This is a genomic window from Salinivibrio sp. HTSP (assembly GCF_003390965.1).
Taxonomy (GTDB): domain Bacteria; phylum Pseudomonadota; class Gammaproteobacteria; order Enterobacterales; family Vibrionaceae; genus Salinivibrio; species Salinivibrio kushneri.
The window spans coordinates 1-41,585 of sequence record NZ_PXUD01000067.1; the positions used below are offsets into that span (position 1 = coordinate 1).

At 50.5% G+C, this 41,585-nt stretch carries 41 protein-coding genes; 19 read left to right on the forward strand and 22 right to left on the reverse strand.

Features of this window, described 5'->3' with window-relative positions; translation table 11 throughout:
• Positions 1-90 precede the first annotated feature (90 nt).
• Positions 91-546 carry a xanthine phosphoribosyltransferase gene (gene gpt / locus C7A19_RS12425; protein WP_069361135.1) on the reverse strand — a complete coding sequence of 152 codons (456 nt, stop codon included), beginning with the start codon at positions 544-546 and terminating at the stop codon, positions 91-93.
• A gap of 57 nt (positions 547-603) precedes the next feature.
• Positions 604-1,896 (reverse strand): NCS2 family permease, encoded by a 1,293-nt coding sequence (locus C7A19_RS12430; protein WP_077456966.1) that lies wholly within the window; start codon positions 1,894-1,896, stop codon positions 604-606.
• 721 nt (positions 1,897-2,617) lie between these two features.
• On the opposite strand from C7A19_RS12430, the gene C7A19_RS12435 reads away from it, so the two are divergent.
• Positions 2,618-4,081 (forward strand): aminoacyl-histidine dipeptidase, encoded by a 1,464-nt coding sequence (locus tag C7A19_RS12435; RefSeq protein WP_235614306.1) that lies wholly within the window; start codon positions 2,618-2,620, stop codon positions 4,079-4,081.
• On the opposite strand, the gene dinB is transcribed toward C7A19_RS12435, so the two are convergent.
• From dinB to bolA, 10 genes are all read right to left on the reverse strand, one after another.
• A complete protein-coding gene (gene dinB / locus C7A19_RS12440; RefSeq protein ID WP_116645029.1) occupies positions 4,078-5,154 on the reverse strand; it encodes a DNA polymerase IV in 1,077 nt (358 codons plus the stop codon). The genes C7A19_RS12435 and dinB overlap by 4 nt on opposite strands.
• Positions 5,155-5,209: 55 nt before the next feature.
• A complete protein-coding gene (gene nqrM, locus C7A19_RS12445) occupies positions 5,210-5,431 on the reverse strand; it encodes a (Na+)-NQR maturation NqrM (RefSeq protein WP_046073749.1) in 222 nt (73 codons plus the stop codon).
• A 98-nt stretch (positions 5,432-5,529) separates the two neighbouring features.
• Entirely contained in the window at positions 5,530-6,546 is a 1,017-nt protein-coding gene (locus C7A19_RS12450; protein WP_102505504.1) for an FAD:protein FMN transferase, read from the reverse strand.
• Positions 6,547-6,630: 84 nt separating this feature from the next.
• The gene (gene nqrF / locus C7A19_RS12455; protein ID WP_116645030.1) at positions 6,631-7,854 is read right to left on the reverse strand and encodes an NADH:ubiquinone reductase (Na(+)-transporting) subunit F; all 1,224 of its coding nucleotides are present in this window, start codon (positions 7,852-7,854) and stop codon (positions 6,631-6,633) included.
• Positions 7,855-7,885: 31 nt separating this feature from the next.
• Positions 7,886-8,482 (reverse strand): NADH:ubiquinone reductase (Na(+)-transporting) subunit E, encoded by a 597-nt coding sequence (gene nqrE, locus C7A19_RS12460; protein WP_046073752.1) that lies wholly within the window; start codon positions 8,480-8,482, stop codon positions 7,886-7,888.
• Positions 8,483-8,488: 6 nt separating this feature from the next.
• A complete protein-coding gene (locus C7A19_RS12465; protein WP_077456976.1) occupies positions 8,489-9,121 on the reverse strand; it encodes an NADH:ubiquinone reductase (Na(+)-transporting) subunit D in 633 nt (210 codons plus the stop codon).
• Positions 9,114-9,917 carry a Na(+)-translocating NADH-quinone reductase subunit C gene (locus tag C7A19_RS12470; RefSeq protein ID WP_077456978.1) on the reverse strand — a complete coding sequence of 268 codons (804 nt, stop codon included), beginning with the start codon at positions 9,915-9,917 and terminating at the stop codon, positions 9,114-9,116. The genes C7A19_RS12465 and C7A19_RS12470 overlap by 8 nt, the downstream gene beginning before the upstream one ends.
• Positions 9,907-11,148: an NADH:ubiquinone reductase (Na(+)-transporting) subunit B gene (locus C7A19_RS12475; protein ID WP_069361143.1), complete on the reverse strand. Its 1,242-nt coding sequence runs from the start codon at positions 11,146-11,148 to the stop codon at positions 9,907-9,909. Before C7A19_RS12475 ends, C7A19_RS12470 begins: the two co-directional genes overlap by 11 nt.
• Before the next feature lie 3 nt (positions 11,149-11,151).
• A complete protein-coding gene (locus C7A19_RS12480) occupies positions 11,152-12,492 on the reverse strand; it encodes a Na(+)-translocating NADH-quinone reductase subunit A (protein WP_069361144.1) in 1,341 nt (446 codons plus the stop codon).
• A gap of 419 nt (positions 12,493-12,911) precedes the next feature.
• On the reverse strand, positions 12,912-13,223 hold the full coding sequence (gene bolA / locus C7A19_RS12485) for a transcriptional regulator BolA (protein WP_069361145.1): 312 nt from the start codon (positions 13,221-13,223) through the stop codon (positions 12,912-12,914).
• 175 nt (positions 13,224-13,398) lie between these two features.
• Between bolA and C7A19_RS12490 the strand changes: the two genes are divergently transcribed.
• The 7 genes from C7A19_RS12490 (at position 13,399) to C7A19_RS12520 (ending at position 19,742) form a co-directional block, all read left to right on the forward strand.
• Complete coding sequence (locus C7A19_RS12490) at positions 13,399-14,541, forward strand: methyltransferase (RefSeq protein ID WP_077673482.1); 1,143 nt, start codon at positions 13,399-13,401, stop codon at positions 14,539-14,541.
• Between the two features lie 19 nt (positions 14,542-14,560).
• Entirely contained in the window at positions 14,561-15,130 is a 570-nt protein-coding gene (locus tag C7A19_RS12495) for a YajG family lipoprotein (protein ID WP_069361147.1), read from the forward strand.
• Positions 15,130-15,693 (forward strand): peptidylprolyl isomerase, encoded by a 564-nt coding sequence (locus tag C7A19_RS12500; protein WP_235614307.1) that lies wholly within the window; start codon positions 15,130-15,132, stop codon positions 15,691-15,693. Before C7A19_RS12495 ends, C7A19_RS12500 begins: the two co-directional genes overlap by 1 nt.
• Positions 15,694-15,715: 22 nt before the next feature.
• Positions 15,716-17,110 (forward strand): MFS transporter, encoded by a 1,395-nt coding sequence (locus C7A19_RS12505; RefSeq protein ID WP_069361149.1) that lies wholly within the window; start codon positions 15,716-15,718, stop codon positions 17,108-17,110.
• A 221-nt stretch (positions 17,111-17,331) separates the two neighbouring features.
• The gene (locus tag C7A19_RS12510) at positions 17,332-18,162 is read left to right on the forward strand and encodes an outer membrane protein OmpK (protein ID WP_116645043.1); all 831 of its coding nucleotides are present in this window, start codon (positions 17,332-17,334) and stop codon (positions 18,160-18,162) included.
• 89 nt (positions 18,163-18,251) lie between these two features.
• On the forward strand, positions 18,252-19,127 hold the full coding sequence (locus C7A19_RS12515) for a 2-dehydropantoate 2-reductase (protein ID WP_116645032.1): 876 nt from the start codon (positions 18,252-18,254) through the stop codon (positions 19,125-19,127).
• Positions 19,128-19,136: 9 nt separating this feature from the next.
• Positions 19,137-19,742 carry a DJ-1 family glyoxalase III gene (locus tag C7A19_RS12520; protein ID WP_069361152.1) on the forward strand — a complete coding sequence of 202 codons (606 nt, stop codon included), beginning with the start codon at positions 19,137-19,139 and terminating at the stop codon, positions 19,740-19,742.
• 73 nt (positions 19,743-19,815) lie between these two features.
• Here C7A19_RS12520 and thiI read toward each other — a convergent pair whose 3' ends face one another.
• The 3 genes from thiI to pomA form a co-directional block, all read right to left on the reverse strand.
• Entirely contained in the window at positions 19,816-21,264 is a 1,449-nt protein-coding gene (gene thiI / locus C7A19_RS12525; RefSeq protein WP_116645033.1) for a tRNA uracil 4-sulfurtransferase ThiI, read from the reverse strand.
• Between the two features lie 148 nt (positions 21,265-21,412).
• Positions 21,413-22,348: a flagellar motor protein MotB gene (locus C7A19_RS12530; RefSeq protein ID WP_116645034.1), complete on the reverse strand. Its 936-nt coding sequence runs from the start codon at positions 22,346-22,348 to the stop codon at positions 21,413-21,415.
• A 44-nt stretch (positions 22,349-22,392) separates the two neighbouring features.
• A complete protein-coding gene (gene pomA, locus C7A19_RS12535) occupies positions 22,393-23,154 on the reverse strand; it encodes a flagellar motor protein PomA (protein ID WP_077599607.1) in 762 nt (253 codons plus the stop codon).
• 223 nt (positions 23,155-23,377) lie between these two features.
• Between pomA and xseB the strand changes: the two genes are divergently transcribed.
• Genes xseB through dxs form a run of 3 tightly spaced genes read left to right on the forward strand, consistent with a single transcriptional unit; the run spans position 23,378 to position 26,417 of the window.
• Positions 23,378-23,623 (forward strand): exodeoxyribonuclease VII small subunit, encoded by a 246-nt coding sequence (gene xseB / locus C7A19_RS12540; protein WP_069361156.1) that lies wholly within the window; start codon positions 23,378-23,380, stop codon positions 23,621-23,623.
• Positions 23,616-24,515, forward strand: a complete 900-nt coding sequence (gene ispA / locus C7A19_RS12545) for a (2E,6E)-farnesyl diphosphate synthase (protein ID WP_116645035.1) — start codon at positions 23,616-23,618, stop codon at positions 24,513-24,515. Before xseB ends, ispA begins: the two co-directional genes overlap by 8 nt.
• 27 nt (positions 24,516-24,542) lie before the next feature.
• Positions 24,543-26,417 (forward strand): 1-deoxy-D-xylulose-5-phosphate synthase, encoded by a 1,875-nt coding sequence (gene dxs, locus C7A19_RS12550; protein ID WP_116645036.1) that lies wholly within the window; start codon positions 24,543-24,545, stop codon positions 26,415-26,417.
• A gap of 124 nt (positions 26,418-26,541) precedes the next feature.
• On the opposite strand, the gene upp is transcribed toward dxs, so the two are convergent.
• Entirely contained in the window at positions 26,542-27,168 is a 627-nt protein-coding gene (upp, locus tag C7A19_RS12555) for a uracil phosphoribosyltransferase (protein ID WP_046073769.1), read from the reverse strand.
• A 184-nt stretch (positions 27,169-27,352) separates the two neighbouring features.
• Between upp and purM the strand changes: the two genes are divergently transcribed.
• Together purM and purN are read left to right on the forward strand one after the other, a co-directional pair.
• The gene (purM, locus tag C7A19_RS12560; protein WP_116645037.1) at positions 27,353-28,396 is read left to right on the forward strand and encodes a phosphoribosylformylglycinamidine cyclo-ligase; all 1,044 of its coding nucleotides are present in this window, start codon (positions 27,353-27,355) and stop codon (positions 28,394-28,396) included.
• Entirely contained in the window at positions 28,393-29,028 is a 636-nt protein-coding gene (gene purN / locus C7A19_RS12565; protein ID WP_116645038.1) for a phosphoribosylglycinamide formyltransferase, read from the forward strand. The genes purM and purN overlap by 4 nt, the downstream gene beginning before the upstream one ends.
• 57 nt (positions 29,029-29,085) lie before the next feature.
• Here purN and C7A19_RS12570 read toward each other — a convergent pair whose 3' ends face one another.
• Complete coding sequence (locus tag C7A19_RS12570; protein WP_077457002.1) at positions 29,086-29,874, reverse strand: class II glutamine amidotransferase; 789 nt, start codon at positions 29,872-29,874, stop codon at positions 29,086-29,088.
• A gap of 22 nt (positions 29,875-29,896) precedes the next feature.
• The gene (gene lpcA / locus C7A19_RS12575) at positions 29,897-30,475 is read right to left on the reverse strand and encodes a D-sedoheptulose 7-phosphate isomerase (RefSeq protein WP_116645039.1); all 579 of its coding nucleotides are present in this window, start codon (positions 30,473-30,475) and stop codon (positions 29,897-29,899) included.
• Positions 30,476-30,785: 310 nt separating this feature from the next.
• Between lpcA and fadE the strand changes: the two genes are divergently transcribed.
• Positions 30,786-33,230, forward strand: a complete 2,445-nt coding sequence (gene fadE, locus C7A19_RS12580; RefSeq protein WP_116645040.1) for an acyl-CoA dehydrogenase FadE — start codon at positions 30,786-30,788, stop codon at positions 33,228-33,230.
• 95 nt (positions 33,231-33,325) lie between these two features.
• On the opposite strand, the gene C7A19_RS12585 is transcribed toward fadE, so the two are convergent.
• Positions 33,326-34,630 (reverse strand): TIGR03503 family protein, encoded by a 1,305-nt coding sequence (locus C7A19_RS12585; RefSeq protein WP_069361165.1) that lies wholly within the window; start codon positions 34,628-34,630, stop codon positions 33,326-33,328.
• 8 nt (positions 34,631-34,638) lie between these two features.
• Positions 34,639-35,361 (reverse strand): DNA polymerase III subunit epsilon, encoded by a 723-nt coding sequence (gene dnaQ / locus C7A19_RS12590; RefSeq protein ID WP_116645041.1) that lies wholly within the window; start codon positions 35,359-35,361, stop codon positions 34,639-34,641.
• A gap of 51 nt (positions 35,362-35,412) precedes the next feature.
• On the opposite strand from dnaQ, the gene rnhA reads away from it, so the two are divergent.
• A complete protein-coding gene (gene rnhA / locus C7A19_RS12595) occupies positions 35,413-35,880 on the forward strand; it encodes a ribonuclease HI (protein ID WP_069361167.1) in 468 nt (155 codons plus the stop codon).
• Between the two features lie 8 nt (positions 35,881-35,888).
• Here rnhA and C7A19_RS12600 read toward each other — a convergent pair whose 3' ends face one another.
• Positions 35,889-36,614, reverse strand: coding sequence for a methyltransferase domain-containing protein (locus C7A19_RS12600; RefSeq protein WP_102505488.1), 726 nt, complete (start codon positions 36,612-36,614; stop codon positions 35,889-35,891).
• A gap of 33 nt (positions 36,615-36,647) precedes the next feature.
• On the opposite strand from C7A19_RS12600, the gene gloB reads away from it, so the two are divergent.
• The 3 genes from gloB to C7A19_RS12615 all read left to right on the forward strand — a co-directional run bounded on the left by gloB (position 36,648) and on the right by C7A19_RS12615 (position 39,740).
• Positions 36,648-37,406 carry a hydroxyacylglutathione hydrolase gene (gene gloB, locus C7A19_RS12605; RefSeq protein ID WP_116645042.1) on the forward strand — a complete coding sequence of 253 codons (759 nt, stop codon included), beginning with the start codon at positions 36,648-36,650 and terminating at the stop codon, positions 37,404-37,406.
• Positions 37,407-37,476: 70 nt separating this feature from the next.
• On the forward strand, positions 37,477-39,054 hold the full coding sequence (locus C7A19_RS12610; RefSeq protein ID WP_100297963.1) for a LysM peptidoglycan-binding domain-containing protein: 1,578 nt from the start codon (positions 37,477-37,479) through the stop codon (positions 39,052-39,054).
• Positions 39,051-39,740 carry a YIP1 family protein gene (locus C7A19_RS12615; RefSeq protein ID WP_327292089.1) on the forward strand — a complete coding sequence of 230 codons (690 nt, stop codon included), beginning with the start codon at positions 39,051-39,053 and terminating at the stop codon, positions 39,738-39,740. Before C7A19_RS12610 ends, C7A19_RS12615 begins: the two co-directional genes overlap by 4 nt.
• A gap of 33 nt (positions 39,741-39,773) precedes the next feature.
• Here the strand turns inward: C7A19_RS12615 and C7A19_RS12620 are convergent, their stop codons facing one another.
• A complete protein-coding gene (locus C7A19_RS12620; protein WP_069361171.1) occupies positions 39,774-40,616 on the reverse strand; it encodes an endonuclease/exonuclease/phosphatase family protein in 843 nt (280 codons plus the stop codon).
• Between the two features lie 184 nt (positions 40,617-40,800).
• On the opposite strand from C7A19_RS12620, the gene C7A19_RS12625 reads away from it, so the two are divergent.
• Positions 40,801-41,199, forward strand: a complete 399-nt coding sequence (locus C7A19_RS12625) for a gamma-glutamylcyclotransferase family protein (RefSeq protein ID WP_077485525.1) — start codon at positions 40,801-40,803, stop codon at positions 41,197-41,199.
• Positions 41,200-41,585 lie beyond the last annotated feature (386 nt).

Sequence of the window (41,585 nt, forward strand, 5' to 3'; positions counted from 1 at the left end):
AGATCAAAGGTCTAGCTCGAAAGCTAGACCTTTGTCAGCAGTCTGACGCCGCGTGATCACGCGGCGTTTAAAGGTGCGAGCATGAATGACTTACTTGGCGATGGGATCAATATAACTGACCGCCATATCCCAAGGCTGTTCAATCCAAGTGTCTTGGGCAATGTCGACCACATAGTCATCAACCAAAGGCTTCCCAGCCGGCTTGGCACTGACGGTGACAAAACGGGCTTTCGGATATAACTGGCGGACCATTTCTGCGGTCCCACCGGTATCCACCAGATCATCGACCACGATAAAGCCTTCACCATCACCGGGCGCTTGCTTCACCACACGCATATCACGTTGATGATCATGGTCATAACTTGAGATACACACAGTATCGACATGACGAATACCCAGCTCACGCGCCAGTATGGCAGCAGGCACGAGGCCCCCGCGGCTGACGGCAATAATTCCCTTCCATTGCTCTGCGGGCAGCAACTTCTCCGCCAATTGACGGGTGTACATCTGCATATTGTCCCAAGTGATAATAAACTTATTGCTCATGGTGAAAACCTCGTGGCGACTCTCGCCTTGTTATAACATCAAATGCGGACAGCTGTTTTACACCAAGAAAACGAACTTGAGTAAGAACAACCCCGCCAAAATCCAAATACTGACAGGGACTTCTCGCCCTTTGCCCGCAAAGGTTTTTACGGCACAAAATGCAATAAAGCCAAGTCCGATACCGCTTGCAATCGAGTAAGTGAGCGGCATCAGCAAACAAACAACCACCACGGGTGCCGCTTCAGTGAGATCTCGCCAGTTGATGCCAACCAAGCCCGACATCATCAAAATCGCCACATAAAACAATGCGCCGGCGGTCGCATAAGCCGGCACCATACCAGCAAGCGGCGCAAAAAAGAGCGCGAGCAAAAACAAGATACCGACAACGACCGCCGTTAGACCTGTGCGCCCGCCCGTTGCGACCCCGGAGACACTCTCAATATAAGAGGTCGTGTTTGACGTGCCTAAAAGCGCCCCGACGGAGGTCGCGGTACTGTCTGCCAGTAAAGCACGATTTAAGCGCGGTAGTTTACCATCTTTGTCGAGCAGTTCCGCGCGCTGTGCCACACCCACTAAGGTTCCTGCGGTATCAAAAAGGTCAACAAACAAAAATGCGAACACAATCGAGACCAGACCCACTTCCAATGCACCGGAAAAGTCTAACTGCATAAAGGTTGGTGCTAAGCTGGGTGGAGCTGACATCACGCCACCATAAGACACATCACCGGCCACCACACCAATCACGGTGACCGCTAAAATGGCGATCATCACCGCCCCTTTCAAGCCACGGTGCACAAGGCCAATGGTCAGGAAGAAACCCAAAGCCGCCATTGCAGGTGCGAACGCAGTGACATCACCGAGCGCCACGAGGGTGGCGGGATGATCGACCACAATCCCCGCATTTTGTAAGGCGATGAGCGCTAAGAAAAGGCCAATACCGGCAGAAATCCCGGTTCTTAGTGACATGGGAATAGAGTTAATAATCCATTCTCGCACGCGCAATACACTCAGCAAGATAAAACATAGGCCCGAGATAAAGACCGCCGCTAGCGCAACTTGCCACGAGTGTCCCATTTGCAATACCACCGTGTAGGTGAAGAAAGCATTCAAGCCCATCCCCGGCGCCTGCGCCACCGGATAGTTGGCAACAATCCCCATCACCAAACAACCAATTGCGGCAGCGAGGCAGGTGGCGACAAAGACAGCGCCTTTGTCCATGCCCGTTTCGGCTAAAATCGATGGGTTGACGAATATGATGTACGCCATGGTTAAGAAAGTGGTAAACCCAGCAATCACTTCCGTGCGAAGATCCGTGCCATGGGCCTTGAGTTTAAATAAACGCTCTAACATCGGTTATGTCCCAAACTAAACGTGGTGTATCGCGAGATACAAAAGGAAAACGTTTGCGTGCTAAAATTTGGCGCAAATCTTACCGATCGGCGGCGGAAATTTCCAGGATAAAAAGCCCGAAATCACCGTAATTATCGCTGATTAGAACGAATAACTATCAAAACAGTCAGTATAGTTGGACAGTGGACGAGCAAGACAAAAAAAACGCCACACATAGTGCGGCGCCAGAATTAAAGCGTTTGCTTCTGGATCAGAAATGACTCTGTAAGAGCGGGGGAATCGTAAAACTTACTTGCTATACCCGAACGATGCCGGATATGTAAAACCTTGTGTATAGACTGACTGCTGGTTCCAGTAGTAGCTTGATACCATGCCTTCCATTTTTAACCTCTCTCAAGTTTAAACCAATGTTGTTCACATTTATCTCGGTTCCTTGGAGGCGAATACTCGGGTTCACTCCATGAACAACTGGCAAGCTTGGTTGCCAATGTCTAGATAATAGCCCAATGGTAATTTATTTACAAGCATTAAGGTGACCATAGTCACAAAAAATTCATATGTGTAATTTAATTACAATAAAAACGCCTAGTAAAGCCGGCATAAGCGGTTTCTATGGGTGACTGTTGTCAATATAGAGACAGTGATATCCTTGGGTTTGTTTTTCCATTCCAGTGAGGCCTGCTACGAAAAAGGCCATAGATAAAATAAAATGGAGTCTACCGTGTCTGAAATCAGCCAATTATCACCTCGCCCCGTTTGGGCATTCTTCGACCAGATCTGTGCTATTCCTCATCCTTCTTATCATGAGTCGCAACTTGCTCAATTTATTATCGACTGGGCCAAAGGACGCGGCCTAGACGTCCGTCAGGATCAAACGGGTAACCTATTGATTCGTAAACCGGCAACACCCGGAATGGAAAATCGTAAAGGGGTTGTCCTCCAAGCCCACTTGGATATGGTGCCGCAGAAAAACGAGCACACTGTGCACGATTTCACGCGCGATCCTATTCGCCCTTATGTCGATGGTGACTGGGTGACCGCTGATGGCACGACATTAGGTGCAGATAATGGCATTGGCATGGCTTCATGCCTTGCGGTACTGGACGCTGATGACATCGAACATGGTCCGCTAGAGGTGCTACTCACCACCAATGAAGAAGCCGGAATGGATGGCGCATTTGGCTTGGAAGCAGGATGGCTAAACGGGGACATCTTGCTCAACACGGATTCGGAGCAAGAAGGGGAAGTGTACATGGGCTGTGCCGGTGGCGTCGACGCCAGTATGCACTTTCCAATAGAGCGTCAGGCAGACGATGAAGGACTTGCACGTTTTACGGTGGGAATCAAAGGGCTAAAAGGCGGCCATTCGGGCGTCGATATTCATACGGGTCGCGCCAATGCCAATAAATTACTGGCCCGTTTGCTCAGTCATCACCTTGGAGAAACAGATACTCGCCTACTTGCATTACGCGGCGGCACCTTGCGCAATGCCATCCCACGAGAGGCGTTTGCCGATATCGCCGTCCCTGCCGATCAGCAGCAAGCACTGGCGGCCGCGATCGATGACTTTGCCATGTTGATGAAAGCGGAGCTCGGCCAGCTTGAACCGCAAATCACTGTCATTCTAGAGCCATGTGACAACCCCGTCGCGCCACTGACACGCGCCGTGCAGTCTCGCTTATTAGCAGCGTTAAATGCAGCACCAAACGGCGTCGTAAGAATGAGTGATGATATACCTGGCGTCGTGGAGACGTCACTGAACTTAGGGGTTATCAACACCGAAGAGGATCGTATCACTGTACTATTTCTGATCCGCTCGTTAATCGATTCGGGCAGAGAAATGATGCAAGGAATGCTACAGTCGTTGGCGAGTCTTGCCAATGTCACGGTCGAGTTCTCAGGGGCATACCCAGGCTGGAAGCCCGATCCTGACTCGCAAATCATGCATATCTTCCGTGACACCTATGAGGGCATTTATCAGCGTAAGCCTGATATCATGGTGATTCATGCCGGTCTTGAATGTGGCTTGTTTAAGAAGCCGTACCCAACGATGGATATGATCTCATTCGGCCCAACCATCAAGTTCCCACATTCGCCCGATGAAAAAGTGCATATCGATAGTGTGGGCCATTACTGGCAGCAAATGCAGGCGATTTTAAAGGCAATCCCCGCTAAATCGGCCTAACCCAGTAAACTCAGTTGGGGGGCAGTGTCGTCCCCCAACCCTACCGATAGCCCAATCAGTCGTATACGTCTTCCTTCGCCACGATAAAACGCCTCATGCAGCAAGGTATCAAACAACGCGCGGTCAAGTGACTCGCATCGATGGGCCACCGTGGTGGTTTGAAAATCATTAAACTTAATTTTGATCCCTTGCCGACAAATTCGGCCATTGGCATCGGCTTTTTCTAAGCGGACCAATAACGCTTGATAAAGATGCTCTATCCAGGGTAAACAGGCCTCGAGCTGGTCAATATCCTCAGATAGGGTACGCTCCACCCCCACGGATTTGCGAACTCGCTCAACTTCAACCTCTCGTGGGTCAATACCGTGCGCCCGCTGCCATAGCACGGCACCAAATTTCCCCATCCGCTGTATCAAGGCGGTTTGGTCGCAAGCCTGGATATCTGCGCAGGTGAAAAGATTCCATTCGTGCAATCTCGTCAGTGTGACTCGCCCCACACCAGGAATCGACTGCAAAGGGAGGTCACGGACAAAGTCATCGACCTGATCTGGCGCCACGACACAAATACCATCGGGTTTGTTTTTGTCTGACGCGACTTTAGCAACAAACTTCACCGGTGCCACGCCCGCGGAGGCAGTTAACGCTAATTCATGCCAAATGTCTCGCCGGATGGCTTCGGCTATTAAGGTCGCAGAATTTTGATAACATTGCGTTTCAGAGACATCGAGATAGGCTTCGTCAAGGGAAAGCGGTTCTATGGTATCAGTGTAGCGGTGAAAGATAGCATGAAGCTGCTGAGACACTCGGCGGTATTTACCCATGTCGCCGCGCATAACGGTTAGCCCAGGGCATAGTTTGAGGGCTTGGGCCGTCGCCATCGCCGAGCGGATCCCAAATCGGCGCGCCGGATAATTACAAGTGGCGATGACACCTCGTCCATTCGCAGACCCACCAATCGCTAAGGGAATGGTTTGCAACGCAGGGTTATCGCGCATTTCGACGGCCGCATAAAAACAGTCCATGTCGATATGGATGATTTTCTTGCTCGCACGGCCGGTTATTGAGCTGGTCATTATGCTGCGTCGCTAAAAAGCCCATCGGTGGCAATCACCACGATGGGCATTGTCCCTAGATTATTTGGTTTTTCTTCCATTCACGCGTTTTTTCTGCGCGGTCTTCTCGCTTTTTCCGCGCATCGCATGGCTCTGGGCAGTCACACTCTTTCTCGATACCGACGGCCCCTAAGCCGCCACAGCTACCACTGATGGTTTTCTGCTGCACAATGTAACCAATCGCCATACCGGCAATGACGAGTACAAAGACAGCAAAGGTGATAAGAAAAACTGACATAATTGCTCACCTACTTCTAGTCGTCACGCCCAGTTATGCTAAAACTGGGCGCTAGTTCCACGCCGAATGCGTGTAATAGGCGCCAGTGCAGTCCTGCACTAACGGTTTAAATACGGTTTAAAGGCTTCTGAGGCCATTTCTTTAAACCCGTCATCGGTTTTGACCACCATAAACGCCGGAATATCCGCTTGATTAGCCAGCGCCATCGCCTTGTCGGGTCCCAACACCATAAAACCCGTCGCTAAGCCATCCGCGGTCATGCAAGACGGATCAAGCACAGTGACGGACACGAGGTGATGATTAATGGGTCGTCCTGTTTTGGGGTCGATAATGTGCGAATAACGTACACCATCTTGCTCAAAATAGTTGCGGTAATCGCCAGAGGTAGCGACGGCCATATCACCGGGCTGAATAATCTCCTGCACAGATTGCGCGCCAGCACTGGGTTTTTCAATGGCAATCCGCCACGGGTTTTGATCTTGATTGACACCCTTTAATTGTAACTCACCACCAATCTCAACCAAATAATTATCGAGCCCAAGCGACCCTAGATAATTGGCGACCACATCGACGCCATACCCTTTGGCAATGGTCGACAAGTCGACGTATAAATCAGGATGGGTTTTGGTAAGGGTGTTACCCTCAACCTGTAAATGCGACAACCCAACCCTTTCCATGCGAGAGGCGATGTCTTTGTCGCTCGGAATATTCTCGGGGCGTTTCTCTGGCCCAAAGCTCCATAAGTTCACCAACGGGCCGACGGTGACATCTAACGCCCCTTGAGTGAAAGTATTCAGCCGTATCGCCTCTTTTACTACCGTGGCGGTTGCGGGTGATACGTCCATTGGTATATCCGCTTTCTGCTGATTGAACTGGCTTAATTCGGAGTCGGTACGATACGTCGACATCTGATCATTAACCGTTTCCAAACGCGCATCAATCTCAGCTTGAACCTTATCTTGAGATGGGGTGTTCTCTGTGGCGATATATTTCACCGAGTAGTATGTTCCCATGGTCTCACCGGTCAGATGCACCAACTCAGGAGCACGGTCACAACCGAGTAACCCTACAATCAGCGCAAATACCCATGCACAGCGTAACCATAACGTCTTCATAGCGGTGTCCTTGGACATCAGTTTCATACGTAAAATGGCTGGCCCATAGGCCAGCCATTAAGCGGTAAGATAGACTGTCGGTGTTTACCCGCCGAAATCATCCAACAGGATGTTTTCGTCTTCGACACCTAGGTCTTTAAGCAAACCAATCACGGCGGCGTTCATCATCGGCGGCCCACACATGTAGTACTCACAGTCTTCTGGCGCTTCATGATCTTTCAGATAGTTGTCATAAAGCACATTGTGAATAAAGCCTGTGTCCCCTTCCCAGTTATCTTCTGGAAGCGGATCTGACAGCGCACAGTGCCACTCAAAGTTATCGTTTTGCTCTTGGAGCATATCGAAATCTTCGACGTAGAACATTTCTCGCTTCGAACGCGCCCCATACCAGAAGGTGATCTTACGATCGGTCTTCAGACGTTTTAGCTGGTCAAATATGTGTGAACGCATTGGCGCCATACCGGCACCACCACCCACAAACACCATCTCCGCATCGGTGTCTTTGGCAAAGAACTCACCGAATGGACCTGAAATTGTGCACTTATCACCTGGCTTAAGTGACCAAATATAAGATGACATCTGACCCGGTGGCACATCAGGATTACGTGGTGGTGGTGTTGCCACACGCACGTTCAGCATGATAATGCCTTCCTCTTCTGGGTAGTTAGCCATCGAGTACGCACGAATGATCTCTTCATCCACCTTCGACTCATAACGGAAAAGATTAAACTTCTCCCAGTCTTCTCGGTATTCCTCAGGAATATCAAAATCTGAGTATTTGATGTGATGCGGTGGCGCTTCAATCTGAATATAACCGCCGGCTCGGAAGGGAACCGACTCGCCATCAGGGATGCGCAGTTTAAGCTCTTTGATGAAGGTGGCTTTGTTATCGTTAGAGATAACTTCACATTCCCACTTCTTCACACCAAAAATTTCTTCCGGCAGCTCAATTTTCATGTCTTGTTTTATTGCCACCTGACATGAAAGACGCTCACCTTCACGCGCTTCGCCTTTGGTGATGTGGTCAAGCTCGGTCGGCAGAATGTCACCACCACCTTCTTTAATCTTCACGCGGCACTGACCACATGAACCACCGCCACCACAGGCAGACGATACAAACACACCAGCACCGGCCAGTGCGCCAAGCAGTTTACCGCCTGGCTGAGTCACGATCGCTTTTTCAGGATCGTCATTGATATCAATTGTGACGTCTCCGGTTGGTACCAGCTTGGATTTGGCGAACAAGATCACCAATACCAATGCCAGCACAATCAGAGTAAACATCACTACACCAAGAATAATGTCCATTGACTATTCCTTTTCTCGCAGTTTACCCGGCTTACAGTTGCACACCAGAGAAAGACATAAAGCCCAATGCCATCAGGCCAACAGAGATAAAGGTGATCCCCAATCCCCGCAGTGCTGGCGGCACGTCTGAATACTTCATTTTCTCACGGATACCCGCAAGGGCGACGATGGCTAACATCCAGCCTACCCCAGAGCCAAAGCCGTATACGACTGACTCTGCGAAGTTGTAATCACGCTGTACCATAAATGATACGCCACCAAAGATGGCACAGTTCACCGTGATCAACGGCAGGAAGATACCTAACGCGTTATAAAGTGGCGGGAAGAAGCGATCTAATACCATTTCCAAAATCTGAACCAATGCGGCGATAACACCGATAAAGGTCACAAAGTTGAGGAAGCTAAGATCGATCCCTTTCACCAGTGCATCTTCACGTAGGATCAGGTTATAGACCAAATTGTTAACCGGTACTGCGATAGTCAATACCACCACCACGGCGACACCGAGGCCGAACGCTGTTTTTACCTTCTTGGACACCGCCAAGAACGTACACATGCCGAGGAAGAATGCCAGCGCCATGTTCTCAATAAAGATTGAGCGCACCAGCAGGCTCAAATAATGTTCCATGTGCTGTTACTCCTTCGCTTCAACTTGTTCTGGTTTGAAGGTACGCACAATCCAAATCAAAAAGCCGATTAGGAAGAATGCAGATGGGGCCAGCAGCATCATGCCGTTTGGTTGATACCAACCCCCTTCACTGACCACAGGCAGAATAGACACGCCAAAGACAGAGCCTGAGCCCAGCAGCTCACGGAAGAAGGCAACCGTCATCAGCACGAAGCCATAACCCAATGCGTTACCCAAACCATCGATAAATGACGGCAGCGGCGACGATTTCATCGCATAGGCTTCCGCACGCCCCATCACGATACAGTTGGTAATGATAAGACCAACGAATACCGACAGCTGTTTGGATATATCGTAAACAAAGGCCTTCAATGTCTGATCAACCACAATAACCAATGACGCGATGATCGCCATTTGCACGATGATACGTACACTATTCGGGATATGGTTGCGGATCAGCGATACGAACAAGTTAGACATCGCGGTAACGAACATCACCGCCAAGGTCATAACAAAAGCCGTCTGCATCTGCGTGGTCACCGCGAGTGCCGAACATACACCGAGAACCTGAAGGGCAATCGGGTTATTGTCTAACACCGGCGACAGCAGATTCTTCTTCAGTTCTTTCGTTTCAGCCATTGGTCAGGCCTCCCTCTCGAACTTTTGCTAAGAATGGACCAAAGCCCAAATCACCTAGCCAGAAATCAAATTGTTTCTCGACACCGTTACTGGTCAGGGTTGCGCCCGATAGCGCGTCAATACCGTGCTCGCTATCACTCGGTGCACCACCTTTAACCACCTTGATAGCAGGCTCGCCTTGTTCGTTAAATAGCTTTTTGCCATCCCACTTCGCGCGCCATTTCGGGTTTTCAACCTCGCCACCCAAGCCCGGGGTTTCCCCTTGCTCATAATAGACGATGTCAGCCACCGTATTGCCATCAGGCTCGACCGCAACAAACGCATACATCATGCTCCAAAGACCCGAGCCTTTCACTGGCAGGATGAGGCGTTGCAAATCACCTGTGTCGTTTTTCACCAAGTAGATCTTCGCAATATCGGCACGACGGCCAAAACCAGCGACATTTTCGTCACCACTTAGCTTTTTCGACATCCCAGGGTCTTTGGCGGCTTCACGCTGGTCGTAGTCTGCGACGTCTTCGACATTGGCCGCGTCGGGGCTGACAAAGTCGCCTTTCTCTAAGCTAACCAGACGCGGTTCAATGTACTTGTTATAAGCATCATTGATCGCACTCTTACCGCCCGACACCTCAATGCCAGCGACCGAGAGGATGTTCTTCTGTACGTCGAGCTTTGCGTTCATCTGCTGCAAAGGACGTAAGGCTACCGCTGCACCGGACACCACGATTGAGCATACCAAGCTCAACGCGATAACAACGATCAGCGTCTTCTTAATACTATCGTTACTACTTGCCATTACGAGCCAGTCTCCGTTTGATGTTGCCCTGAATCACCAAGTTATCGAACAAGGGTGCAAACAGGTTAGCGAACAGGATCGCCAGCATCATGCCTTCAGGATATGCTGGGTTAACCACGCGAATGATCACTGCCATGGCACCGATCAATGCGCCGTACCACCATTTCGCTTTATTGGTAAACGCGGCCGAAACGGGATCCGTTGCCATAAACATCATGCCGAACGCAAAGCCACCTAGAACCAAGTGCCAGTAGAAAGGCATGCTAAACATCGGGTTAGTGTCGGAACCAATCAGGTTAAACAGGGTTGCCGCCACCGCCATACCGACGAATGTCCCTAAGATGATACGCCATGAGGCAATGCGCATGTATACCAAGGCCGCGCCACCAATCAAGATAGCAAGGGTTGATACTTCACCGATAGAGCCAGGGATATTACCGATAAAGGCATCCATCCAAGACATCGCTTGCCCGGAGACATTGTGTTGCAACGCGCCTTCACCGCCCGAGTACCATTGGCTCAATGCCGTTGCACCTGAGTAACCGTCTGCGGCTGTCCACACTAGATCGCCAGAGATCTGCGCTGGATAAGCAAAGAACAAGAACGCGCGTCCCGCAAGCGCAGGGTTCAAGAAGTTACGTCCAGTTCCCCCGAAGATCTCTTTGGCAACCACCACACCAAAGGTGATACCCAGTGCAGCCTGCCATAATGGCAAGGTTGGCGGCACGATCAGTGCAAAGAGGATCGAGGTGACGAAGAAACCTTCGTTGACTTCATGCTTGCGCACGATGCAGAACAGTACTTCCCAAAAACCACCCACAATAAATACGGTGGCGTAAATAGGCAGGAAGTAGGTAGCGCCTAGAATGGTTTTGGTTCCCCACCCGGCAGCGGATAGCGGCCCCGCAATCGACTCGGTGAGCCAATAATGCCAGTTACCACTGATCACCTGTGCCAGTTGGTCACCAGAATATAAATCCATCAATCCCATGATGGCTTGGTTACCTGTGTTATACATGCCCCAGAACATCGCGGGGAACACAGCAAACCACACCATGATCATGATGCGTTTCAAATCGATGCTGTCACGCACGTGCGCGCCGGCTTTGGTCACCATACCCGGGGTGTACAAAATGGTGGCAACCGCTTCGTACAGGGCAAACCATTTTTCATGTTTGCCGCCTGGCTCAAAGTGTGGCTCGATTTGCTCTAGAAAATTTTTAAGGCTCATCAGTTACCCTTCCTTCTCAATCTTTTCTAGGCTCTCGCGGAGCATTGGACCGTACTCGTACTTGCCTGGGCAGACAAAAGTACAAAGGGCCAAATCTTCAGGATCTAACTCCAGCGCGCCCAGCTGTTGCATGCTATCTGTATCGCCAGCACAGATATCACGCAGCAGCATTGTTGGCTCGATATCTAGTGGCATTACTCGCTCATAATTACCGATTGGTACCATGGAACGATCACTGCCATTGGTCGAGGTGGTCAAATTGAAAAGTTGGCCTTTGAATAGGTGGCCAAGGTAGGCGCGCGTCACTGAGAAGCGGTTTTTACCTGGCGACAACCAACCAAACAGCTCTTTCTCGTTGCCTTCACGCAATACAGACACTTGCAAGTGGAAGCGACCCAAGTAAGCATGCGGGCCAGACGCTTTGGTCCCCGACAGCACTGAGCCAGAAATAACACGGCTTTCACCCGCCATCAGCTCGCCATCAGTCAGCTCGTCAAGGTTTGCGCCTAGCTGCGTGCGTACCAAGCGTGGTTTGTTAACCATCGGGCCTGCCAATGACACCACACGATCAGTGTTGATTTCACCGGTAAGGAACAAGTGGCCAAACGCAATCACATCTTGGTAGTTAAGATGCCACACCTTTTTCTCCATGCTTGCTGAGCGCAAGTGGTGGATATGGGTGCCCACTAAGCCTGCTGGGTGAGGGCCAGCAAAGACATGTTGTTCAACGTTAGATTGCTGACTGGTGGGTAACTCTACATTCGCCTTACAAACAAACACTTGCTTGTCAGTTAAGCGAGAGAGTACATCAAGACCTGCAACGAATGCCTCTTTTTGCTCATCAATGATCACTTTCGGATCCGCGGCGAGCGGATTGGTGTCCATTGCATTCACAAAAATGGCTTCCGGCACGGCATCAATAGCGGGCGAACGGCTGAACGGGCGCGTGCGGAGCGCTGTCCACATCCCCGACTCAACCAATTGGTCCACCACCGCTTGGCGCTCAAGAGAGGCCAGTTGCGACGCTTCATACTTGTTGAATGTGACTTGCTCGTTACCATCGACTTCAATGACGACAGACTGAAGAACACGTTTGGCACCGCGGTTGACTTCAACCACTTTACCGGCTGCGGGAGCAGTAAATACCACACCAGGGTTTTTCTTATCTTCGAAAAGACCCTGGCCTTTTTTCACCACATCACCCACTCGCACATGCATTGTGGGGCGCATTCCAACGTACTCTTCGCCAAGCAAGGCGACTTTCTTGACAGCTGGGCCATCATTTATCACCTGAGCAGGAGTCCCAGCAATGGGGATATCCAAACCCTTTTTTATTGTAATCATACGCACTTGCACTACATTAACGGGAAAAAGAATTCTGTTATTGCGCAGTTAAAGACACGACTTTCGACTGTATGGTGGCCTGAGGGCGCACCGTCGCAACATCCTGCTAACCATGACGTTACACAAAGGTAGCCTAGGTTAGTCTTTAAGCACGGCATTCTATCACTAACCCCAGTATTGATTCTATGGGTATTGTCACTAGGGCGTGGCAATTATGCATACCTGTGCAAACAATGCTCGTTGTAAGCTCACAGTTTTACTGTTGTTTTTTTGCTCATCTTAAGGTGACGGTCACCGACCCCACGCTGTTCGCGTGGTGCGCCAAGCGCCGCGTTAATACCCACCCCACCAGCGACTTTATGTAAGAATTTGTTGCCATAACGTGAAGAATCAACACGCCTAAGCATATTGGCTCACCCTTATTTTACACCACCCCCGCGACAGGCTGGCGAGTCTGGCGCATTTGCCTGCTCTTGCCACTCTTCTGGGGTGTAAGTATGGATAGCCAATGCATGAATATCATTGGCAAGCTCGTCCGCCAAGGTGGTATTGATCGCACGATGCCGCTGTATTAAACGCTTACCTGCAAACTCATCTGACACCACGACAACCTTGAAATGGCTCTCTGACCCTTCTGGTACATTGTGCATATCGCTTTCATTGCGAACATCAAGATGAACGGGCGCAAAAGCCTGTGTCAGTTTCTCTGTAATTTGCGTTTGAATTTTCATGGCTTCCCCAATCTATCAAGGGCAAGTTGCCCAGATTTTAGTCGTTATCGATAAAATTGCGAATTCAATAGCCTGATCACGCCATCATTGATGGCATACCCATCGAGTTTGAATTGCAGTTGTGGTGTGAGTGCGACAATATACGCAGTCAGTGACCTCTGACGCAAACGCTCCCATGAAAACAGAACTTGTAATCTCAAGCGACGAATCTCCCCTGACACTACACCGCTACCCGCGCCGAAAAAATGAAACGCTTCAAGCCTTTGATGCAGCCGATGAATATATCATTGAGCACGCCAACACCTGGCAACTTGAGGCAGGCAATCGGGTTTTAATTCTCAATGATCAATTTGGCGCGTTGAGTTGTTGGGCATGCTCGCAAGGCTATGACGTCATTCAAATCAGCGATTCTGTGGTGTCACAGCAAGCGACCCTCGCGAACCTTCGCCAAAACCAGCTTCCAGACATTACGCTGCTTAAGAGTACGGAACCACTGCCTAAACAGTTTGATGCGGTGATCATGCGAGTGCCTAAAAGCAGCAAAATGTTGGCATGGCAGCTCCAGCAACTGGCGTCTGTAACGACACCGGCCACACGCATCCTCGCCGGAGACAAGGCAAAAGCGATCCATACCTCTACGCTGAATCAGTTTGAGCACTGGCTTGGGGCAACCACCACCTCGTTGGCAAAGAAAAAAGCGCGCTTGATTTTTTCTACCGCTAACGCCCTCCCCCAACAGCCCACCGAGCCACTTAGCTATGTCGATGTGCCTGAGTTTTCCATGCGCTTGGCTAATTGGCCCAATGTGTTTTCCGCCAAAAAGCTGGATATCGCGGCTTACTTAATGCTTCCGCAAATCCCAAGCTCGGACGAAGAAAAAAATATTCTGGATTTAGGTTGTGGGAATGGTGTGCTTGCCCTGCAGGCGGCACGTAACAACCCAAAGGCATACATTTATGCGGTCGACGAGAGCCATATGGCCGTCGCCAGTGCCCAACACAACCTTGAAAGCCATGGTATTGACTCACAACGTTTCCAATGTGAAGCACGAGATTGCTTGACCGATTTTAACCACACAGATATTGATCTTGTGTTGTGTAACCCGCCCTTTCACCAGCAACAAACCATCACTGATCACATTGCTTGGCAAATGTTTTGTGACGCAAAACGTGTTCTGACCACGAATGGCACGCTTTTAGTGATTGGCAATCGTCATCTTGGCTATCATACTAAGCTAAAACGTCTTTTTGGTAACGTGACTGTCGTTGCGTCAAATAAAAAATTCGTTATTCTCAAGGCAGTCAACGCCCAATTTTAACAAAAGGATGCTGAACCCCATGAAGAAACTGATTATTGCCGCCGCTGTGTTAGTCCTAGCGGGCTGCTCAACACCTCGCGAGCCACAACTAACCATTGCACCGTCTCCAGCGTCATCCAATCAGCAGCAGGTCAACAACCTTCCTGTGGTGGTAAAGAGTAAGGACTTACGGACAGCTCAGTTCGTTGCGGTGATTGATAGCGGTCGCTCCAATGTTAAGCCGCTGCATGCCACCCAAAACTTGCGCGTTGTCCTTGAAGATACCCTCTCACGCCAGCTTTCAGCACAAGGGTTCCGTGTCGTCGCAAATGGCCCGGGCATGCTCCGCCTCGACATTCTTGACGCCTTAGTTCGTGTTAAGCACACGGTATTCAAGCACGATATGGAAGCGTCAGTGCAACTGCAGCTAGTCGCTGAATCGCCGGATGGTCGCTTTGTAAAACGTTACACCGGCAAATCAACCCAGAGCGGCGTTAGCAGCGCTTCGCCCGACGATATCGAAATGGCATTAAACAACCTGCTAGAAGCTGTCTTGCAAGACATTGCCAACGATGAGCAGCTACTTGATCACATGAAAGCGCACTTTTGATCATGAAAATATGGGCACTTTTAGGGATACTTGCACTGGTGGTGGCGCCAGTGCAAGCTAGGGTGATGGTCGCTGTTGAAACGACCCAGGGAGACTTTGTCTTGCAACTTAATGAGGATAAAGCTCCCAAGACTGTCAGCAATTTTTTACGCTATGTCGATGACGGCAGCTATGTCGGCACTCAATTTCATCGGGTGATCCCACGTTTTGTGGTGCAAGGAGGCGGATTTGATCAAGACCTCAATCGTCGCCCCACGTATGAACCTGTTGATAATGAATCACGTAATGGCCTACATAACCGTCGTGCTACCATTGCGATGGCCAGAACCCAAGACCCGGACTCTGCCACCCGCCAGTTCTACATCAATGTCAGTGATAATGGTTTCTTAGATGCAACCCCCAATAAGCTGGGGTACACGGTGTTTGGCCGCGTCGTGGAAGGGTTTAACACTATCCTGACCATCACCCAGCAGCCAACCGTTACTATCCCCAGCAAACGGATGCAGGATGTGCCGCAACAACCGATTATTATTACTGCTATCAATCGTGTCTCAACCCCCTAGTCTTTAAGTAGGCCACCTTATTATGCAGTCATCCAAGCTAAAAACGACCTTGGCGGCCTACGCCGACCGTCGCCTGCTCTTTGTTTTTTTAATGGGGTGCTGTAGTGGTTTCCCTTGGGTATTAATTGGCTCCAACTTAAATGGTTGGCTGGCCGATGAGGGGTTATCGCGCACGGCTATTGGCCTTTTTGGCTCAGTGTTCGTGCTTTACGCCGTTAACTTTTTGTGGGCCCCCCTGCTGGATAGGCTTAAGATCCCGGTACTGAATGAAAAGCTTGGCCATCGTCGTAGCTGGATTGTGGTGACACAATCACTGATGCTTGTCGCCACCTTGGCCTTGTCTCGCGTTAACATGCAAGGCCTGCAAGCGATTGATCCCTGGATCACCACCCTTGTCCTTTCGTCATTGATTTTTTCTATCGCCCTCGCGTCGGCCACACAAGACATAGCCATTGATGCCTTCCGTATCGATAACTTCGCCGAGCACGAAACCGAGAAGTTCCCGCTCGCCTCGGCGATGTCGGTCATTGGTTGGTGGACAGGCTATTCTGTGCCTGGCTATATCGGCTTTATCAATGCCGATGCCATCGGGTGGAACCAAGTTTATGTGATTATGGCCGGATTTGTCGGCTTAATGATTCTCGCCACCCTGTATGTCAAAGAGCCTGCCAGTGATCGGGAACAGCGCCAAGACAAGGCCACCAAACATTACCTCAACCAAGGCTACAGTGGCTTCCAAGCCTGGTTTGCCGTGACGGTGGTGGAACCTTTTGCCGAGTTCTTTCGTCGCAACGGGATTAAGGTAGCCCTTACGCTGCTGTTATTTGTGTTTTTGTTTAAACTGGGCGAAGCCTTTCTCGGTCGCATGTCGATCGTGTTTTACAAAGATGTTGGCTTTACCAATGAGCAAATTGGGTATTACTCCAAGCTAGTCGGCTGGGGGCTCACCGTGGTTTACACCTTAATAGGCAGCTACATCAACCTGCGCTTTGGCGTGATTAAAGGGCTGTTTATTGGTGGGGTCGCCATGGCATCCAGCAACCTTATGTTCGCCTGGATTGCCATGGTCGGCCCCAACGAGCACCTGCTATTGGGGGCCATCCTGGTAGACAACTTTACCTCGGCTTTTGCCACTATTGCGTTTGTCTCCTTTTTAACCTTCTTGACCGGCCGTGCATTCTCGGCCACTCAATATGCGCTACTCGCGTCTTTGGGGAACTTAGGCCGCACCACGGTTGCATCGTTTAGTGGCATGATGGTCGACTGGCTCGATAGCTGGTCAACATTTTTCGTAATAACCGCATTAATGGTGATCCCAGGACTAGTCATGCTGATCTACATTGGCAGACAGTTTCGCCAACCGCCGTCACAAAATGATAAGCATGCTAGACACTGCCTAGATTCTCGTCGCGACTAACCCTGACATATCACAGTGGAGTGCAAAATTTTGCGCGCCGCTGTGACTTATTAAGTAACAAAGATCACATAAAACTGTCATGCAACCCTTTACAAACCGCCTCTGATCACAGCCTATTTTTGTGTCTATGTTTATTACATTCTTTATCGTGAACTTAATCAATATACTGCCTCTGTCCCATGCGCACTGCGCAACAACAAGACCCAGCAGAGGCAGTCACTATGAAAAAATCCCTACTCGCACTTGCCGTTATCGCCGCTAGCAGCGCATCCGTTGCTAACGCCGCCGATTACTCAGATGACATTTACAAAAATGATCACAAATGGCTTCAGTTTAATGCCATGTATGCCATTAACGAAAAGCCACAACCGGCTGGAAACGATAACAGTCATAACTATCTAGAAATGGAGTTTGGCGGCCGTAAAGGCGTGGTCGATCTCTATGGTTATGTGGATATTTTTGACCTTGCTGAAGACGACAGTGATAACAACAACAAAAAAGGTGCAGATAAAACCTTTATGAAGTTAGCACCGCGCTTCTCAATTGATGGCATCACCGGGCAGGATTTGTCGTTTGGCCCTGTACAAGAAGTCTACTTCTCGACCTTATTTAACTGGGGAGGTGGTAATGGGAAGCCATTTGATAGTACTAACAACTCATTCTGGGGTGTCGGTGCCGATGTCGAGCTGCCTTGGTTTGGCAAAGTGGGCATGAACCTCTATAGTTTGTATGATATCAATAACAAAGATTGGAATGGCTATCAGTTCTCGACCAACTGGTTTAAACCTTTCCACTTTTTCGACAACGGTAGCTTCCTGTCTTACCAAGGTTATATCGACTACCAATTCGGTGCCGACGATACCTTTAAAGGCAATAGCCAAGCGACCCACGGCGGTGCGATGTTTAACGGCCTATACTGGCACTCAGATAACTACGCCCTCGGATATGGCCTCAAGGCTTACAATGACGTCTATCTGATTGAAGATAAGGGCCCGACAGACCTTGAAAGCTCAGGAATTTCTCACTACCTTAGCGCGACCTACAAATTCTAATCTTATCCAGCGCCGGTCCCTGCCGGCGCTGTCCTCCCCGCCTTATATTGTCTATGATACACTGGCCTTTTCATCGATAGGCAAGTGTCATGCGGATCACCTTGATAGGCGCAGGTGCGATCGGCACCTTATGGGCGGTCAAATTAAGCCAAGCGGGTCATCACGTTCATCTTATCACGCGCGATGGCGCTGATAAGCGGGCGCTGAACCTTGACGATACCTCCCTTACTTTGCCCGCCAACCAACCAGACTTACTGCGTTATAGTGATCTTTGGCTGGTTTGCACCAAAGCCTATGACGTACAAGCCGCCTTAACCCCGTGCTTTGCCCACCTTGAGCCGGAAACCATGGTAATGCTGATGCATAACGGCATGGGACCTCACCAATGGCTCATTGATTCCCTACCTGCCAGCCAGCCGCTGCTACTCGCAACCACCTCACAAGGCGTGTTTCGCGCGGAAACAGGCGAGTATAAGCACACGGGCAATGGGCCCACAGCGCTCGGGGCAGGTAACCAAGCCGGTGAAGCCTGTCAGTTTCTCGCCGATGTCTTGGATCATGCTCTACCGGCAGCAACCTGGCAGAGCGAGATCCTGGAATCGCTGTGGTATAAACTGGCGGTCAATAGTGTCATCAACCCGCTTACCGCCTTACATGGGATAAAAAACGGTGAATTGCTCAAACGAGACTATGCGCCAATCATTGATGCGCTATGCCAAGAATTAGCCACTGTAATGCGGGCGGAGCGGATCCTTGCCTCGGCTACCGAAGTACGTCAACGTGTGGAAACGGTCGCCAAGGCAACCGCAGACAACTACTCTTCAATGAATCGCGATGTATTTTACCGTCGCCCGACCGAGCTGGCGTATATTACGGGCTATGTGCTGCAACGCGCCCTAGCACACCAGATTTCAACCCCACACCACCAGCAGCTACACCAAGCCGTTCAACAAGTGGAGAGATAAGGAATCATCATGAGTGATAAACGCATCCTGATTTGTATGGCCAATGGCACAGAAGAAATGGAAGCCGTGACTGCCATTGATGTGATGAAACGTGCCGGCTTCAATGTCATCGTGGCCAGCGCCGATCCCGAAGGCGAGCTCACGCTAACCTGTTCACGTGGCGTCAAGCTAGTTTGCGACGCAGCACTGGCAACAGTCGCCGACCAGCCTTTTGACTGTGTGATCTTACCCGGTGGTATCGAGGGCGCCCAGTGCTTAGGAGAAAGTAACCTGATCACCGAGATCATCAAGCAGCAGCAGAGTGACAATGCGTGGGTGGCTGCCATTTGTGCCGCACCGGCGTTAGTGCTACAACGCCACCAGCTATTCCCGCAGTCACACATGAGCTGTCACCCCAGCGTTAGCGATCAGATCCCAGCGCAATGGCTAAGCCGCCGCCGCGTGATGACCGACTATGACCATCGTTTGATTACCAGCCAGGGGCCAGGTTCGGCAATGGAGTTCGCGATCGAAGTCGTTCACGTGCTTGGCGGCAAAGCCTTGGCCTGGCAAGTGGCGGAGCCAATGATGCCCCTGCCTCAACTGCACTATGAGAAAAAGTTTACAGAAGGCTAGATTTGCACGAGGCTTAAACGCAAACAGGCAGCCAAATGGCTGCCTGTTGTCTTACTGCGGTAAGCCACTAGGCCTACACCCGATACACTTTCACGTTGTCAAAGCCCATATCTTTGAGATACAGCGCTTGCAAGCGACTCATTACCCCTCGCTCGCAATAGAGCAAATAGGTTTTCGTTTGGTCAAGGTCGCCAAACTGGGTCGCCAATTTGAAGAAAGGAATGTGCACCACATCAACGCCTTCAATCTCAAGCGGCTTATCTTCTTGCTCTTCTCGACTGCGGATATCCAGCACCACTGCGCCTTTCTCAACCTCCTTAACCAGCTCCGCTTCCGGCGCTTTTTCTTGGCTCAAGGCTTCGATATCACGGATATCCATCACAGTCGCGTTGTCGACCACTTGCTCAAGCAGACGAAAATCAAACTTGGCTTCTTCGTGTTCAAGCTTGGCTTTTTCCGCTTTCACCGTTGGCTTTTTGGAAATCACGCCACAATACTCAGGCATGGTTTTAGCGAAATCTTCTGTGCCAATTTTACGCGCCGTTTGAATAATGTCTTCTTTGTCCCAGTTAATTAGTGGGCGCAAGATCAAGCTATCGGTGACGTTATCAATCATACGCAGATTGGTGAGCGTTTGGCTCGACACCTGCCCCAACGCCTCGCCGGTCACCAGTGCTTGAATACCAAACCGTTTTGCCACCATGGCCGCCGCCCGCATAAACATACGCTTCAGCACCACGCCCATTTGCGCGTTATCAACGTTTTCCAAGATGCTGTTGACGACTGGCTCAAAATCAATCGAAATAAACTTCACTTTGGCCGACGAGCCAAATTTATTCCAAAGGTAATGAGACACCTGCTGCACACCTGTTTCATGCGATTTGCCGCCCAGGTTAAAGAAGCAGTAATGCACTTTACTGCCACGTTTAATGTGCAAATAACTGGAAACGCCTGAATCGAACCCGCCAGAGATCAAGCTCAATACATCTTCTTGTGTACCGAGTGGGAAGCCCCCTAGACCTGCATGACGATGTTTCACCACGTTGAGCTTGTCGTGATCGACTTCCATCATCACGGTGACATCCGGTTTTTTCAGTTGCACACTGGCCGACGGCACGGCTTGGTTTAGTCCACCACCGACATAGCGCTCAAGATCGATAGAGGTAAAGTCATGCTGCCCACGACGCTTAGCGCGCACACAAAAGGTCTTCCCTTCGATTTGGTGACGCACACCGGCCAAAGTAAGCTCATAGATATGGTGTAAATCGTTAAACAGGGTTTGCTCAACCTCAAGCACGGTTTGGACCCCTGGTGTGTTGGTTAACACATCCAGAACCAGTTGGCGCTCGTTAGGTTGTTTTAACGTCACCTCAATGTGATCCCGACGGTTATATACCGCCGTATTATCAGTTCGACGCTTTAAAATATTACGAATATTGCATTCGAGGATTTTTGTAAAACGCTTTCTTACTGACTCACTTTTGACGATCACCTCAGGGTGAATTTTAACGATAAACTTCATAACCGGTTCGATACAGCTGGGAACAAAGCCGCGGATTATACAATAACCAGGCTGCCGCTGAAACCGGCTATTTTCACGTCTGAAGAAAGAGGAAGTGCTCGGCGATAACTTGTCTTTACCCACAATCAGTTATCGCCGAGAGACAGGACTAAGGTGCGTTTTGTGGCGCATTCTCGCTAGAGATTTCATCCGAGAAGGTGGGTTTTCCTTGTATCACAGCGATTTCCACACGCCGGTTTGACGCACGGTTTTCCGGAGAATTGTTCGGCGCACGCGGCTTGGTATCCGCTAGTCCTTCCACTTTCATACGTAAATGGTTAAAACCAGGGACTTTTTCCATCTCCTGCGCCACTGACACCGCACGCTGTGCCGAAAGATCCCAGTTCGATCGATAAAGCTCCGACTCCAAAGGTGTGCTATCGGTATGCCCTGAGACCTTGATTTCCCCCGGCACATCTTTTACCAACTGCGCAATTTGACGCACCATGGGGCGGAACTTGGGTTGAAGAAACGCAGAGTTTTGTGGGAAAGCGCCCTTTTCTCGGATCCTTATCACCAACTGTTGCCCTAAGTTCTCGACCTCGACCGCCCCCTCATCGATTTCGCGTTGCAACGCTTGCATCAACGCCTTTTGCAGCTGCTCAAGTTGCTGCTGCATTCTCTGCTGCTCCAATTGTGATGCCACTTGGGCACTGGTGCCGCCTTCCTTATCTGACGTGTTGCGTTGCGAGCCGCCGGACCGATCATCCTCGCCCTCTTGAAAATCCAAGGTGCGCTGCGTCATATCAATGGTTTGTTGCATGATCACTTCAATCGGCGTCGGCTCAGGACGACCCGGACGAAACTCTTGCGCGATCACACTGGTTCCTTTAGGAATGTCTTTCACCTCGAGCACATTTTGTACCCCAAAAGCGAACTTCATTGACCCTGCAATTTGCTTAAACTTAAGCACATCCATTTCTGAAAAGGACAACAGAAGGACGAAAAATGCAACAAGCAACGACATTAAATCCGCAAACGTCCCCATCCACGGCGGTAAACCGGGGGGCGGGCATTTACATTCCTCTTCTTCTTGTTGTGCCATCTCGATTCCTTACCGCAGACTATAACAGTGTTGATAATTAATGATTAACTCTCAACATCTACTTCACGTTTTTTCTCATTGAGATAGTTTTTCAAAAAACCATCAATCACTCTTGGATTTTGTCCATCCTGAATTGAGAGTAAGCCGTCCGTTATTAGTCGCCGATTCAGTTTTTCTTGCTCTTTCCGCAACGTCAGCTTATTCGCGATAGGAATGGCAAACACATTCGCTAGTAATGCGCCATACATAGTGGTTAACAACGCCACCGCCATCGCTGGCCCGATCGCTTTCGGGTCATCCATATTCGACAACATGGCCACTAAGCCGATCAAGGTCCCGATCATCCCCATAGCAGGGCCGATATCCGCCATCGCTTTGAAAAAGCCAATGCCACTCTCGTGACGCTCGTCAGTGAGCGAAATGTCTTTATTTAGTGCCGTTCGCACCACATCCGCATCATGGCCGTCAACGAGCAAGTCTACGCCTTTTTGCATAAACGAGTTAGTCACTTCCATTTCTTCGAGAGCGAGAAACCCGCCTTTACGCGCCGCATCGGCCATCTCAATAATCTTGGCAATCAAATCTTCCGGGTCATCTGCTTTGAACATAAAAGCCTTGCCCGCAATTTTGAATGAGGAGAAGAACTGTTTCATCGGATATTGCATAAGAACAACGAAAAGGCTACCGCCGAATACAATCAATACCGACGGTAGATCGACATACATTCCAAAATTACCGCCCAGTAGCATCGCCATCGCAATAAAGGCTAATGCTCCTATAAGGCCTAGCACCGTCGCTATATCCACGTCAGTCTCCCTTAAATTACGTCAAGTCATTGTTTTTCATTTTTTAGGGTATTGGTTATATCGGCAACCAACCCTATAGGTTTAGCGTAAATACGCAGATACCAACAAGGATAACATGCCTTTTACGGTGGTGGCGCCAAGCACACAAAAACACATAGAGTGGTTTGACCGCCTGTGGCCACTGCGTTACCGTCTAGCCTCTCTATTTTAATTTTATGGCATCATGGCTGTGAAGAAACCAGAAAATATGACCTTTGAGGACACGCTCAAAGAGTTAGATACCATTGTCGGCGCGCTCGAATCCGGCGAACTTCCTCTCGACACCGCAATGAAACGTTTTGAGCGCGGCATCGCACTCACTCGTCAAGGGCAGAAAACCCTTGCTGACGCCGAGCAACGCGTCGAGATCTTGCTCTCGCAAGAAGATGATGGGCCACTGACTGAGTTTTCTCCTCAAGACGATGATTAACACTGTTGTACACGATGCGCTGCGCGAAACGCAAACCCGAAGCAATCAACAACTCGAAGCGTGGCTCGATACTTTATCCTCCCAAGATCAACCGCTTATTCAGGCAATGCGCCATGGTTTGCTCTTGGGGGGCAAACGCATTCGTCCCTTTCTAACCTATGCCACAGGACAGCTGTTTGGCGTGTCACTTGGGCAAATTGATACACCGGCTGTCGCGGTGGAGTGCATTCATGCCTACTCGTTGATTCACGACGATCTACCCGCCATGGATAACGACAGCTTGCGACGCGGGCAGCCAACCTGTCATGTTGCCTTCGATGAAGCCACCGCGATTTTGGCCGGTGACGCGCTACAAACACTGGCCTTTACCGTGTTGGCTGAAGGCGCACTCAATCCAGCGGCCGAACCTTACCGTATAGACATGGTGAAAACCTTGGCCGCGGCCAGCGGGGCAGCGGGTATGTGTTTAGGACAATCATTGGATTTGGCCGCCGAAGGACGTGCCGTTGATCTTGAAGCCCTTAAACGCATTCACCACAATAAAACGGGAGCGCTGATCAAAGGGGCGGTAAAACTCGGCGCTTATGCAGCCGGCGAGGCAGGTGTCATCCATTTGCATGAACTTGAGCGTTTTGCTGACGCCATCGGTCTCGCGTTTCAAGTGCAGGACGATATTTTGGACATTACCAGTGACACGCAAACACTCGGGAAACCGCAGGGATCAGATGTGAACGCCGATAAAAGCACCTACCCAGCACTACTGGGGCTCGCTGGCGCGCAGGAAAAAGCCGAGCAACTTTACCAAGAAGCACTACACGCCTTGGAGGCAATCCCCTACAATACCGAACAACTGGAAGTTTTTGCCCGATATATCATCGAGCGCAACAACTAGCATGATTAATAAAAGCGCCGAACCATTATGACACTGGATATATCAAAATACCCGACTCTCGCTCTTGCTGATACGCCCGAAGAGTTGCGTACCTTACCACGCGATCACCTGCCGCAGCTTTGTGAGGAGTTACGGACCTACTTACTCAACACAGTCAGTCATTCAAGTGGCCATTTCGCGTCTGGACTTGGCACCGTGGAGCTGACGGTGGCGCTACATTATGTCTATAACACCCCGTTCGATCATTTAGTATGGGATGTGGGTCATCAGGCGTATCCTCACAAGATCCTGACCGGACGACGTGAGCGCATGCAAACGATCCGGAAAAAAGATGGTTTACATCCCTTTCCGTGGCGAGGAGAAAGCCCTTACGATGTGCTGTCCGTTGGCCACTCCTCCACATCCATCAGTGCCGCGCTAGGCATGGCCATCAGCGCACAAAAGGAAGGCCATAACCGGCGTGTGGTTAGCGTGATTGGCGACGGGGCGATCACCGCTGGGATGGCGTTTGAAGCCATGAACCATGCCGGCGATGTCAAGCCCGACATGCTGGTGGTGCTTAACGACAACGAGATGTCGATTTCTGAAAATGTTGGCGCGATGAATAACCATTTTGCCCAACTCCTCTCTGGTAATGTCTACACCAGTATTCGTGAAGGCGGTAAGAAAGTCTTATCAGGCGCGCCGCCAATCAAAGAGTTGGTGCGTCGCGCGGAAGAACACCTCAAAGGCATGGTTGTCCCAGGCACCATGTTTGAAGAGCTGGGCTTTAACTACATCGGCCCGATTGATGGTCACGACGTCGAAGAGCTGGTCAAAACCCTCAAGAACATGCGCCACTTAAAAGGGCCGCAGTTTCTGCACGTGATGACCAAAAAAGGCAAAGGCTATGAACCGGCGGAAAAAGATCCGATTGGGTACCATGCCGTGCCTAAGTTTGATCCCAGTGTGCACACACTGCCTAAATCCAAGCCAACTAGCCCAACGTTCTCCAATGTGTTCGGTGACTGGCTATGTGACATGGCGGCGCAAGACGACAAACTTCTCGCCATTACCCCTGCAATGCGCGAAGGCTCGGGGATGGTGCGCTTTTCGAAAGCTCACCCAGACAAGTACTTTGATGTTGCCATCGCCGAGCAGCACTCGGTCACACTGGCCGCTGGCATGGCAATCGGTACTTACCACCCAGTCGTTGCCATTTATTCAACTTTCTTACAACGCGCGTATGACCAACTCATCCACGACGTGGCAATTATGAACTTACCAGTGCTGTTTGCCATTGATCGTGGCGGGATTGTTGGCGCGGATGGCCAAACTCACCAAGGGGCTTTTGATTTAAGCTATTTACGTTGTGTTCCCAACTTGGTCGTGATGACGCCAAGTGACGAAAACGAGTGCCGTCAAATGCTATATACCGGCCATATTCATAATGGGCCAGCGGCGGTACGCTACCCTCGCGGCAGTGGTATCGGGGCAGAGATTGAACAGACGATGCAAGCGATGCCGCTTGGCAAAGGCGTGATCAAACGCCAGGGAACGCGGGTAGCGATGCTTAACTTTGGCACCTTGTTGCCTCATGCGCTAGACGCGGCTGAAGCGCTGGATGCCACCTTGGTTGATATGCGCTTTGCCAAACCACTGGATGAAGCATTGCTGCTTGAAATGGCCAACACGCATGACTACCTCGTGACGATAGAGGAAAATGCGATCGCCGGCGGAGCGGGCTCTGGCGTGATTGAAGCCATGATGCGCCATGGGGTTATCAAGCCGGTGCTGCAAATCGGCCTCCCCGATCGCTTTATCTCCCAAGGCACCCAACAAGAAATGCACGCCGAGCTTGAGCTTGATAGTCCCGGCATTAAGGCGCAAATCCAGCGCTATTTGGCTAAGTTAGCTGAGTAGAGGCGTCGCTTTTAAACCGCTAGCCAGGCGCTATCTAAGGATATAAAGAAACCCGCCTATATAAGCGGGTTTTTTCATGCTTTATCGCACGGTTGAGATAACCATCAGCGCCATAGCGATAACTTTACTTAGTGCCAAAGATCTTATCTCCCGCATCGCCAAGACCGGGGACAATGTAGCCTTTGTCATCCAGCTTTTCGTCAATCGCTGCTGTGTATAGCTCAATATCCGGATGCGCTTTTTTCAATGCCTCAATCCCTTCTGGGGCAGAGACCAATACCAAGACTTTGATCTGCTGACAGCCCTGCTCTTTGAGCAAATCGATAGTCGCAATCATCGAGCCACCGGTGGCCAGCATAGGGTCGACAACCAAGGCCATGCGCTCATCGATATTGCTCGCCAACTTATGAAAATACGGCACAGGCTCGAGCGTTTCTTCATCGCGATACACACCGACGACACTGATGCGAGCCCCTGGGACGTGTTCAAGCACCCCATCCATCATACCCAACCCAGCACGCAAAATAGGCACCACGGTGACTTTTTTTCCTTTGATTTGATCGACATTAACCGGGCCGTCCCAGCCATCAATCGTCACTGTTTCTGTATCGAAGTCAGAGGTGGCTTCATAAGTCAGCAGACTGCCGACTTCGGTGGCAAGCTCGCGAAACCGTTTGGTGCTAATATCTCGCTCGCGCATCAAGCCGATTTTATGTTTGACTAACGGGTGCCTTACTTCCACGACCTTCATCTTAGACTCCTTACAAAAAACAAATTCTCGCTAGTATACATGAAACGTTTTTGCTAGCGTAGGCCTAGGGCTCGACATATCGCCCAGATTCTCACCAAACCGCTGACGCAAACGTTTTCCTTTCTCTGAATGCACTGATAGAATAGCGCCGACTTTTGACTTCCAACTCCGGCGAGGAATTGCAGTGAGCGGTAAACAATCATCTCTTAGCTATAAGGACGCTGGCGTCGATATCGACGCGGGTAACGCACTAGTCGACCGCATTAAAGGGGTAGTAAAACAAACGCACCGTCCCGAAGTCATGGGAGGCCTAGGGGGCTTTGGCGCGCTTTGTTCATTGCCCACTAAATACAAAGAACCGGTATTGGTCTCTGGCACAGACGGCGTGGGTACCAAACTACGCTTGGCTCTGGATGCCAATAAACACGATACGATCGGCATCGATCTGGTTGCAATGTGCGTTAACGATCTGATCGTACAAGGTGCTGAGCCTCTCTTTTTCCTCGACTACTATGCAACAGGTAAATTAGATGTTGACGTCGCCGCCGACGTTGTGACCGGCATCGCACAAGGCTGCCAGCAAGCAGGCTGCGCCCTTATCGGTGGCGAGACGGCAGAAATGCCAGGCATGTACAGCGGCGATGATTACGATGTGGCTGGTTTTTGTGTCGGTGTTGCCGAGAAATCGGCCATCATAGATGGGAGCCAAGTCAGCGATGGCGACGCCTTGATTGGCCTTGCGTCGAGTGGCCCACATTCAAACGGCTACTCACTGATCCGCAAGATCCTCGACGTCAGTCAAGCAAACCTGAGTGACGACTTAGAAGGCCTACCACTCATCGATCACTTGCTCGCCCCGACCCGCATTTACGTTAAATCCGTATTGGCCCTGCTTGAGCAACCCCCCGTTCACGCGATTTCTCATATCACAGGTGGCGGCTTTTGGGAGAACATCCCCCGCGTATTGCCCGATGGAACCAAGGCGGTGATCGACAATAACAGTTGGCAATGGCCGGCTGTGTTTAACTGGTTGCAAGAAAAAGGCAACGTCAGTGACTACGAAATGCTGCGCACCTTTAACTGTGGAGTGGGACTTGTGATTGCATTGCCTCAGGCAGACGCCGACAAAGCGATTGCCCTGTTAAATCAAGCCGGCGAAACCGCCTGGCAGTTGGGCCATATTGCTCACGCGACGGGCGACGACGCACAGGTGGAGCTGAAAGCATGAAGCGCATTGTCGTCTTAATTTCCGGCAGCGGTTCTAATTTGCAAGCATTGATTGATAACGTCCACCAGCAACACGCACACATTGCGGCGGTGGTCGCTAACAAAGCGGATGCGTATGGTCTGACGCGAGCCGAACACGCAGGCATACCGGCTCAAGCGGTTGCCAACACCGATTATGCTAGCCGGGAAGAGTATGATGCGGCGCTTATTCGAGCGCTAGATGCCTATCAGCCCGACCTTGTCGTACTGGCGGGTTTTATGCGTATTTTAACCCCAGGTTTCGTTGCCCACTATGCGGGGCGAATGCTCAACATTCACCCCTCCCTGCTCCCCAAGTACACAGGACTGCATACCCACCAGCGTGCGATTGATGCTGGCGATACCGAGCATGGTACATCGGTGCATTTTGTCACTGAAGAGCTCGACGGTGGCCCCGTGATACTCCAAGCTCGTGTACCTATTTTTGAGGACGACGACGCAGAGTCTGTCGCCGCGCGCGTCCAACAACAAGAGCACAGGATCTACCCACTGGTGGTCAAATGGTTTGTCGATGGCCGACTGAAGATGGCAGAGGACAGTGCTTGGCTTGATGGCCAAACGCTTGGACCAGCAGGTTACGCCGCAGAAGCCTAGCCTGCACAGACACTGACAACATAAACTAAGGCGCCTTCGCGCCTTATTTTATGTTCGCTAAGAAACCGATGTGTGATTGTGGCAATACACCTCGCCAAAGTGAAACACACAATATTCTCCTTCAGCCATCTTATGCCAGCACTCGTTGTTGGTAAGGGGCTGCGTGGCAATCACGGTCACTACATCGTTAGGCGTGGTTTGCTCGTGAAAATCGACCGTCATTTCTTGGTCGATCAGGCTGGCTTTGCCAAACGGGGCACGGCGCGTGATCCAGTGGAGATTATTGGTGCAATAAGCCATAACATAGTCGCCATCGCTAAACAGCATGTTGTAGACACCCAGCGCGCGCAAACGATCACAGCGTGACGCGATAAAGTCAAACACCTCACACATATTGTCTGGCTGTTGCGGGTAGTGCTTGAACAACTCATTCAATAACCAACAAAAGGCTTTTTCACTGTCCGTATCCCCAACAGGTTTAAAGTGCCCAGTATCCAGGCTCTCAAACCCAGATAACTGCCCATTGTGAGCAAAGGTCCAATAGCGTCCCCAGATCTCACGAGTGAAAGGATGTGTATTTTCTAGGCTTATCCCACCTCGGTTTGCTTGGCGAATATGGCTAACTACCGCACAGCTTTTTATCGGATAACTAGTGACCAGCTCTGCGATCTTGGATTGGCTACTGGGTGCCGGATCTTTAAACGTGCGAAACCCTTTCCCTTCATAAAAGGTGATCCCCCAGCCATCGCGATGCGGACCCGTTTTACCGCCGCGCTGAATCAAGCCAGTAAAGCTAAAACAAATATCGGTTGGGACGTTGGCACTCATGCCAAGCAGCTCGCACATTCTTTCATCTACCTCCGCGGAGTTACGCTGCCATTTCCTTTTCCACTAGCTGGATAAGAATATGGATAATTTTGATATGGACTTCCTGAATACGATCCGCATAACCAAAGTGAGGCACACGGATTTCGATATCAGCGAGACCTGCCATTTTGCCGCCGTTTTTTCCCGTGAGCATAATGGTCTTGATGCCTTTTTGTTTGGCAACATCAATAGCACTGAGGATATTCCCCGAATTACCCGATGTGGAGAGCCCAAACAATACGTCGCCTTTCATGCCCACCGCTTCAAGGTAACGCGAGAAAACATACTCGTAGCCAAAGTCATTCGATACGCAAGAAATATGACTTGGATCTGAAATGGCAATCGCTGGATAACCAGGACGATTTTCTCGGTAGCGTCCGGTCAACTCTTCGGCAAAATGCATGGCATCGCAATGCGAGCCACCATTGCCGCAAGAGATTACCTTGCCACTGGCCTTAAAACTATCGGCCAGCAGTTTCGCGGCTTTCTCGATTTGCTGAATATTATTGTCATCACTTAAAAACGCTGTTAACACATCGGCAGCTTCTGTTAGCTCACCGCGAATAATATCTTGGTACATGGCACCTTCCCACTGTTAACAAATATCTGACGATGTCGCCTGACAGGCGTGACGTCACATAACTGCCAGTGTACCCGCATCGTTTTACGGCTGTCGACTGCCGCGCCCTCCCGACAAGCGAGCTAGGTCACGTTTGCTTGAATGGCAACCTATCTTGCCAGTTGTCCCCATCCCTAGGTGGTGATTTTCTCACCTTGCAAGCTAGGTCACACCGTATCATTTTACAATTCATTAATTATTTGCTTACATTGAGTGGTACGACCTCTTACCACAACAGTAAGAGCTAACCCAAACCTAAGGAGATGACGTGATGGCAACAGGGTTATATATCGCCGCCATGCTAATACTGGCCGGTGTACTCGCATACCATCGTGCCAAGCTGCTGGTATCGACTGCAGTGCTTGCAGCCGGGCTAGTTGTAGGGACAATCATGGGCAGCGTCGGCGAGATCACTTGGTTGATCTTTGCCGTGATCGCGTTGCCGCTTAATATTGTGACGTTTCGTCGCAACTGGCTCAGTAAGCCAGCGTTCAAAGCATTTAAATCCGTGATGCCGGAAATGTCAGCGACGGAAAAAGAAGCGATTGATGCGGGGACAGTCTGGTGGGAAGCGGATCTATTCCGTGGCGCGCCGGATTGGAACAAACTGCATGACATTCCTGCGCCCACTCTGAGTGCGGAAGAGCAGGCATTTTTAGATGGGCCAGTCAACGAAGTCTGCCGCATGGTGGATGACTATCAAGTCACCCATGAACTGGCCGATCTGCCTGAAGATGTTTGGCAATACCTGAAGGACAATAAGTTCTTCGCCATGATCATCAAAAAGCAATATGGTGGCCTAGAATTCTCTGCCTACGCGCAATCCTTGGTGCTGCAAAAACTGTCAGGCGTGTCTGGTGTGCTGTCATCCACCGTGGGTGTGCCGAACTCTTTAGGCCCAGGTGAATTGCTCCAGCATTACGGCACTACCGAGCAGAAAGACCGTTACCTTCCTCGTTTGGCGCAAGGTAAAGAGATCCCTTGTTTTGCTTTGACCAGCCCAGAGGCGGGCTCTGATGCAGGCTCGATTCCTGATTATGGTGTGGTCACCAAAGGTATGTGGCAAGGTGAAGAAGTACTGGGGATGAAAATCACCTGGAACAAACGCTATATCACGCTTGCACCAGTAGCGACTGTCTTAGGCTTGGCATTTAAGCTACGCGACCCCGATCATTTACTCGGTGATCAAGACGAGCTCGGCATCACTTGCGCATTGATCCCAACCGATATGGAAGGTGTGCAAATTGGTCGCCGCCATTTCCCATTGAACGTACCTTTCCAAAATGGCCCGACTCAAGGTAACGAAGTCTTTGTTCCGATGGACTTTATTATTGGCGGGCAAAAAATGGCAGGGCAAGGCTGGCGGATGCTGATGGAGTGCCTGTCTATTGGTCGCGGTATCACGCTGCCTTCAAATACCACGGGTGGGCTTAAATCGGCTGCACTTGCAACCGGCGCTTACGCACGTATTCGTCGTCAGTTCAAATTGCCAATTGGTAAAATGGAAGGGATTGAAGAGCCTCTCGCGCGCATTGCAGGCAACGCCTACGTGATGGATGCTGCCAGCGCTCTGACCGTGACAGGGATTGATGCAGGCGAAAAACCTTCTGTTATCTCGGCAATCGTCAAATATCACTGTACCCACCGTAGCCAGCAGAGCGTCATTGATGCGATGGATGTTATTGGTGGTAAAGGCATCTGCTTAGGGCCGAAAAACTATTTGGGCCGGAATTACCAGGGTTCACCGATTGCTATCACCGTGGAAGGTGCGAATATTCTGACCCGCTCAATGATTATCTTTGGCCAGGGGGCGATTCGTTGTCACCCATTTGTCTTAGATGAGATTCGTGCGAGCGAGAATAGCGATCAGCAAGCGGCCCTTGCCGCATTTGACAAAGCACTGTTCGGTCACGTCGGCTTTGTATTTAGCAATGTTGCTCGCACCCTTTGGCTTGGTTTAACCGATGGACGTTTCTCGAAAGCACCACGCAAAGACGCGACACGTCGTTACTACCAGCAGATGAATCGCTACAGTGCCGCGCTCGCGCTGCTTGCCGATGTCTCTATGGCAGTATTAGGCGGCAACCTCAAGCGTAAAGAGCGCCTGTCTGCGCGCCTTGGCGATGTACTGAGCCAGCTTTACCTGGCGTCGGCCACCATGAAACGCTATGCCGATGAAGGTTACCAGAAAGAGGATCTGCCTTTGGTTCATTGGGGCATGCAAGACGCCATGTACCAAGCTGAGCAAGCGCTGGATGGCTTTATCGCTAACTTCCCAAACAAGGCGATTGCCGGCTTAGTCCGCGCACTGGTATTCCCGCTGGGTAAAGGACGCCGTCAACCTGGCGATCGTCTCGATGGCAAACTGGCCGTCATTTTACAATCACCCAGTGCGACACGTGACCGCCTCGGTCGTGGTCAGTACTTCGAGCCTGGTAATGCGATTGGTAACATCGAAAAAGCGCTGCACGATATTTTGAACGCTGAACCTATTCACAAGAAAGTGTGCGAGGGGATCGGTGAAAAGCTGCCGTTTATGTTCCTTGACCAAGTCGCGGATAAAGGCTTAAGCGCCGGTGTGATCACCGAGCAAGAAGCCGAACTATTGCGAGAAGCCGAGCAAGGCCGACTTGAAACGATCAATGTGGATGACTTTGACCCGTCAGAGCTACCTGCAGCGTCAATCAAGGAGAGCAAGATGCATAACGCGGCTTAACCGTGTTTTCCGCATCGATAGCTTGACGTCAAAAAGAGAGGGCTTCCCTCTCTTTTTTATTTCCCCGAATAGATGAGCTTACTCGCACCACAGTGCTAGTCGTTCTTGTCCGGTTTATCCATATCAAGCTCACTTCCTTGATCGTCTCCGTCGCTGTCCAGCGGGGGCGCTTCCAGCTCTTGCGCCGCTTCAGCCAATTTACGCGCCTTGCGTTTTCGCAAGACAAACCAGGTTGCAGCCCCCATCAACATCACCAATAAGTTACCTAAGCCAATGATCAACAGGGAGGTGGTTCGTGCCTCTTCGCGAGCCCGCTGTTGGCGGCGCGCCTCTGCCGCTTCCATCATCGCTTTTTCACGTGCTTCGCGCTCTGCTTCGGCTTGTTCCAGCGCTGCGTAATCGGTGACCGCAAAGGTTTGTTCAGGAAGCGGGAAAACTAAGGGACGTCCCGACAACTGATCCGTCGCATACAAGGTTGTTCGCCACTTATATTGTCCAGGTGTACTGGCATAAGGGATATCGAGCGTAATCGTCTCCTGCTCTTCCTCAGCGGTGGTTTGGTAGACCGTGGTTTTTCCTTCCGTATCGGTGAATTTGGCGTGAACAGATACGCTGCCAGGCTCAATACTGGCCTGCTCGGACTGAACAACCAATTGATGCGGTTCGCCCTCTGCTTGGCTTTGTTTAAACGTGGCCATTAACGGTGTCGGGTAGACTAAGACTTGTTGCTCTAGCGTGCGGAAAAAAATGCCATTGCCCGAGGTCACGCGTGCGCGGTATTTTCCCGGCATCACATTAATCGGCAAAGAAACGGTAAACACACCGTCATTCGGCGTCTCATCGAGCCCAGTACCATCGTCACTAAATTGTCCCAAGGATTTGGGTTGAGGGCGTTGGTCTGGGTTAAGTGATTCAGGATTTTCGATAAATTCGGTAAAATTAACCGTTAAATCGACACGCTCAATAAAATCACGCAAGTTAAGTGGCTTGTCCCCCAGCATGAGCTGTGCAGTAAACTTGACCGCCTCGCCTTGATAAAGACGGCTGGGTAAGTCTTCAACCTGCATACGCAAATCGCTTAAAACACGGACTTTGTTGTCAGGGCTCACCCGGCCAATCGCTTGCCATGGCCCTGGCATGGGGTCGGTCACCGACACAATGTCCATATCTGCTTCTTGATGCCAGGATACTTTGTCTGGGTGACGCCATGCATAATATTTGGTGCCGTCCGGACGTACCAACACCACCGGCATGCTTGGCTTTTCTCGATAAATCACGAAGGCCGCACGCTCAATGGTTGGATCAACACGGAAACGATTTTCCAGCAGACGAATTTCTTGCTCGTTAGCGTGTGCTAACAAGGGAAAACAAACACACACCGCCCACCATCGCTTCTTCATGCCTTCTCCTACTGTCGCCAAAGACAGCTACCGTTTTGCTCAATAAAGTCTAAACGCGCTTCATGCGCACTCATTTCATCGGCCGATGCAGGAATAACCTTTAGCGATTTCTGGCGCTTAACGGTTCTTGGAGCCATTGGGCTCGCATTATCCGTCTCCGTTCCCGCATTAAATGACAGGTTGGTTTGTCCCCCCGTCATTAATAGGTAAACGTCAGCGAGGATCTCCGCATCCAACAACGCGCCGTGAAGCGTTCGCCGAGAGTTATCAATACCGTAGCGATCGCACAACACATCCAGGTTATTACGCTTTCCAGGGAAGATTTTCTTCGCCATCGCTAAGGTGTCTGTAATGGTGCAAAGCTCAGTGGTTTGCAGCGAGACACCTAGGTTTTTGAACTCATGATCCATAAACCCCACATCAAAGGGCGCGTTATGAGCGATCAGCTCCGCCCCTTGGATAAAATCAACAAAGGCTTGATGGATTTGCGCGTATTGCGGCTTATCGGCCAAAAAGGCATCGGTGATACCGTGTACCGAAATCGCCTCAGGGTCGATAGCACGAGTGGGCTTGATATAGGCATGAAAGTGCCGCCCCGTGAGCTTACGGTTGATGATCTCTACCGCGCCGATTTCAATAAGATTGTGGCCTTGGTAATGCGGCCCCCCTTCGCGGTTCATACCGGTGGTTTCGGTATCAAGCACAACGAGGCGATCGTAATTCGCTTTCATGGCAATAACTGTGTCAAACTTGGCTCAGATGAATAGCCAATAGTATCAAAGATGACCAAGCAGGTAGAAATTTTCACAGACGGTTCTTGTCTCGGCAATCCGGGACCGGGCGGCTATGGCGTGGTGATGCGCTACAAACAACATGAAAAAACCTTGAGTGCCGGTTTCACCCTCACCACCAATAATCGCATGGAGCTGATGGCGGCCATTGTCGGCTTAAATGCGCTTAACACGAGCTGTAACGTGACTCTCACCACTGACAGCCAGTACGTTCGACAAGGGATCACCCAATGGATCCATAATTGGAAAAAACGCCAATGGAAGACGGCGGATAAGAAACCGGTGAAAAATGCCGATTTATGGCAACAGCTTGATCAAGCGGCATCTAAGCATCAGATCACGTGGAACTGGGTGAAAGGCCACGCTGGACACCCAGAAAATGAGCGTTGTGACGAACTCGCGCGCGACGCTGCCAACCACCCGACAGAGATCGATGAAGGTTATCAGCCTGCAGACTAAACCTATTTCTAGCCGCCGTTGGGAACAACCCCGCCCAGCGGTGAGACCGCTTGCTTGAGTTTCCAACGAGGCTTAATCGGTTTTAATGGGTAGCTACGCTTACGGGCAATAATCAAATAAATGGACCCAAGCGCAGGTGTCACCATACTGGCGCTACTCTCTACCCAAGCGTGCCGAGCGCTGGGTCGCTGCGTCGGCCACAGTCCCATCTGGTGCGCCTCAACCACCTCATAATTCATCACACTCAACCAATCTTTAACGCGAAGAGGTGAAAACATACGTCCAGCCCAAGGGAGCCTTTGATGCTTGCCACGTAGCAGTTTTTTTACGCCCAAAAAGCTTATGGGGTTAATACCCGAGATGATCAAGCAAGCGTCATCAATCATCACACGATCAACCTCCCGCAATAAACGGTGCGGATCATCGCTATAATCAAGTTGGTGCGCTAATACACAGGCATCAAAAGATTTCTCGATAAATGGCAAGGCATAGTGTGTCGCGGTCACATTGCGCATTGGGTTATGTTGGTCGACACACACTTGGTGTTGAATGTTACACTGTTCACTGACTAGCTCGCAGCTTAAGCCGCCCAGTTTCAGCAAGTGGTAGCCAAATAAGGTCGGTAGCCATTCATCCAACCGAGTTTGCAATTGGGTGCGCGCCCAATCACCGTAAGCAACTTGGTCCCACGTATAGGGATAGTCAAACTGATGTTCTATGCGCGCTGGTTTCATTGATTAAGGCTCATTCTATCGCTGGAGAACCCAATGCTTCATGTAAAAAGCATACCTGCATTTAACGATAATTACATATGGCTCAATATTAGTGAAGATAATCGCTGCGCCGTGGTCGATCCGGGTGAAGCAAGTCAGGTTATTGACTACCTTAAAGCGAATTCATTGACTTTATCGTGCATTCTTATCACGCACCACCATTGGGATCACACCAATGGCATTGACGATCTTGTACGTTATGCGCCAAACGCGAAAGTGATCGGCCCGGATGTTCATCCAATACCTCAACGTTCAATGGCGGTCGGTGACGGTGACCAAATTGATGTCTTTGACCATCGCTTTTTGGTCGTCGGTGTCGAGGGCCACACCGACGATCACATTGCGTTTGTCGGCGATGGTAAGCTGTTCTGTGGCGATGCCTTGTTTTCAGCCGGTTGTGGCCGCTTACTCGGTGGCACCGCGGAGCAATCACTTAACTCATTGAAAAAGCTAGCATCGCTACCCATCGAGACCCAAGTGTATTGCGCCCATGAGTATACCGCCGCCAATGTCGCGTTTGCGCTGACTGTAGAGCCTGAAAACGACGCATTACACTTGTACCGAGAAGAAGTGAACCGCTTACGCGCCCAAGGTAAGCAAACGCTCCCCAGTACCATTGAGCGAGAAAAGCGTATTAACCCGTTTTTGCGTACCCAAGAGCCGACGGTCATTCAAGCGGTTGCAGGTCGCACTGCAGCCGACGATGAGCTTGCCGTTTTCCGAGCGCTGCGGCAGTGGAAGGACGAATTTTGAGCTGAGTCTCTTGTCATCAATGAGGCCAGCCCCTATCATCATCGGCTATTTTGGACGAAGGTTTTATGCAATGAAGTACCGTTTTGTTATATTGAGCACGCTGTTGCTGAGCGGCTGTCAGTCTATCGGCGACGCTCAAAATGCGGATATCGCCTCCGAGGCACCGCCCGTTGTCGCAAAAGAAACAACGCGCTCGCCTGATAAAGCCTCAGAGACGCCTAAGAAAACCACACCCGCGACGCCTACGGTACTTTCCCCGCAAAAACAAAATGATGTGTGGCAGCGCATCAGTATGCAGCTTTCGCTTCCCGTGCCTGATAATGCCTCGGTACGCCGTTATCGTAATTGGTACTTAAAGTATCCTAATCACCTTGCCACGGTCGCTGAGCGCGCCACGCCGTTTTTACACCTGATCGTAGAAAAGGTCGAAGCGCGCAACATGCCCTTAGAGTTGGCGTTGCTTCCAGTCGTAGAAAGCTCGTTTGATCAATTTGCTTACTCGCATGGCCGGGCGGCTGGCCTTTGGCAATTTGTCCCAGCAACAGGCCGCCGTTTTGGCCTGGAACAAAATTGGTGGTACGACGGCCGACGTGATGTGGTGCAATCAACCGATGCGGCACTCGATTACCTCGAGTACTTGCATGGCATGTTTGATGGCAACTGGTTACACGCTATCGCTGCATATAACTCCGGCGAAGGACGTGTGGCTCGTGCTATTCGTCGCAACGAGCAACGCGGAAAGCCTACCGACTTTTGGCATTTAGACCTCCCCAAAGAAACCAGCAGCTATGTGCCTAAGCTAATCGCCCTTGGCGATGTACTGCGCCACCAAGAGCAGTATGGACTCGACGTGCCAGAAATCCCCAATCAGCCAGCACTGACCTTGGTCGATCCTAAGATGCAGATGGATCTGGCGCTCGCGGCTAACTATGCCGGTTTAAGTGTTTCTGAGCTCCAAAGCCTTAACCCTGCGTATAATCATTGGGCAACGTCACCATCAGGCCCCACCCACTTATTGTTGCCCAACGACAATGTGGAACGCTTTAATACTGAATTGGCTAAAAATGACAACCAAGGGCTTCGTGTGGAACGTTATGCGGTGAAGTCAGGTGACAGCCTGAGTGAAATCGCGGCTGAGTACAACACCACCGTCAAGGTATTAAAACGAGCTAACCAACTCCGCTCCTCTCGTATTCGCGTGGGTCAGCGCCTGATGATCCCTGTTTCGCTGAAAGATGAATCACAATACACGCTAAGCGCACCACAGCGCCTCGCCGCATTGCAAGCGGCGGAGCGAGATGGCCACAAGCGCACCCACACCGTGCGCCAAGGCGACAGTTTTTGGACAATCGCCCGCCGTTATGACGTTGATTATCGTCAGCTCGCTAAGTGGAACGGCATGAGTCCTCGCGACACCCTCAGCATTGGCCAGAAGTTGGTCGTTTGGGATAAAGAGGGAGATGCACGTCGCATCCGCACGATTACCTACAGAATTCGACAAGGTGATTCCTTGAGCAGTATTGCACAACGCTACAATGTATCAGTCGCCGAGCTGGTTAAATGGAACCAGTTACGACAAAGCGCATATATCCAACCCGGTCAAAAGCTAACACTGCATATCGACATTTCTCGGAGTAGCGGCTCATGATGCAAGCGTCAGCCAATCCACTGTTCGCCTTAAGAGACATCGTTCTTCGTCCCAGTGCATGCTTTGCTGCATTAAGCCAGCGCCCGGTATGGGGCTGGTTGGCTTATTTGCTTATGTGCCTAAGCGCTATTGCATTTTGGAGTGCTTATTTTGATCACACCAACCTTGCCGCGCTTCAGCAAGCACTCGCGCAACAATTATCGATGCCACCTGCAGACGCTGAAAAGTGGTTACAACGTGAAACACTGCTTGCCTCTGAAGTGCTCGGAGATTGGTTTGGCCGAGCGGCGGTCATTTTTTCCTTGGCACTGTGGTTTCGGTTAGCCACCAAACAAGAAGCCCCTAATTTTGGCTATCGTCATTGGCTCGCGGCCTCTTGCTTTATCTTTTTACCCGCGGTCGTGGGCGATTTGGCAAGCTATACCAATATGACCTTATCATCCGGTTTTATTTTGCCGGCTCATGCGGATTTAAATAGCCTTAATGGCTTACTTAAATTACCACTCGCCTCGCCATGGAGCGCATGGGCAGCAAGCTTGCCATTGCTACTCCCGTGGTACTGGGTATTAAGCATTACGGTTATCGGTACTTGGACACCACTCAATCATGGCAAAGCGATCGTCGTTGCTACCCTGCCTTGGGTTGCCGTTTTTGCCAGTTGGGCCATCGTCATAGCATTAAGCTAGGAAAATTCAGCGAGGGAAATCCCCTCGCTGCCTCTATCCTGTCACTTTCAGTTGTGCCTCTATCGCTGCGTGATCGGAGGCACCATTATCAATTGCGCTCGCCTTTTCTACCGATAACCCACGGTAGAAAACATGATCCAACGGCAACCCAAACTTAGTCATTCGCTCATCGGGGTGATAACGCATTTCTTGCAATGACAAACGCGTGACCATCGCTCTTACCGCGTCTAACCGCCGCTGAGACCAAGTATTAAAGTCACCAGCTAAAATAATCGGCCCATCGACACGCGCCAAAGCTTGCTCCAAAGCGGCCAATTGTTTCTTATAAGCGGCCATTGCATAAGTAAAGTTAATGCTATGAATATTCACCACCGCAAGGCGCTCTCCATTGGAGAGCTTATACTCACTATATAGAGCACTTTTAGGAAGGCGCAGATAAGGCTCGACCGCAGTATACGCACAACTGTGCAAAGGGTTCACTTTGGAAAGGTTCATCACCCCTGCAACAGCATCTTGCATCGCAAACGCATAAGCTTGGTCATAGTGCAATGACGCCTGCGTGATCCAACGTGCTAATTGTGGACCAAAGCTTGCCTCTTGCAACAACATCAAGCGGTGAGGTTGGTGATACTGACTTAACGCAGTGTCCCACTGAGGACGCTGTTGTTTATAAATATTCCATACCAATAATGAAAAACGGCCTTGTTCGTCAAGCGGTAAAGAATGTGTGTAATCAACGCACTGGCGATGTATACCAGACACCGTATGGAGTTGGGTGCTGTCAGGCACGGTGAAGTAGCCATTGACACCAATCACCGCAGCAGGGACGAAAATAGCACTCCCCCATGCCACTACCTTGCCAATACGTCTTTTCATTGCTTAGTCACCACCATAGCACTTGCCAGTGTGAGTATAGGTTGTTATTAGAATGGCCGCTGATTTTGCGATCATGAAGGCTGAAATACAAGTGGTTGCTCTCAGTTATTACTTGCTGCTTACTTCAACTCAGAGATAGGATAGAAGAGAAATAATAACAAGGTGCATTCATGGAGCGACGCCTATGCTTAACAACCTCTTCGTATACGGAACCCTGTGTCCAGAAGGCACAAATCACCACGTGCTTGCGGATGTCCATGGGCAATGGTTTCCCGCGAGCATACAAGCAATACGCACAGACCGTGGTTGGGGATCGGCCTCGGGTTGTCCGGGTATAGAGCTCAGTGATAATCCAAATAATCGGGTAGAGGGCTGGCTTTTGAAAGCAGACGATTTATCTCACTTTCTCCCTCACATTGATGCATTCGAAGGCGCTGGCTACCAACGGGTGATTGTTGAGGTAGAGTACAAAAGCAAAAGCAGTCAACACGCCCAGCATACAACAGCATTCACCTATGAACTTTGTTTTAATCACCAGCCTGATGCGACTGGGCCAAGCCAATTTGTCGCCAAAAACTATTAGAAGAGTCGTTGAATAGATATAAAAAAAGCACTAACGGATGTCAGTGCTTTTCAAGTGGCAGGGGTAGAGGGATTCGATCGGACTGGCGACCCAGCGGGCTGGCGACCCAGCCCCCAACACGCGGATTTCGATGTCACAACCACAACTATCCATTAGTTAGTCTATCAGTAGTATTGAGATCAAAAAAAAGCACCGACGAACGTCGATGCTTTTTAGATGGCAGGGGTAGAGGGATTCGATCGGACTGGCGCCCCAGCCCCCAACACGCGGACTTCGATGTCACACCAAAACCATTCATAAGTTAGTCTATCGGTAATATTGAAATCAAAAAAAAGCACTGACGGATGTCAGTGCTTTTCAAGTGGCAGGGGTAGAGGGATTCGAAC

Excerpts from the sequence above, each read along its gene's own strand:
- gpt (WP_069361135.1), bottom strand. The coding sequence starts at position 546 with ATGAGCAATAAGTTTATTATCACTTGGGACAATATGCAGATGTACACC.
- C7A19_RS12430 (WP_077456966.1), bottom strand. The coding sequence starts at position 1,896 with ATGTTAGAGCGTTTATTTAAACTCAAGGCCCATGGCACGGATCTTCGC.
- dinB (WP_116645029.1), bottom strand. The coding sequence starts at position 5,154 with ATGACCAGCTCAATAACCGGCCGTGCGAGCAAGAAAATCATCCATATC.
- nqrM (WP_046073749.1), bottom strand. The coding sequence starts at position 5,431 with ATGTCAGTTTTTCTTATCACCTTTGCTGTCTTTGTACTCGTCATTGCC.
- C7A19_RS12450 (WP_102505504.1), bottom strand. The coding sequence starts at position 6,546 with ATGAAGACGTTATGGTTACGCTGTGCATGGGTATTTGCGCTGATTGTA.
- nqrF (WP_116645030.1), bottom strand. The coding sequence starts at position 7,854 with ATGGACATTATTCTTGGTGTAGTGATGTTTACTCTGATTGTGCTGGCA.
- nqrE (WP_046073752.1), bottom strand. The coding sequence starts at position 8,482 with ATGGAACATTATTTGAGCCTGCTGGTGCGCTCAATCTTTATTGAGAAC.
- C7A19_RS12465 (WP_077456976.1), bottom strand. The coding sequence starts at position 9,121 with ATGGCTGAAACGAAAGAACTGAAGAAGAATCTGCTGTCGCCGGTGTTA.
- C7A19_RS12470 (WP_077456978.1), bottom strand. The coding sequence starts at position 9,917 with ATGGCAAGTAGTAACGATAGTATTAAGAAGACGCTGATCGTTGTTATC.
- C7A19_RS12475 (WP_069361143.1), bottom strand. The coding sequence starts at position 11,148 with ATGAGCCTTAAAAATTTTCTAGAGCAAATCGAGCCACACTTTGAGCCA.
- C7A19_RS12480 (WP_069361144.1), bottom strand. The coding sequence starts at position 12,492 with ATGATTACAATAAAAAAGGGTTTGGATATCCCCATTGCTGGGACTCCT.
- bolA (WP_069361145.1), bottom strand. The coding sequence starts at position 13,223 with ATGAAAATTCAAACGCAAATTACAGAGAAACTGACACAGGCTTTTGCG.
- C7A19_RS12490 (WP_077673482.1), top strand. The coding sequence starts at position 13,399 with ATGAAAACAGAACTTGTAATCTCAAGCGACGAATCTCCCCTGACACTA.
- C7A19_RS12495 (WP_069361147.1), top strand. The coding sequence starts at position 14,561 with ATGAAGAAACTGATTATTGCCGCCGCTGTGTTAGTCCTAGCGGGCTGC.
- C7A19_RS12505 (WP_069361149.1), top strand. The coding sequence starts at position 15,716 with ATGCAGTCATCCAAGCTAAAAACGACCTTGGCGGCCTACGCCGACCGT.
- C7A19_RS12510 (WP_116645043.1), top strand. The coding sequence starts at position 17,332 with ATGAAAAAATCCCTACTCGCACTTGCCGTTATCGCCGCTAGCAGCGCA.
- C7A19_RS12515 (WP_116645032.1), top strand. The coding sequence starts at position 18,252 with ATGCGGATCACCTTGATAGGCGCAGGTGCGATCGGCACCTTATGGGCG.
- C7A19_RS12520 (WP_069361152.1), top strand. The coding sequence starts at position 19,137 with ATGAGTGATAAACGCATCCTGATTTGTATGGCCAATGGCACAGAAGAA.
- thiI (WP_116645033.1), bottom strand. The coding sequence starts at position 21,264 with ATGAAGTTTATCGTTAAAATTCACCCTGAGGTGATCGTCAAAAGTGAG.
- C7A19_RS12530 (WP_116645034.1), bottom strand. The coding sequence starts at position 22,348 with ATGGCACAACAAGAAGAAGAGGAATGTAAATGCCCGCCCCCCGGTTTA.
- xseB (WP_069361156.1), top strand. The coding sequence starts at position 23,378 with ATGGCTGTGAAGAAACCAGAAAATATGACCTTTGAGGACACGCTCAAA.
- ispA (WP_116645035.1), top strand. The coding sequence starts at position 23,616 with ATGATTAACACTGTTGTACACGATGCGCTGCGCGAAACGCAAACCCGA.
- dxs (WP_116645036.1), top strand. The coding sequence starts at position 24,543 with ATGACACTGGATATATCAAAATACCCGACTCTCGCTCTTGCTGATACG.
- upp (WP_046073769.1), bottom strand. The coding sequence starts at position 27,168 with ATGAAGGTCGTGGAAGTAAGGCACCCGTTAGTCAAACATAAAATCGGC.
- purN (WP_116645038.1), top strand. The coding sequence starts at position 28,393 with ATGAAGCGCATTGTCGTCTTAATTTCCGGCAGCGGTTCTAATTTGCAA.
- C7A19_RS12570 (WP_077457002.1), bottom strand. The coding sequence starts at position 29,874 with ATGTGCGAGCTGCTTGGCATGAGTGCCAACGTCCCAACCGATATTTGT.
- lpcA (WP_116645039.1), bottom strand. The coding sequence starts at position 30,475 with ATGTACCAAGATATTATTCGCGGTGAGCTAACAGAAGCTGCCGATGTG.
- fadE (WP_116645040.1), top strand. The coding sequence starts at position 30,786 with ATGGCAACAGGGTTATATATCGCCGCCATGCTAATACTGGCCGGTGTA.
- C7A19_RS12585 (WP_069361165.1), bottom strand. The coding sequence starts at position 34,630 with ATGAAGAAGCGATGGTGGGCGGTGTGTGTTTGTTTTCCCTTGTTAGCA.
- dnaQ (WP_116645041.1), bottom strand. The coding sequence starts at position 35,361 with ATGAAAGCGAATTACGATCGCCTCGTTGTGCTTGATACCGAAACCACC.
- rnhA (WP_069361167.1), top strand. The coding sequence starts at position 35,413 with ATGACCAAGCAGGTAGAAATTTTCACAGACGGTTCTTGTCTCGGCAAT.
- C7A19_RS12600 (WP_102505488.1), bottom strand. The coding sequence starts at position 36,614 with ATGAAACCAGCGCGCATAGAACATCAGTTTGACTATCCCTATACGTGG.
- gloB (WP_116645042.1), top strand. The coding sequence starts at position 36,648 with ATGCTTCATGTAAAAAGCATACCTGCATTTAACGATAATTACATATGG.
- C7A19_RS12610 (WP_100297963.1), top strand. The coding sequence starts at position 37,477 with ATGAAGTACCGTTTTGTTATATTGAGCACGCTGTTGCTGAGCGGCTGT.
- C7A19_RS12615 (WP_327292089.1), top strand. The coding sequence starts at position 39,051 with ATGATGCAAGCGTCAGCCAATCCACTGTTCGCCTTAAGAGACATCGTT.
- C7A19_RS12620 (WP_069361171.1), bottom strand. The coding sequence starts at position 40,616 with ATGAAAAGACGTATTGGCAAGGTAGTGGCATGGGGGAGTGCTATTTTC.
- C7A19_RS12625 (WP_077485525.1), top strand. The coding sequence starts at position 40,801 with ATGCTTAACAACCTCTTCGTATACGGAACCCTGTGTCCAGAAGGCACA.